This window comes from Streptomyces sp. Inha503 (genome assembly GCF_047215865.1).
GTDB classification, from domain to species: Bacteria; Actinomycetota; Actinomycetes; order Streptomycetales; family Streptomycetaceae; genus Streptomyces; species Streptomyces lycopersici.
Window position 1 is genome coordinate 11809980 of the sequence record NZ_CP178360.1, and the last position, 55625, is coordinate 11865604.

General features: G+C 70.0%; 52 protein-coding genes and 5 pseudogenes (2 of these 57 cut by a window edge). 25 read left to right on the forward strand and 32 right to left on the reverse strand.

The window, feature by feature from the left end:
* Positions 1-544: the 5' portion of an NAD(P)H-binding protein gene (locus tag ACJX2R_RS48720; RefSeq protein ID WP_413105407.1), read on the reverse strand. 323 nt of this gene lie to the left of the window's left edge; 544 of the gene's 867 nt are visible here — the first part of the coding sequence; its start codon is at positions 542-544; its stop codon lies beyond the left edge, outside the window.
* The gene (locus ACJX2R_RS48725) at positions 541-984 is read right to left on the reverse strand and encodes a nuclear transport factor 2 family protein (protein ID WP_413105408.1); all 444 of its coding nucleotides are present in this window, start codon (positions 982-984) and stop codon (positions 541-543) included. Before ACJX2R_RS48725 ends, ACJX2R_RS48720 begins: the two co-directional genes overlap by 4 nt.
* Before the next feature lie 165 nt (positions 985-1149).
* On the opposite strand from ACJX2R_RS48725, the gene ACJX2R_RS48730 reads away from it, so the two are divergent.
* Positions 1150-1986, forward strand: coding sequence for a helix-turn-helix transcriptional regulator (locus ACJX2R_RS48730; RefSeq protein ID WP_413105409.1), 837 nt, complete (start codon positions 1150-1152; stop codon positions 1984-1986).
* 252 nt (positions 1987-2238) lie between these two features.
* Here ACJX2R_RS48730 and ACJX2R_RS48735 read toward each other — a convergent pair whose 3' ends face one another.
* Complete coding sequence (locus ACJX2R_RS48735; protein ID WP_413105410.1) at positions 2239-3597, reverse strand: alpha/beta hydrolase; 1359 nt, start codon at positions 3595-3597, stop codon at positions 2239-2241.
* Between the two features lie 488 nt (positions 3598-4085).
* Positions 4086-4664 (reverse strand): TetR/AcrR family transcriptional regulator, encoded by a 579-nt coding sequence (locus ACJX2R_RS48740; RefSeq protein ID WP_413105411.1) that lies wholly within the window; start codon positions 4662-4664, stop codon positions 4086-4088.
* A gap of 83 nt (positions 4665-4747) precedes the next feature.
* On the opposite strand from ACJX2R_RS48740, the gene ACJX2R_RS48745 reads away from it, so the two are divergent.
* Positions 4748-5635 (forward strand): aldo/keto reductase, encoded by an 888-nt coding sequence (locus ACJX2R_RS48745; RefSeq protein WP_413105412.1) that lies wholly within the window; start codon positions 4748-4750, stop codon positions 5633-5635.
* 258 nt (positions 5636-5893) lie between these two features.
* On the opposite strand, the gene ACJX2R_RS48750 is transcribed toward ACJX2R_RS48745, so the two are convergent.
* Positions 5894-6826, reverse strand: a complete 933-nt coding sequence (locus ACJX2R_RS48750; protein WP_413105413.1) for a phosphotransferase family protein — start codon at positions 6824-6826, stop codon at positions 5894-5896.
* Positions 6823-7404, reverse strand: a complete 582-nt coding sequence (locus tag ACJX2R_RS48755; RefSeq protein WP_413105414.1) for a TetR/AcrR family transcriptional regulator — start codon at positions 7402-7404, stop codon at positions 6823-6825. Before ACJX2R_RS48755 ends, ACJX2R_RS48750 begins: the two co-directional genes overlap by 4 nt.
* Positions 7405-7536: 132 nt before the next feature.
* Here ACJX2R_RS48755 and ACJX2R_RS48760 point away from each other — a divergent pair, with 132 nt between their 5' ends.
* Both ACJX2R_RS48760 and ACJX2R_RS48765 read left to right on the forward strand, forming a co-directional pair.
* A complete protein-coding gene (locus tag ACJX2R_RS48760) occupies positions 7537-8733 on the forward strand; it encodes an aromatic ring-hydroxylating oxygenase subunit alpha (protein ID WP_413105415.1) in 1197 nt (398 codons plus the stop codon).
* A 209-nt stretch (positions 8734-8942) separates the two neighbouring features.
* Positions 8943-9995 (forward strand): fatty acid desaturase family protein, encoded by a 1053-nt coding sequence (locus tag ACJX2R_RS48765; protein WP_413105416.1) that lies wholly within the window; start codon positions 8943-8945, stop codon positions 9993-9995.
* A gap of 75 nt (positions 9996-10070) precedes the next feature.
* On the opposite strand, the gene ACJX2R_RS48770 is transcribed toward ACJX2R_RS48765, so the two are convergent.
* The 3 genes from ACJX2R_RS48770 to ACJX2R_RS48780 all read right to left on the reverse strand — a co-directional run bounded on the left by ACJX2R_RS48770 (position 10071) and on the right by ACJX2R_RS48780 (position 12038).
* Positions 10071-10928, reverse strand: coding sequence for an SDR family NAD(P)-dependent oxidoreductase (locus ACJX2R_RS48770; RefSeq protein WP_413105417.1), 858 nt, complete (start codon positions 10926-10928; stop codon positions 10071-10073).
* On the reverse strand, positions 10925-11554 hold the full coding sequence (locus ACJX2R_RS48775) for a TetR/AcrR family transcriptional regulator (RefSeq protein WP_413105418.1): 630 nt from the start codon (positions 11552-11554) through the stop codon (positions 10925-10927). Before ACJX2R_RS48775 ends, ACJX2R_RS48770 begins: the two co-directional genes overlap by 4 nt.
* A gap of 97 nt (positions 11555-11651) precedes the next feature.
* Entirely contained in the window at positions 11652-12038 is a 387-nt protein-coding gene (locus tag ACJX2R_RS48780; protein ID WP_413105419.1) for a VOC family protein, read from the reverse strand.
* A gap of 104 nt (positions 12039-12142) precedes the next feature.
* Here ACJX2R_RS48780 and ACJX2R_RS48785 point away from each other — a divergent pair, with 104 nt between their 5' ends.
* Positions 12143-12910: a TetR/AcrR family transcriptional regulator gene (locus ACJX2R_RS48785; protein WP_413105420.1), complete on the forward strand. Its 768-nt coding sequence runs from the start codon at positions 12143-12145 to the stop codon at positions 12908-12910.
* 54 nt (positions 12911-12964) lie between these two features.
* On the opposite strand, the gene ACJX2R_RS48790 is transcribed toward ACJX2R_RS48785, so the two are convergent.
* Positions 12965-14308 carry a carotenoid oxygenase family protein gene (locus tag ACJX2R_RS48790; RefSeq protein ID WP_413105421.1) on the reverse strand — a complete coding sequence of 448 codons (1344 nt, stop codon included), beginning with the start codon at positions 14306-14308 and terminating at the stop codon, positions 12965-12967.
* A complete protein-coding gene (locus tag ACJX2R_RS48795) occupies positions 14305-15594 on the reverse strand; it encodes an MFS transporter (protein WP_413105422.1) in 1290 nt (429 codons plus the stop codon). The genes ACJX2R_RS48790 and ACJX2R_RS48795 overlap by 4 nt, the downstream gene beginning before the upstream one ends.
* 133 nt (positions 15595-15727) lie before the next feature.
* On the opposite strand from ACJX2R_RS48795, the gene ACJX2R_RS48800 reads away from it, so the two are divergent.
* Complete coding sequence (locus ACJX2R_RS48800) at positions 15728-18442, forward strand: ATP-binding protein (protein WP_413105423.1); 2715 nt, start codon at positions 15728-15730, stop codon at positions 18440-18442.
* Here ACJX2R_RS48800 and ACJX2R_RS48805 read toward each other — a convergent pair.
* Together ACJX2R_RS48805 and ACJX2R_RS48810 are read right to left on the reverse strand one after the other, a co-directional pair.
* The gene (locus ACJX2R_RS48805) at positions 18421-18828 is read right to left on the reverse strand and encodes a DUF2178 domain-containing protein (protein ID WP_413105424.1); all 408 of its coding nucleotides are present in this window, start codon (positions 18826-18828) and stop codon (positions 18421-18423) included. The genes ACJX2R_RS48800 and ACJX2R_RS48805 overlap by 22 nt on opposite strands.
* Positions 18818-19009, reverse strand: a complete 192-nt coding sequence (locus ACJX2R_RS48810; protein ID WP_262698041.1) for a helix-turn-helix transcriptional regulator — start codon at positions 19007-19009, stop codon at positions 18818-18820. Before ACJX2R_RS48810 ends, ACJX2R_RS48805 begins: the two co-directional genes overlap by 11 nt.
* 350 nt (positions 19010-19359) lie before the next feature.
* Here ACJX2R_RS48810 and ACJX2R_RS48815 point away from each other — a divergent pair, with 350 nt between their 5' ends.
* The 6 genes from ACJX2R_RS48815 (at position 19360) to ACJX2R_RS48840 (ending at position 27020) form a co-directional block, all read left to right on the forward strand.
* A complete protein-coding gene (locus tag ACJX2R_RS48815) occupies positions 19360-20367 on the forward strand; it encodes an Lrp/AsnC family transcriptional regulator (protein ID WP_413105425.1) in 1008 nt (335 codons plus the stop codon).
* A 114-nt stretch (positions 20368-20481) separates the two neighbouring features.
* Positions 20482-21438, forward strand: a complete 957-nt coding sequence (locus ACJX2R_RS48820) for a polysaccharide deacetylase family protein (RefSeq protein WP_413105426.1) — start codon at positions 20482-20484, stop codon at positions 21436-21438.
* A complete protein-coding gene (locus ACJX2R_RS48825) occupies positions 21435-22763 on the forward strand; it encodes an MFS transporter (RefSeq protein ID WP_413105427.1) in 1329 nt (442 codons plus the stop codon). Before ACJX2R_RS48820 ends, ACJX2R_RS48825 begins: the two co-directional genes overlap by 4 nt.
* Complete coding sequence (locus tag ACJX2R_RS48830; protein WP_413105428.1) at positions 22763-23626, forward strand: SDR family NAD(P)-dependent oxidoreductase; 864 nt, start codon at positions 22763-22765, stop codon at positions 23624-23626. The genes ACJX2R_RS48825 and ACJX2R_RS48830 overlap by 1 nt, the downstream gene beginning before the upstream one ends.
* Positions 23627-23676: 50 nt before the next feature.
* Positions 23677-25935 carry a 2-dehydropantoate 2-reductase gene (locus ACJX2R_RS48835; protein ID WP_413106146.1) on the forward strand — a complete coding sequence of 753 codons (2259 nt, stop codon included), beginning with the start codon at positions 23677-23679 and terminating at the stop codon, positions 25933-25935.
* A gap of 338 nt (positions 25936-26273) precedes the next feature.
* A complete protein-coding gene (locus ACJX2R_RS48840; RefSeq protein ID WP_413105429.1) occupies positions 26274-27020 on the forward strand; it encodes a phosphotransferase family protein in 747 nt (248 codons plus the stop codon).
* Between the two features lie 87 nt (positions 27021-27107).
* Here ACJX2R_RS48840 and ACJX2R_RS48845 read toward each other — a convergent pair.
* The 6 genes and pseudogenes from ACJX2R_RS48845 to ACJX2R_RS48870 all read right to left on the reverse strand — a co-directional run.
* Positions 27108-27446 (reverse strand): annotated as a pseudogene (locus ACJX2R_RS48845) (transposase); the annotation flags it as partial.
* A gap of 224 nt (positions 27447-27670) precedes the next feature.
* The gene (locus ACJX2R_RS48850) at positions 27671-28393 is read right to left on the reverse strand and encodes an aminoglycoside 3'-phosphotransferase (protein WP_413105430.1); all 723 of its coding nucleotides are present in this window, start codon (positions 28391-28393) and stop codon (positions 27671-27673) included.
* Positions 28394-28668: 275 nt separating this feature from the next.
* Positions 28669-29595 (reverse strand): GNAT family N-acetyltransferase, encoded by a 927-nt coding sequence (locus ACJX2R_RS48855; protein WP_413106147.1) that lies wholly within the window; start codon positions 29593-29595, stop codon positions 28669-28671.
* Positions 29596-29888: 293 nt separating this feature from the next.
* Complete coding sequence (locus ACJX2R_RS48860; RefSeq protein WP_413106148.1) at positions 29889-30146, reverse strand: SDR family oxidoreductase; 258 nt, start codon at positions 30144-30146, stop codon at positions 29889-29891.
* An 89-nt stretch (positions 30147-30235) separates the two neighbouring features.
* Positions 30236-30346, reverse strand: a pseudogene (locus tag ACJX2R_RS48865) (short-chain dehydrogenase); the annotation flags it as partial.
* A gap of 59 nt (positions 30347-30405) precedes the next feature.
* Positions 30406-30969 (reverse strand): dihydrofolate reductase family protein, encoded by a 564-nt coding sequence (locus ACJX2R_RS48870; RefSeq protein WP_413105431.1) that lies wholly within the window; start codon positions 30967-30969, stop codon positions 30406-30408.
* Positions 30970-31623: 654 nt separating this feature from the next.
* Here ACJX2R_RS48870 and ACJX2R_RS48875 point away from each other — a divergent pair.
* Positions 31624-32562 carry a hypothetical protein gene (locus tag ACJX2R_RS48875; RefSeq protein WP_413105432.1) on the forward strand — a complete coding sequence of 313 codons (939 nt, stop codon included), beginning with the start codon at positions 31624-31626 and terminating at the stop codon, positions 32560-32562.
* Between the two features lie 56 nt (positions 32563-32618).
* Here the strand turns inward: ACJX2R_RS48875 and ACJX2R_RS48880 are convergent.
* The 3 genes and pseudogenes from ACJX2R_RS48880 to ACJX2R_RS48890 form a co-directional block, all read right to left on the reverse strand.
* Positions 32619-33058: pseudogene (locus ACJX2R_RS48880) on the reverse strand (transposase); the annotation flags it as partial.
* 80 nt (positions 33059-33138) lie between these two features.
* Entirely contained in the window at positions 33139-33492 is a 354-nt protein-coding gene (locus ACJX2R_RS48885) for a hypothetical protein (RefSeq protein ID WP_413105433.1), read from the reverse strand.
* A gap of 363 nt (positions 33493-33855) precedes the next feature.
* The gene (locus tag ACJX2R_RS48890) at positions 33856-34443 is read right to left on the reverse strand and encodes a TetR/AcrR family transcriptional regulator (RefSeq protein ID WP_413105434.1); all 588 of its coding nucleotides are present in this window, start codon (positions 34441-34443) and stop codon (positions 33856-33858) included.
* Positions 34444-34524: 81 nt separating this feature from the next.
* On the opposite strand from ACJX2R_RS48890, the gene ACJX2R_RS48895 reads away from it, so the two are divergent.
* The 3 genes and pseudogenes from ACJX2R_RS48895 to ACJX2R_RS48905 form a co-directional block, all read left to right on the forward strand.
* Positions 34525-35421 (forward strand): SDR family oxidoreductase, encoded by an 897-nt coding sequence (locus ACJX2R_RS48895; protein ID WP_413105435.1) that lies wholly within the window; start codon positions 34525-34527, stop codon positions 35419-35421.
* 37 nt (positions 35422-35458) lie between these two features.
* A complete protein-coding gene (locus tag ACJX2R_RS48900) occupies positions 35459-36916 on the forward strand; it encodes an aldehyde dehydrogenase family protein (protein WP_413105436.1) in 1458 nt (485 codons plus the stop codon).
* Between the two features lie 210 nt (positions 36917-37126).
* Positions 37127-37441, forward strand: a pseudogene (locus ACJX2R_RS48905) (hypothetical protein); the annotation flags it as partial.
* 81 nt (positions 37442-37522) lie between these two features.
* On the opposite strand, the pseudogene ACJX2R_RS48910 reads toward ACJX2R_RS48905, so the two are convergent.
* Positions 37523-38453, reverse strand: a pseudogene (locus ACJX2R_RS48910) (alpha/beta hydrolase family protein).
* Positions 38454-38503: 50 nt separating this feature from the next.
* Here ACJX2R_RS48910 and ACJX2R_RS48915 point away from each other — a divergent pair.
* Positions 38504-38902 (forward strand): winged helix-turn-helix transcriptional regulator, encoded by a 399-nt coding sequence (locus tag ACJX2R_RS48915; RefSeq protein ID WP_413105437.1) that lies wholly within the window; start codon positions 38504-38506, stop codon positions 38900-38902.
* A gap of 51 nt (positions 38903-38953) precedes the next feature.
* Here the strand turns inward: ACJX2R_RS48915 and ACJX2R_RS48920 are convergent, their stop codons facing one another.
* Complete coding sequence (locus tag ACJX2R_RS48920; protein ID WP_413105438.1) at positions 38954-39844, reverse strand: helix-turn-helix transcriptional regulator; 891 nt, start codon at positions 39842-39844, stop codon at positions 38954-38956.
* A 90-nt stretch (positions 39845-39934) separates the two neighbouring features.
* Between ACJX2R_RS48920 and ACJX2R_RS48925 the strand changes: the two genes are divergently transcribed.
* Both ACJX2R_RS48925 and ACJX2R_RS48930 read left to right on the forward strand, forming a co-directional pair.
* Positions 39935-41368, forward strand: coding sequence for an MFS transporter (locus ACJX2R_RS48925; RefSeq protein WP_413105439.1), 1434 nt, complete (start codon positions 39935-39937; stop codon positions 41366-41368).
* The gene (locus ACJX2R_RS48930) at positions 41365-41709 is read left to right on the forward strand and encodes an EthD domain-containing protein (RefSeq protein ID WP_413105440.1); all 345 of its coding nucleotides are present in this window, start codon (positions 41365-41367) and stop codon (positions 41707-41709) included. The genes ACJX2R_RS48925 and ACJX2R_RS48930 overlap by 4 nt, the downstream gene beginning before the upstream one ends.
* Positions 41710-41822: 113 nt before the next feature.
* Here the strand turns inward: ACJX2R_RS48930 and ACJX2R_RS48935 are convergent, their stop codons facing one another.
* Positions 41823-41969: a hypothetical protein gene (locus ACJX2R_RS48935; protein WP_413105441.1), complete on the reverse strand. Its 147-nt coding sequence runs from the start codon at positions 41967-41969 to the stop codon at positions 41823-41825.
* Positions 41970-42244: 275 nt separating this feature from the next.
* Between ACJX2R_RS48935 and ACJX2R_RS48940 the strand changes: the two genes are divergently transcribed.
* Positions 42245-43312, forward strand: a complete 1068-nt coding sequence (locus ACJX2R_RS48940) for an IS4 family transposase (protein ID WP_413105442.1) — start codon at positions 42245-42247, stop codon at positions 43310-43312.
* Here ACJX2R_RS48940 and ACJX2R_RS48945 read toward each other — a convergent pair.
* Entirely contained in the window at positions 43309-43899 is a 591-nt protein-coding gene (locus ACJX2R_RS48945) for a TetR/AcrR family transcriptional regulator (RefSeq protein ID WP_413105443.1), read from the reverse strand. The genes ACJX2R_RS48940 and ACJX2R_RS48945 overlap by 4 nt on opposite strands.
* 652 nt (positions 43900-44551) lie before the next feature.
* Here ACJX2R_RS48945 and ACJX2R_RS48950 point away from each other — a divergent pair.
* Positions 44552-45478, forward strand: coding sequence for an alpha/beta fold hydrolase (locus tag ACJX2R_RS48950; RefSeq protein WP_413105444.1), 927 nt, complete (start codon positions 44552-44554; stop codon positions 45476-45478).
* A 542-nt stretch (positions 45479-46020) separates the two neighbouring features.
* Here ACJX2R_RS48950 and ACJX2R_RS48955 read toward each other — a convergent pair.
* Positions 46021-47154 carry a hypothetical protein gene (locus ACJX2R_RS48955; RefSeq protein WP_413105445.1) on the reverse strand — a complete coding sequence of 378 codons (1134 nt, stop codon included), beginning with the start codon at positions 47152-47154 and terminating at the stop codon, positions 46021-46023.
* Positions 47155-47313: 159 nt separating this feature from the next.
* Between ACJX2R_RS48955 and ACJX2R_RS48960 the strand changes: the two genes are divergently transcribed.
* Entirely contained in the window at positions 47314-47844 is a 531-nt protein-coding gene (locus tag ACJX2R_RS48960) for a hypothetical protein (RefSeq protein ID WP_413105446.1), read from the forward strand.
* A 326-nt stretch (positions 47845-48170) separates the two neighbouring features.
* Here ACJX2R_RS48960 and ACJX2R_RS48965 read toward each other — a convergent pair whose 3' ends face one another.
* Together ACJX2R_RS48965 and ACJX2R_RS48970 are read right to left on the reverse strand one after the other, a co-directional pair.
* Positions 48171-49010 carry a calcium-binding protein gene (locus tag ACJX2R_RS48965; RefSeq protein ID WP_413105447.1) on the reverse strand — a complete coding sequence of 280 codons (840 nt, stop codon included), beginning with the start codon at positions 49008-49010 and terminating at the stop codon, positions 48171-48173.
* 376 nt (positions 49011-49386) lie between these two features.
* Complete coding sequence (locus ACJX2R_RS48970; RefSeq protein WP_413105448.1) at positions 49387-49596, reverse strand: hypothetical protein; 210 nt, start codon at positions 49594-49596, stop codon at positions 49387-49389.
* A gap of 208 nt (positions 49597-49804) precedes the next feature.
* On the opposite strand from ACJX2R_RS48970, the gene ACJX2R_RS48975 reads away from it, so the two are divergent.
* The gene (locus tag ACJX2R_RS48975) at positions 49805-50779 is read left to right on the forward strand and encodes an NADP-dependent oxidoreductase (RefSeq protein ID WP_413105449.1); all 975 of its coding nucleotides are present in this window, start codon (positions 49805-49807) and stop codon (positions 50777-50779) included.
* 508 nt (positions 50780-51287) lie between these two features.
* Here the strand turns inward: ACJX2R_RS48975 and ACJX2R_RS48980 are convergent.
* Complete coding sequence (locus tag ACJX2R_RS48980; RefSeq protein ID WP_413105450.1) at positions 51288-52205, reverse strand: hypothetical protein; 918 nt, start codon at positions 52203-52205, stop codon at positions 51288-51290.
* 103 nt (positions 52206-52308) lie between these two features.
* On the reverse strand, positions 52309-52671 hold the full coding sequence (locus ACJX2R_RS48985) for a hypothetical protein (RefSeq protein ID WP_413105451.1): 363 nt from the start codon (positions 52669-52671) through the stop codon (positions 52309-52311).
* Positions 52672-52944: 273 nt separating this feature from the next.
* Between ACJX2R_RS48985 and ACJX2R_RS48990 the strand changes: the two genes are divergently transcribed.
* On the forward strand, positions 52945-54141 hold the full coding sequence (locus tag ACJX2R_RS48990) for an MFS transporter (protein ID WP_413105452.1): 1197 nt from the start codon (positions 52945-52947) through the stop codon (positions 54139-54141).
* 186 nt (positions 54142-54327) lie between these two features.
* Here ACJX2R_RS48990 and ACJX2R_RS48995 read toward each other — a convergent pair whose 3' ends face one another.
* A complete protein-coding gene (locus ACJX2R_RS48995) occupies positions 54328-54711 on the reverse strand; it encodes a VOC family protein (protein WP_262698063.1) in 384 nt (127 codons plus the stop codon).
* A 281-nt stretch (positions 54712-54992) separates the two neighbouring features.
* On the opposite strand from ACJX2R_RS48995, the gene ACJX2R_RS49000 reads away from it, so the two are divergent.
* On the forward strand, positions 54993-55625 hold the 5' portion of the coding sequence (locus tag ACJX2R_RS49000) for a PIG-L family deacetylase (RefSeq protein ID WP_413105453.1). It continues 201 nt past the right edge of the window; the window shows 633 of its 834 coding nt (coding positions 1-633); the start codon lies at positions 54993-54995; its stop codon lies off the right edge, out of view.

Sequence of the window (55625 nt, forward strand, 5' to 3'; positions counted from 1 at the left end):
CCGGCTCGACGCCGGGGTCGGCCAGCAGGGCGGAGGCGGCCGCCGCGATGTCCCGCGCGTCGATCCAGCCCACTCGGCCGTCACCGGCCGCGGTGCGGATCTCGCCGTACCGCCGGATCCGCTCGCCCACCGGGTGCGGGCTCAGGAAGTTCTGCATGAACCCGGACGCGCGCAGCACCACCCACCCTGGCCGGGCCCGCACCCGCGCGGCCAGCTCCAGCGCGCTGGGAGCGTTCGGCAATACGACGGCGGAGCCGAGGAGCACTACCCGGCGCACGCCGAGGCGCTGCGCCTCGGCGAGGAACGGGCCGACCAGCGGCATCGGGTCCACCGTGTTCACCGGAGGCACCAGGAAGACCCGGTCCACCCCGCGCAACGCGGCCGGGTGGGTGGCCGGGTCCGCCCAGTCGAACCGGACCGCGTCAGGATCACCGGCAGACGGGTGGCGGCTGGCCACCCGGACCGGCACACCGTTGCCGCGCAGCAGTTCCACCAGTGCGCTCCCGGTCTTCCCGGTGCCGCCGGTCACCAGCACGCCGGTCATCGGACCGCCCCCGAGCGCAGCGAATTGAGCAGTTCGGGCAGTGCCCCGGCCGCTGTGGCATTGGCCAGCGGGTTCCAGTAGTCCCGGAAGCGGGTGATCAGACCGTCCTGGACGGTGATCACCACGATGTAGTCCATCCGATAGGGGTCTCCGGTACGCACCGAGCGCCCGGTCGCGTGGTACTCCACCACAACGGTGTCCGGCCGTTCCGTATGGTGCACGGTGATCGCGGAGACCTCTCGCACGTCATACACCTCGGGGAAGCCGGCCAGGTAGCCACGGACCGCTTCCCGCCCGACCAGCCGCCGCGGCGAGGCCCCGGCGGCGAACGGGAACTCGGCGGTGCCGTCTTCCGCCCACAAGTCGGCGACGGCGTCCATGTCCTTGGCCAGCATCAGATCCAGCAGTCGGCGCATCGTTTCCTCGGGAGCGCGCGGCATGGTGTCCTCCAATATCCAACGGGGTGTCAAGTCCGGACTCGGTATCAAGTCCGGACTGGGTGTGAAGCCCAGACTGGACGCGGACCTGCCGCCGGGGAACTGACAGCTGAGCCCGGGACCACCAGTCCGTGGCTATGCCGGGCACCTCCTGCCACCATGAATGGGGTGAGCAGAAGCGAACTGGCCGACTTCCTGCGCCGCCGGCGGGAGGCACTGCCCCCTGACCAGGTGCCGGCCACGGCCATCCACCCGCCGGGCCGCCGCGCCCGGCGCACTCCCGGATTGCGTCGCGAAGAGGTGGCCGCACTGGCCGGGGTGTCGGTCAACTACTACGAGCGGCTGGAGCAGGCCCGCGCGCCACGCCCGTCCCCGCAGGTGCTGGCCGCGCTGGGGACGGCACTGCGGCTCACCGGCGCCGAACGCGAACACCTGGCGCGGCTGGCCGGCCAGATCCCGCCCGGCACCAACGCCGATCGGAGGCCGGTGCCCGCCGACGCCCACCGGCTACTGCACCGGCTCGGCCCGATTCCCGCCTACCTCGTCGACGAGCGGCAGGACATCGTGGCCTGGAACAGAGCGGCAGCCGAGTTGATCACCGACTTCGGGATGCTGTCCGCCGAAGAGCGCAACACCGTGCGGCTGGCCCTCCGGCTGGGCGACTCCCTCTGTTCGGCACCGCCCGGCGCGGAGGGCGAGTTCACCCGGCAGTCCGCCGCCGAACTGCGCACGGCCAGTGCCCGCTATCCGGCCGACCGCGTCCTCGGCGAGCTGGTCAACGAGTTCGCCGCGCACAGCCCGGACTTCGCCGCCGGCTGGCGCGACCACGACGTACGCCCCGTACCGACGCTGCGCAAGTACCTGCACCACCCGGACCTGGGTGAACTGGAGGTGGAGCGCCACACCCTGGTGCTGCCCGGCAGCAACTTGCAGCTGGTGATGTACACGGCGGAACCCGGCAGCCCCACCGCCATCGCACTCGCCCGGACCGGGACCCCGCGATAGGACCCCGCGGTGAGCCCTTCACAGCGTCGCAGCGGGCGGCTGCCCTGGGCTGAGGCGAACCGTGGACGCTCCGGCACCCGGGCGCCCATGTGGGGACGGCTGGCCGGCACCGTCATACGGCGGCCCGCGCTCACCGCGCCGCCCGTACTCGCGGTCCCGCTGCTCGCGGCAAGCCCGCTCCGCTGTGCCGGAGCTCGTAACCGAGTCGCCGTACGGGAAGAACTCGACGCACGTCTGACCACGCGTCGCGGGTCACCTCTGCGTAGCGTCGGTGCAGTAGACATCCTTGCCCGGCAGGTGGCCGGTGGTCAGGAAGCCAACGGTGGCCTTGTCGGCGCAGGCGGAACCCGCGTCGTAGACGTAATGCCCGCCGTTGTCGACGCCGACGAAGGCGGAGCGGTCGCCCAGGGCACGGTGCAGCCCGACGCCGCCTTCCCATGCGGTGGCGTTGTCCCGGCGGTTCTGGAGGATCAGGGTGTTGCGCGGGCCCTCGTCGGTTACGGCGACCGGCTTTTCCGCCGGCTTCTTCCAGAAGGCGCACGTCCAGACGTTGGCCGGCATTCCCGCGGTGAGCGGGTATGCCTTCCGGTTGGCGGCGGTGCGGGTGGCGTAGCCGTCGAGGTCGTGGGGCCACTCCGCGTCGCCGCAGGTGAGAGCCAGGAACATGGTCGCCTGGTTGTCCGCGGGCACGCCCGGAGGCCCCGAGGTCTCGGTGAAGATCTGCTGGAGCACCGCCTTGTCGGCGTCCGTGGTGTGACCACCGGCCAGATCGGAGGCCGCCTTCCAGAACCGGGTCAGGGGCGCGAGGGTGTCGTCGTGCAGGAGCATGCTGTAGGTGATGTTCCGCAGCCGCGGCCCGTCCAGCGACAGCGAAGTGCCGGGAACCGGTACGGGCTTGCGGTCGAGCCGGTCGGCGAGGGCGAGGTAGGTCCCGGTCACCTCCTTGACGCCGTTGCCCAGCCCGAGGGTGCCGTCCTGGGCCGCGGCGACGGCGGCCGCGTCCGGAAACCGGTCGGCCATGCCCTTGCCCCACGTGTCCGCCACCTCATCGGCCCACGCCTTGGTGGCGTTGACGTTGCCCTCAAGGATCATCCGACCGGTCCGGTCCTGGAACAGGGACCGGTAGACGGCGCCGAGGTAGGTGCCGTAGGACTGGCCCCAATAGGAGATCTTCTTCTCGCCCAGCGCCTGGCGGATGCGGTCCATGTCGCGGGCGGTGTTGGCGGTGTTGAAGTACTTCAGGTTCTCGCCCACCGTGTCGGCGCACCTCTTGGCGTTGGTTTTGGCGAGAGCCACGTTCTTGGTGATCGAGCCGTCCGCGGCGGGATACGGGAAGAGTGCGAAGACGCCGGGGTCCTTCAGACCGCAGCTCTGCGGGGTGCTGTGCTCGACACCGCGAGGGTCGAAACCGATCAGATCGTAGCGGTCGGTTACGGACTTCGGCAGTGTGGGCGCCATGGTTCCGGGTGTGTCGAGACCGCCCAGGGCCGGTCCGCCGGGGTTGAGCAGCAGGACGCCATGCCGTTTGCCGGGCGTGGCGGTGGCCAGCCGGGAGACCGCCACGTCGATCTGCGTGCCGTCCGGGTCGCGGTAGTTCAGCGGGACCTTCAACGTTCCGCAGGTCAACTGGGCATTCCGGGGCGATCGTTTGGCCGGCCGAGGGCACTTGCCCCAGGCGATCCTGACGTGGTCCGCAGTCTGCGTGGCAGCCGTCCCGGTCTGCTTCCCCGCCCTCGTCTGTGCCGTGTCCCCGGCGTCCCGGTCACATGCCGCCAGCCCGGTGCCGGCCAGCGTGGAAACCAGCAGAGCCACGGCGAACCGGCGGCTCCCGGGGAACCCGGACCCTCCGGAATCGCGCATCGTTCTCATTGGTGTCGCCCTCCTGGTGTTCGACCTGGCCGGACCGCCGGTCCGACCGCTGCGCTGACAGTCAGGGAGTCAACAAGAGACCTCCGGTGCCGGGCTTCACCCCCGAGCGGACACATCAGTAGCTCGCTCGGGGGACCGGCGGGGTCGGAGGCGACCGCCGCGGCACGGAAGGGGCGGCCGTCGCATCGGCCGCACGATGACATGGCTTCGGGAGAAGCGCCCGTACCCCGTCAGCCGCGCTTCGCCGACGTCCCGGCGCGCAAGCCGTCGACGAGCAGGTCGAGCATCCGCCCGGCCTGCTCGCGGTCTTCGGTCGCGAGGAAGATCCCGACCAGGGTGCTGACGACGTCGTCGGGGCGCACGTCTGCCCGGAGCGTGCCCTTCCGCGCTCCGGCGGCGATCAGCGCGCCGACGGCGCCGTTGATGTTCGCCCGCGCGCGGGCGGAGGCGACCGTGCCCTCGGCGGTGATCGCCTTGAGTGTCTCGGCCATACCGCGCTTGGTGGCGATGAAGTCGGCGTAGTCGTCCATCCACGTGCGCAGCGCGGTGACGGGCTCGTGCTCGGCGAGCAGCGGCTCCACGCGGGAGCACAGTTGCGCGCGCTCGGCGCGGTAGACCGCCTCGATCAGCGCCTCGCGGGTCGGGAAGTGCCGGTAGAGCGTGCCGATCCCGACACCGGCCTCGCGGGCGACGGCCTCCAGGGTCGGCGTCTGTCCGGCGGTGAAGGCGGCGCGGGCCACCTCGAGGAGGCGGTCCCGGTTGCGCTGGGCGTCGGCCCGCAGGCGTGGTTCACGGTCGACAGCGGCCATGAAGCGGAGGCACCTCCGATTGTGGTACGTTGCGGAGGTCCCTCCGCTTAACCGTGAGCCTACCGTTCCACGGGAGTCCCACCATGACCACCACCCGCACCACTTCGGGCGCACGCCCACACCCCAGCGGGCGCACGTCTCTCGCCGGACGCCCCGTCGCCCGCATCGGCTACGGCGCGATGCAGCTCGAGCACGGCGACGACGAACGCGCGCACGCCGTGCTGCGCCGGGCCGTCGAGCTGGGCGTCGACCACATAGACACCGCCGAGTTCTACGGACCGGGCCGCGTCAACGCGCGCATCCGAGCCGCACTGCGTCCCTACCCCGAGCACCTGGTGCTGGCCGGCAAGGTCGGTGCCACCAGCGACCCGAACGGCCAGTACGGGCTGCGTCCGGCGCAAAAGCCCGCCGAACTCCGCTCCGAGCTGGAGGCGAACCTGCGCACGCTGGGCGCCGAGCGCCTCGACGTGGTCAACATCTACCCGATGTACCGGACGCAAGGAATCCCCGCCGACCAGCGGGTCGACTTCGACGACCAGCTCGCCGAGCTGATCGCCCTGCGCGACGCCGGGCTGCTCGGCGGAATCGGCCTCAGCCACGTCGACGCCGACCAGTTGCGGCACGCCCTGCCGGCCGGCGTCGTCTGCGTGCAGAACGCCTACAGCCTCGTCGACCGTTCGTCCGAGCCCCTGCTCGACCTCTGCCGCGAGCACGGCATCGCCTGGGTGCCGTACTTCCCGCTCGGGTCGGGGTTCCCGGAGCTGCCGAAGGTCGCCGACCGGCCCGCCGTACGCGAGGTGGCGACCCGACTGGGCGCGACCCCGTCCCAGGTCGGGCTGGCATGGCTGCTCGCCCGGGGGCCGCGGACGCTTCTCATCCCCGGCACCCGCAGCATCGACCACCTCGAGGAGAACCTCGCTGCCGGCGACGTCATCCTCGACGAGGAGGCGCTGGCCGCGCTGGAGGGATAGCCCGTGCTTCCGGCGCTCCTCGACGGCATCGGCCGCTTGGCACCGATGTTCCCGGGTCTCGGGTCCTGCCACGGACCACGGGGGCGTGGTCACGGCCAACGATGCCGCTGTCCGAATCGAGGTGGGGGACGGGCAACGGCGATTCACCGCCCTGCCCGCGCCCCGGACCGCCTCGGCTGAGAGCCTGTGTCATATCCCCGGTCGGATCAGCGTGCGTGCCAGGCGTCGCACGCCCGGCCGGGGATATGACACAGGCTCTCAGCCCAGCTCGCCCATCAGGGCGGTGACGTAGGCATCCAGCCGCTCCTCCACGGCTCGCGTTGTCAGCTCCGTCCTCCCCGCCTCCCGCCATGGCTGTCCCACCTGCCGCACTTCTTCCGAGCACGCCAGCCCGTCCCGCACCCGCCAGTACAGCCGCTCGCTCGCGTCCGCGGCCAGCACCCCGCCGGCCTCCTCATACGCCTCAGCGAACCGCAGACCCCACGCCGGGCCGTGCAGCAGCGCGAGATTGGTGGAGCAATGCGCCACATCGAGATCCGCCGGGCCCCACGAGGCCGCTGCCCAGTCGACGACGCCGGTGATCCGAGGACCTGCCGAGCTCGGGGGCTCCACGTCGAACAGCACATTGCCGGGTTGGAAGTCCCGGTGCAGGAACCGCTCTTCATAGGGCGGCGCGGGCTTGCGGATCACCTCGATCGCCGCGGCCCATACCGCCGCGTCGGCGCCCTTCGGAACGACGACGGTGTCGGCGGTCGTCCACGCCACGTACTCCCGGGGCCGCACGGCGGGCCGCACCGCGTGGATCGCCACGAGTTGACGGGCCAGCAGAGGAACGCGCGTCTCCCATCCCTCATCGTCGAGGACCACCCGGCCCGCCAGATGTGTCATGAGGAGCGATGGATACTCGCAATGCGCGGCGGTCGGATCAACCGCGACCAGTCCAGGAGCCGGTACGCCGGTCCCCGCGAGCAGGGTCAGGGCGTCGGCCTCCCTGTTCAGCCAGTCCTCGGCGTGTTCCACGTTGACGAAGGACCGCAGCACCAGGTCGCGGGTGCCTCCCCGCGTGCCGATGGTCAGCAGCCGCATGTCGGCGGTGATGCCGCCGTGCAGGGCCTCGGTCCTGACGATCCGTTCGCCGACCTCAAGGTGCCGACTCACCCAAGCCAGGGTCAACGGGCCCATTCGAGTCATCGGAAGGCGATCTCTTCGCAGCGGGCGACGCTTCGGCGGATCGAAGCGCGGTCGAGGCCGAGCAGCGCCGTGAGCCACATGCCGTTTTGAACGATGTCGATGTCCGCGGCCCGCTTGTTCGCCTCGGTCCTCGACAGCTCCGGCCGGGCGGTACGGATCAGCGTCGCCAGGGCCTTTCGGTAGCGCTTCTGCGCGGCTGTGTTGATCTCACCGAAGACCGGGTGAACCTGGGCGAGCGACCACAGTTGCAGGCGCAGGGAGAGGTATTCCGTCGTCAGGAATTCGGACCTGGCAACACGGCGGAGCACCGCCCGGAGGTTGTCCTCCGGGCTTTTGGCCGGGTCCGGGGCGACCATGGCCATGTCCTCTCTCTCGATGCGGCGCAGGGCCGCGCAGATGAGAGTGTCCTTGTCGCCGTAGTAGTAGTTGACCAGTCCCAGTGAGACACCGGCTTGCCGCGACACCGCGCGCATGCTGACACCCGAGATTCCCTGCCGCGACAGGAGGGTGAGAACGGCGTCGAGGATCTGCTCCTCCCGGTCGAGCTTCTTCGCATGCTCCGCAGTCGTGTCACCCACCCGCACGAGACTAGCCGCTACTGGACCACACCACGCGTGGGCCACCCCACGTCGACCTCGTGTCCACGCACCGGCGGGGCCGATCGTCGCGAGGCATTGAACGATCGTCCAATCCGGCCTATCTTCCGGGACATGGCTACTCTCACCGCGGAAGAGGCCGAGACGATCGCCTTCGGCTATGACCAGGACCCCGCGAAGTCCATGTCCCTCCGGTCTGAGGCCTACACCGACCCGAAGTGGCACGCCGTGGACCTCGAGGCCATTCTCGGCCGCACGTGGCAGTGGGTCTGTCATGTGGAGAAGCTGACGCGGCCGGGCAGCTACGTGACCACGACCGTCGCCGGGATGCCGGTGGTCGTGATCCGCGACCGGTCGAAGCGGCTGCGCGCCTTCTACAACGTCTGCAAGCACCGGGCGCATGAACTCCTGTCGGGCGAGGGGACGACGCGCACCATCGTGTGCCCGTACCACGCGTGGACGTACGACCTGGGCGGCGCCTTGGTGGGGGCACGGCAGACGGCCAGGATGGACACCTTCGACAGGTCCGGGATCTACCTCGACCGGATCCAGGCCGAGGAGTTCTGCGGTTTCGTCTACGTCAACCTCGACCCGGCCGCCCGGCCCCTGGCGGAGCAGGCTCCCGACCTCGCCGCCGAGATCACCCAGCGGGCACCGGACATCGCCGGGCTCACCCACGCGAGGCGTCTGAACTACGACGTCAAGACCAACTGGAAGAACGTCATCGACAACTTCCTGGAGTGCTACCACTGCCACATCGCGCACAAGGAGTTCGTGTCGCTGGTGGACATGGACACCTACGACGTGAAGACCCACGGCATCTGGTCGAGCCACTTCGCGGACGCGGGCACGTCCGAGAACATCGCGTACGACGTGTCCGGCGCGACCGTCAAGGAGCATGCGGTGTGGTGGCTGTGGCCCAACACATGCCTGCTGCGCTACCCCGGGCGGGGCAACTTCATGATCTTCCAGGTGCTGCCGGCCGGGCCCGACCGAACCGTGGAGACCTGGGACTTCTTCCTGGAGGGCCCGGAGCTCAACAAGGCGGAGGAGCAGTCGGTGCGGTACATCGACGAGGTGCTGCAAGTGCAGGACATCGACCTGGTCGAGAGCGTACAACGCGGCATGGGCACGCCCGCCTTCGGCCAGGGCCGGATCGTCTACGACCCCGAGCGGGCACCGGGGCTCTCCGAGCACGGTGTCCACCACTTCCACGGACTCGTCCTCGAGGCCTACCGCTCGCTGGCGAACGGCACGAGCGCGTCCTCGACGCCCTGTCCCGCCGACGCGGCGCTCTGCTCACCGAGCTGATCACCGTTGCCCGAGGGCACGCTTCGCCGGGTGCGCGATAGCCCCTGCCGAGGAGGAAGGCCGGGTTGGGGGTGTCGCTAGCCCCCTCCGGGGTCCTGGGGCTGGCCCCCGTGTGGCCGGGGTGTTGACGCCATGGCGTCGCACCGTCCCCGGTCCGTACGTTTAGGCAGGTCAGAACCTTGCTGACCGATTCAGGACCGGAGCCCTCCATGTCTCAGACCACCGCGCCGTCCGCATGCACCGCACCCGTCGGCGCCCCCGCGCAGCAGGGGAGTGAGTTCACCCCCCTGCTGCGGAAGGTCAGGGGGCGGGGGCTGCTGGAGCGTCGCAAGGGCTGGTACGCGCGGATGATCACCGTGAACCTCCTCGCCCTGGCCGCCGTGGTGGCGGGTTTGGTCCTCGCCGGGGACACCTGGTGGACGCTGCTGCTCGCCGTGCCGCTCGCCGTCCTGTCCGCCCGCACCGCCTACGTCGGCCACGACGCCGGACACGCCCAGATCGCCGTCGGCCGCCGGGCGAACCGCGCCATCGGGCTACTCCACGGCAATCTGCTCCTGGGCATGAGCTACGCCTGGTGGAACGACAAGCACAACCGGCACCACGCCAACCCCAACCACATCGAGAAGGACCCGGACGTCGGCGCCGGCGCACTCGTGTGGACCGCGGAGCAGGCCGCCGTGCGCCGCGGATTCGCCCGGTGGGTCACCCGCCACCAGGCCTGGCTGTTCTTCCCGATGCTGCTGCTCGAAGGAATCGCCCTGAAGGTGAGCAGCGTCCAGGACCTGCGGCGGCAGCCGGTGCGCGAGCGGGCCGTCGAGGGCGCGCTGCTGGCACTGCACACGGTCGGTTACGGCGCCCTGCTGCTCACCTGTCTGCCGGTGGGCAAGGCCATCGCGTTCGCGCTGCTCCACCAGGCGCTCTTCGGGCTCCACTTGGGCATGGCCTTCGCGCCCAATCACAAGGGCATGGACATGCCCGACCCGGCGGGCGAGCGCTGGGGCCATCTGCGCCGCCAGGTCCTGACCTCGCGGAACGTCCGGGGCGGGCCGGTCACGGACTGGCTCCTCGGCGGGCTGAACTACCAGATAGAACACCACCTCTTCCCGAACATGCCCAGGCCCCACCTCAGGCTCGTACAGCCTCTGGTCCGGGAACACTGCCGCGACCTCGGGCTCTTGTACGCCGAGACCGGGCTGCTCGACTCGTACCGGCAAGGGCTCCGGCACATGCACACGGTCGGCGGTGCGGTCCGGCCCGACTGAGCGCCGTCGGCTGCCGGGCCGAGGGGCGGTCGGGTCCCGGTGTCCCTGCCGTGGGTCCGCTGAGCGGATTCGGGGTCAGTGCGCCGTCGTGAGGTGGCCGTTCACGAGCGCGAGGCTGCGGGCACGCAGGGCCGCTCTGGCTTGTTCGTCGTAAGCCTGGTCGGTGGCGCGGGCGGGCCGGAGGCGGTCGAAGAATTGGCCGGTGGTGCCTTCCAGAGCAGGGTCGACGGCGAGTCGGCGGGTGGCCTCGACCCCGGACTCCAGGGTGTCGGCGGTGACACCGATCTCGGACAGGACGATCTTGGTCGGCATATAGGTGCCGGGGTGCAGACAGGTGGCGGTCAGTTCGGTGGGCGCGAACCGTTCGGCGAGGTCGAAGCAGTGCATGATCTGCGCGAGTTTGCTCTGGCCGTAGGCGCGTGTGCCCGAGTATCCGTGTTCGAGCATGAGGTCGTCGAAGTCGAGTGGATGCTGGCCCAGGGACGAGACGTGGACGACGCGGGCGGCGTGCTCCGTGGTCGCGGAGGCACGCAGGAGCGGGAGCAGGTTCTCGGTGAGGACGAACGCCGCGAGGTAGTTCACCGCGAAGCGCAGCTCATGGCCGTCGCGGCTGGTGCGGCGGTGGCGTCCGTCGGGTTCGCCGGAGCCGATGCCCGCGTTGTTCACGAGTACGTCGAGATTGTCGACGCTGTCCGCGATCGTGTCGGCCAGCCGGGCCACTTGGGCGAGGTCGGACAGGTCGGCGGTCGCGGTGACGGGTGCGGCGGCGCCGGCGCCTTCGATCTCGGCGACGACCCGCTCGAGTTTGGCGGGGTCGCGGCCGTGCAGGACGAGCCGGACGTCGCGGTCGGCCGCGAGGCGCACGGCGAGGGCGCGGCCGAGGCCGTCGGTGGCCCCGGTGATCGCGATGGTCGTGGTGGCCGTGGTGGTCATGCCAGTTCCTCCGGAGCGAGACTGCGGGTGAGGAGGCCGAGGAGGGCGTCGACGAGGGCATGGGGGGCCGCGTCGGCGGAGCCGGAATCGAACGGTGGAGGTGCGGCGAGCACCTCGTACCAGAGCAGGCCGAAGACGATCCGCGCGTCGAGCGCCGGTGAACGGCCCGCCGGGAAATCCCCCCGCTCGACGGCGCGGCCCGCCAGGACCTCGAAGGCGACGCGGCGACGGGCGAGGAACTGTTCACGAAAGCAGGCGCCGAACTCCGGGTCGATCTGGGCCTGGGCCATCAGCGTGCGCATCACGCGCATCACCGAGGGGTCCAGGCCCAGCGCGAACGACCGATCGAGGAACTGGCGCAGGTCTGCCGCGTAGCTGCCGTGGTCGTCGAGCCCGATCTGGACGTCGGCCTTGAGCACCAGCGCGTCGAGCAGCACATCGGCCTTGGACGGCCACCAGCGATAGACGGTCTGCTTGCCGGTGCCCGCCCGCGCGGCGATTCCCTCCACCGTCAGGCCCGGATAGCCGAGTTCGACGGTGAGCTCCCAGGCGGCGGTGAGGATCGCGCTGCGACTGCTCTCACTGCGCTTGCGGCCGGGTCGGATCGGCTCGGGTGCGGACGGCATGGTTCCGAGGCTACATGAATCGAACCGAGACGTACCGGTTCGCAATCGACTACGAGATGTTCACCGAGGGCCGACGCCGCGGCCGGCCCCGCAGCCGTCAATCGTGCGCGGGGACGGCCCAGGCGACGAGCTGGAGGATGACGCCGTTGGGGTCGGTGACCTGGAAGAGGCGCTCGCCCCAGGGCTCTTCGCGCAGCGGCATGGTGATGGGGGCTCCCTCGCTCCGCAGCCGCTCGTACTCGGCGTCCAGATCGTTCACGGTGAACGCGATGATCACGCCTGCGGCGTGCCGGTCCCGGAAGCCTTCGGGCAGGACCTCGATACCGCGCCGCAAGAAGATCACGTTGGCGGCGTCCTCGCGGACCAGCGAGGCGAAGCCGTCGGCGGCCACGGCTTCCTGAAAGCCGAAGTGCTCGACCAGGAACGCGGTGGACGCGGGGACGTCGTCAACGGTCAAGGAGATGGCGGTGGAGGTGATGTTCATGATCCGTCCTGGGGTGAGAGGATATCTCTATACACAGTACACTGTACTGCGTATAGAGAAAGGAGGGGAAGGGACCGAGGACCAGAGCGGGAACAATGGAGCCCATGGCCAAGGAACACGGGGGCACGAGCGACCCGGCCCGCATTCTGGAACTGCTGTGGCGAGAGCCCGGACACGGAGATGCCCGCCGCGGCCCCAAGCAGGGGCTGACGGTCGACGCCGTCGTCCGGGTCGCCGTCGAGCTCGCAGACTCCGACGGCCTGGAGGCCCTGACCATGCGCGGCATCGCCCGGCAGTTGGGGGTGACGCCGATGACGCTCTACACCTACGTCCCCGGCAAGGCGGAACTGCTCGACCTCATGATGGACCGCGTGTACCTGGAGATGCCGCGCGGCGACCTGTCGACGGCCCCGTGGCGCACAAGGGTGGAGGCCGTCGCGCACGAGAACCGTGATCTGTACGACCGCCACCCCTGGGTGGCGACGATGTCCACAGCACGCCCGCCGCTGGGCCCCGGCCTCATGACCAAGTACGAACACGAACTGGCCGCGTTCGACGGCCTGGGCCTCGACGACGTGGAGATGGATGCGGCCCGCACCCTCCTTCTGGACTTCGTCCACTCCGTCGCCCGCGCGACCCTTGACAGCCAGGCCGCCGCCCGCGACAGCGTGATGTCCGACCAGCAGTGGTGGGCCGCCAACGAACCGCTCCTGACCAAGGTCTTCGACCCCGCCCGATTCCCCCTCGCGGCGCGCGTCGGAAGCGCCGCGGGAGCGGCACACCAGGGCATGTACAACCCCGAACACGCCTTCGCCTTCGGACTGCAACGGATCCTGGACGGCCTCGCCCACCTCATGAGCCGTCGCCGTTGACAGGCCCGGGCCGCCGCGGGGGAGTTCAGCGGCGGACCGGGCGGCGGGGGCGGGTCAGGCGGGTATCCCGGAGTCGGGGATCCAGTGGCCGTGGATACCGGCGGGCACCCTGCGGGGGAGTTCGACGGCGGCCACGGTGCTCAGATCGCTCGCGTCCAGGACGAGGAGCTCCGAGGCGTCGGCCGTGAGGTCGCTGACGATGGTGAGCAGGTAGCCGTCGTCCTCGGCGGTCCCGTCCTCGGCGGGCGCGAAGACGGCCTCGCCGGGCATCCGGCCCGCGCCGTGCGCGAGGAGCTTCTCCCGGCCGGTCCGGGTGTCGAACTTGACGGTGTGGTAGCCCGACAGGCCCGCGCCGGGGAAGGCGATGGCGTAGCTGTAGCGGTAGGCCGAACCGGTGTGGGCGTCGTTGATCGACGGGAACTCGGTGGCCAGGTCGTTGAGGGACTCCGTGGTGACCTTGCCCGTGGCCGGGTCGATGATCCACCGGTGGAAGGTCGAGCCGGCGTCGGGGCTGGTGCCGTAGCCGGGAGCGCCGACCCACCACTTCCACGAGTTCTCCCAGGCGGAACGGTCGAAGCGCGGTGCTTCGAGGACGATCCGGCCCTGCGCGTCGGTGTAGGCGCCCGCGACGTGCAACAGCGCCGCCTGGTCGGCCACCTCGAACCAGCTGGTCCTGCCCCCGGCGCGCGGCATCACACCGATGCGCAGCGGGACGTCGTCGTGCCAGCGGTAGGGGATGCCGGAGTGCTCGGCGTGGTCGAAGACCACCGGCGAGTCGATGAAGACGACGTGCTCGCGGGTGATGGCGAAGTCGTGCATGAGCGACGGGCCGGAGCCGTCGATGACCTCCGACGTGACGATGTCGCCGGAGGCGTCGGCCACGTAGTAGGTCAGATACGGAGGGAAGGGGCCGTAGCTGAAGAAGTGCAGCTCGCCGGTCGCCGGGTCCTCTTTGGGGTGGGCGGTCATCGCGCTGGTGAGCTTGCCACCGAAGTCGTGGACGCCGATCGTGTCGAGTTCGGCGCTGACCTCCCAGGGCAGGTTGGCCTCCTGAAGGGCCAGGTAGCGGCCCCCGTGGAAGATGATGTTGGTAGCGGCGGCGCTGACTTCGAGCTCGGTTCCGGTGAACGGCACGCCGGCCAGGAAGGGGGTGCGCACCCAGCGGTTGCGGTACCACTCGGCCCGGCCGCCCGTGAGGCGGACGCCGTGGATCATGCCCTCGCCGCGGAACCAGTGGGTGGGGGTGATGCCCGGCTTGGGGTTGTGACCGTTGCGGAAGTAGCGGCCGTTCAACTCGGGTGGGAGGGTGCCGCGCACCTTCAGTTCGCGGCCGGTGATCTCATCGGTGACGGGGGTGAAGTGGCCGCTGATGTACGGCTTGTCCAGGGGCACGGTCATGCCTTTCGCGTCGAGAGAGCCGAGAGAGTCGAGATGAGCAGGGTCAGGGCGGCGCAGGCCAGGAAGGCCACGCCAAAGGAGGGGAGCAGGGTCAGGAAGGACAGGCCGATGGCTCCGCCGATCTGCCGGGTTGCGTTGACCAGCCCGCCGGCCAGACCGTTGTCGGCGGCCGGGACGCCCGTGGAGGACATCGCGGTGAGCCGGACGAAGGCCACCCCCAGCCCGATGCCGATGAGGAGCGTCGGGCCGAGCAGGTCCACGGGGAAGGTGCCGTCGGCCGGGGTTCGGGACAGCCAGGCCAGTCCGGCCGCGAGGACCAGCAGGCCCACGGGGAGCACATGGCGGCCAAAGACCTTGCCGGTGGCCCACGACGAGAGGGTGATCATGAGGGCGAGGGGAAGCTGGGCCAGCCCGGCTTCCAAGGGCGAGTAGCCGAGGGTGCGCTGCTGGTAGAGCGGCAGGAAGTAGAAGAGGCCGAGCCAGACCGCGCCCAGCAGGGCCATCAGCACATTGGGCGCCGCCACCACGCTCATGCGCCCCGGCAGCAGCGGGTCGGTGGCGCGGCGCTGGAGCACCACGAACAGGCCGAGCAGCGCCAGACCCAGCACGGCGAGCGGCCAACGGCCTGACAGGCCGTAGGTGAGCGCGGCCAGCCCAGCCGTCACCGTCACCGCGCCCGGCGCGTCCAGGCTTCCGCCGCGTGGCCGGTCCGCCCCGACCAGCAGCCGGGTGGCCACCAGGACGGCCAGGGCGAGGGGCACCATCACGACGAACACCGCACGCCAGCCGTACAGGCTGGTGAGCAGCCCGCTCAGCAGCACGCCCGCCGCGCCGCCGGCACCGGAGACCGCGCCCCACACTCCGAGCGCGGTGCCACGCCGCTCCTTGTCGGGATAGAGCGTCAGCACGAGGGCCAGCGCCGTGGGCGCCAGCAGCGCGGCGCCGGTTCCCTGCACCGCCCTGCATACGATCAGCACGATCGCGGTGGGCGCCAGAGCCGCGCCCACGGAGGCGAGGGCGAACAGGCCGATGCCGAGCAGAAACACGCGGCGAAGGCCGTATACGTCGCCCGCGCGCCCGCCCGGCAGCAGCAGCGCGCCGAAGACCAGTACGTAGGCGTTGACCGTCCACGCCTGGCCCGTATCCGACAGATCGAGCCCGGCCCGGATCTGGGGCAGTGCGACGTTCACGATCGATGTGCTCAGCACGACCAGGAACTGGGCCGTGGCCAAAACCGCCAGCGGTATCCAGCCGGTGGTGGTCCGTTGCGTTGCGGTGCGGGTCATGGGCTCGACACTCGCAGTGGGCGTCCGCCGCTCGCGTCGGTAGTCATCGCCTATCCGACTCCCCACGGGAGACCTCGGGTGACTGGGGTCTTCCCTGATTCCCCCGCGGCGCACGACCGCATAGGTTTCGGACGTGCCCGAGACATATACGGATGTCCTGATCGGCCGTCAGGACGAGATACGCCGGCTCGACGCCCTGCTCCGAGCGGCGGGGGAGGGCCGGGGCGGCGTCCTGGTCCTGCGCGGTGAGCCGGGCATCGGCAAGAGCGCGCTGCTGCGGCATCTGGACGAGGCCGCGACCGGATTCCGCGTCATGCGGGCGTCGGGCGCGGAGTTCGAGATGGAGCTGCCGTTCGCCGCGCTGCACCAGTTGCTCTCGCCCGTCACCGGCCGGCTGACGGCGTTGCCCGCGCCGCACCGCAAGGCGCTGGAGATCGCTTTCGGCCTCGACACCGGCACACCCGATCCGTTCCTGGTCGGCGTCGCGTCGCTGGGCCTCCTGGTGGAGACCGTGCGCGAACGCCCGCTCCTGTGCGTCGTCGACGACGCACAGTGGCTGGACCAGGCGTCGGCCAAGGCGCTGGCCTTCGTGGCCCGCCGGGTCTCGGCCGAGTCGATCGCCCTGGTGTTCGCGGCGCGCGAGCCGAGCCACCGGCACGAGCTGGACGGGCTGCCCGGCCATGCGCTTCGGGGCCTTGGCGAATCGGATGCCCGCGCGCTGCTGGCCGCGGCGATCCGCGCCCCGTTGGACGAGCGGGTGTGTGACCGCATCCTGGCCGAGGCGCGCGGCAACCCCCTCGCGCTGGTGGAGCTTCCCAGGACCGCCGGACTCGCGGGGATGGCGGGCGGATTCGCCCAGCCCGACTCGGTACCCGGTGTGATCGAGCGGAGCTTCCGGTCCCGGCTGGAACTCCTGCCGCCCGCGGCCCGGCTGCTGGTGACCGTCGCCGCCGCCGACCCGATCGGCGACCCCGGCCTGCTGTGGCGTGCGGCCGAGCTCCTGGGCATCGACGCGGCCGCCGCCGCGGAGTCCATCCCGCTGGTCGAGTTCGGCACCCGGATCCGGTTCGGCCACCCCCTCGCCCGTTCGGCCGCCTACCGCGCCGCAGGGCCGGAGGAGCGGCGCAGGGCGCACGAGGCGCTGGCCGCCGTGACCGACCCGGTCGCCGACCCCGACCGGCGGGCCTGGCACCGTGCCCAGGCCGGCGCCGGTCCGGACGAGCAGGTCGCCGCCGAGCTCGAAGCCTCAGCCACTCGCGCCCAGGAGCGTGGCGGTGTCGCGGCGGCCGCGGCCTTCCTCGAACGCTCGGCCGCGCTCACGATCAGTCCGGTCCAACGCGCCGAGCGTGCCCTCGCCGCGGTCCAGGCCAAGCTCTCGGTGGGCGACTTCGAAGCGGCGGCCGATCTGCTCACCACCGTGGCGACCGACGATCCGAGCCAGGCAGCCAGGGCCGACCTGCTCCGCGGCAGGCTGTCGTTCGTCCGCCGCCGGGGGGACGAAGGCCCCACGGCGCACCTCCTGCGCGCCGCCGCCCGGCTGGCGGCCACCGACCCCGCCTGGTCACGGGAGTGCTACCTGGACGCCTTCGAGATGGCCCTTCTGCTCGGCGGGCTCGACCACGTGGTGGAGGCAGTCGGGAAGTCCCCGCCGTCGGGCGGGCCGGCAGCCGGCGCGGCGGCGGTCCTGACCGGCCTGATCAACCTGGTGAGCGACGGGCACCAGGCGGCGGGGGAGATCCTCGGGCCTGTCGTCGGCGACGTCGGCGACGAGGTGTGGGCCAGGCGGCCATCACTGGGCTTCATGCTGGCCACCGAGCTGTGGAACTTCGACGCCATGCACTCCATCGCCACCCGTGCCGTCACGGCCGGCCGAGAGTCGGGCTCCTTCCACGCGCTGCCCATCGGACTGGCCATGCGGGCCACCGCGACCGTGCACACCGGCGACTTCGGTGCCGCGATGGAGCTGATCTCCGAGCAGGAGGCGATCGCCGACGCCACCGGCGCGGCACCGCTGGTCTATCCGCGTCTCCACCTGGCCGCGATGCGCGGGCGGCGCGACGAAGCCCTCGAACTGTTCTCGTCGGTGGATCACGGGATGAGCCTCAGCATGCAGTGGGCGATGGCCGTGCTCGGCAACGGCCTGGCCGACTACCCGGCCGCGCTGAAGGCGGCGAAGCAGGCGGTCCAGTACGGCGCCGTCGGCACGGCGGGCCTTGCCCTGCCCGAGCTGGTCGAGGCGGCCGTGCGGTGCGGCGAGACCGAGGTCGCCGCCGCGGCCCTCGCGTCCCTCCGGGAGCGCACGCGGGCGGGTCGGCAGGCATGGGGTCTTGGCGTCGAGGCCTATGCGCGGGCCCTGGTGACCGCGGACGAGTCCGCCTACCAGGAGGCGATCGGACTGCTCGACGACAGCGCACTGGTCGTCTACCGAGCCCGGGCATATCTGCTGTACGGGGAGTGGCTGCGCCGCCAGGGCCGACGGCGTGACGCCCGGTCCGCCCTGCGGTCGGCCCACGAGTCGCTGTCCGACCTCGGTGTGGAGGCGTTCGCCGAGCGCGCCGCCGGTGAGTTGCGTGCCACGGGCGCGAAGGCCCGCAGCCGCACGTCGAAGGCATCGGACCAGCTGACGATGCAGGAGGTGCACATCGCACGCCTGGTCGCCGACGGTGCCACCTCCAAGGAGGTGGCGGCGAAGCTGTTCCTCAGCCCGCGGACGGTCGACGCGCATCTGCGCAACATCTTCCGCAAGCTCGGGCTCACCTCACGCAGGCAACTGCGAGAGCTGCCCGACATTCGTCAGCCGCGTGGTGGTGGCCGTCCGCAGGCCGGTCAGCCGCGACGCGAGAAGTAGATGGTGGCGAGGATGTAGGTCACGCCGCCTGCCCCGCACAGCACATCCCAGGGGTGGCCGCTGTGCCCGCGGACCAATTCGGTCACGAAGCCGGCCAGGAGCACCAGTACGAGAACGTGCAGCGTAAACGCGGACGCGCGCTGGTTGATGGCTCGACGGCGCTCGTCCGTGGTCTGGCCGCGCAGCAGCGCGGCGGACTCCGACCGGCGCGATGCCATGACGAGGACCAGCACATAGGCGGCCATGGTGACGAAGCCGCCGGCGGCCATTCCGGGGTCGTTCCGGGCCAGGAAGACCGCGATGAAGACCGCGCCCATGGCCAGCCCCACGGCTGGGACGGCCCAGCGCTGGCCGCGGGTGGTCTCTGGTTCGTGGTCAGTCGACATGAAAGATCTCCTCCACCGTCTTACCGAAGTACCGGGCCATACGGATTGCCAGAGGCAGCGATGGGTCATAGCGAGACTGTTCGATGGCATTGATCGTCTGCCGGGAAACACCCAGCGCCCGCCCCAACTCCTGCTGGGAGAGCCCCATGACGATACGCAGCTGACGTACCTCGTTCCGCATATATGGAAAGTAGGCTTTACATCGGCCAGTGTCAAGTGTCCTTTACATCGCGCCTTTGCATCGCCGGAGACCTGGCGAAGGAACTCCGCGAGGTCGCGCACCTGGGCGCGGGCGCCGATCACCACACCGTCGGAGCACCCCAACGCGTTGGCCGGAACCGCGCGGGTGAACTTTTTCGGATGCTCGGGTGACGTAATCCGTCACGCTCGACGCCATCCGTGCATGCGTACCGGAACTGCGGCCGTTACTCCTTCGTGACCCCGGACGGTGCTGGATCACCCGGCTGTGACCTGGGGTGATGCAGGATTCCATCATTGACGAGCGGAAAAGCGCTGATTAGCGTCCGCCCCATGACCCACCGAGCTCCCGTGGACACCATCGACGACCTGGACCGCCGCGTCATCGCGGCGCTCCAGCTCAACGGTCGCGCCCCGTGGAGCGCGGTGGCTCGTTGGGTGGGTACGAGCGAGACGACCGCCCAGCGGCGCTACAAGGCCCTGCGCGAGCGGGGAGTGCTGCGGGTCGTCGGCACGCTGGAGCTGGACCGCACCCGGGAGGGCTCTTCCATGCTGGTCCGGGTGCAGGCCAGGCCCGGCCGCGGGCTGGACCTCGCGGATCAGCTGGCGGTGAGCCCGGACGTGCGCTTCCTGGCCGTCGTCACCGGTGCCGCAGATCTCATCGTCGACTTCGTTGCCCGCGACAACGAGGAGATGATGCGGATGCTCTTCACCGACCTGCCCGGGGCCGACCTGATCACCAGCACCGAGGCTGTCGCCGTCATCCGTGCGTTCACCTCCGCGTCGATGTGGGACACCGGGCTGCTGTCCGTTGAGGCGGCCGCGGACCTGCGGCCCGCCTCCCTCGCGTCGTCGTGCGACCGCGCCGACTGGGACGAGGCGCCAAAAGCGCTGACCGGTCTGGAGCAGGAGGTCGCCGCGGCCCTCAAGGAGGACGGCCGCGCCCAGGTCAGCACCCTGGCCCGGAGTCTGGGCCACACCGAGTCCGGTGTCGCACGGGCCATGGACCGGCTCATCTCCCGCGGCATCCTCCAGTTCCGGACTCTCGTCGAACCGACCCTGCTCGGGTACGACGCGGAGTTCATGGTGTGGCTGTCGATCGAGCCCGACCGGCTCGACGCCGCGGGGCGGCAGCTCGCGCGGCATCCGGGAACCAAGTTCCTGGGCGCGGCGACCGGGCGCTTCAACCTCGTCGGACACATGGTGCTGCCCCGCCGCACCGATCTGTTGCGCTACACCAGCGACATCATCGGGGCACTGCCCGGGCTGATCGCCTCCGACGTCACGCTGCACCTGGCCACCCTGAAGTACTCCTGGCACCGGATGGTCCGCGCCGTCTGAGCCCCGGCCGGCCGTCGGGCACACCAGCCGGTTATCGCGCACACCGCCCGGTTGGCGGCCCCGCCGTACCGTCAACCGCCCTCTTCCCGTCCCCCGATCCTTGTGGAGACCACCATGCCCACAGACGACCTCGGCCTGCCCTCGGAGAGCTGGCGCTGGCCCGAGCACACCTGGCGCGGCCATATCGACGCGGTGCGCGCCGGACGGCGGCTGGTCCCCGACCGCTGGCCCGGCGGTGCCCGGGTCGCGGTCGCCCTCTCCTTCGACTCCGACCACGAGACGATCCCGCTGCGCGACGGCGAGACCAGCCCCGGTCGGCTCGCCCAGGGCGAGTACGGCGCCCGCGCCGGCGCTCCACGGATCCTGGACCTCCTGGCCCGCTACGGCGTCCCGGCGACCTTCTTCATGCCGGCCGTCTCCGCCCTCGTCCACCCCGAGGAGGCCCGCGCCTACACCCGAGACGGGCACGAACTGGCCGTCCACGGATGGATCCACGAGCGCAACACGCTGCTGGGCCGCGAGGACGAGAAGGAACTCACGGCGCGCGCCATCGACACCCTCACCGCGCTGACCGGCCGGCGCCCCGTCGGCATCCGCACCCCGTCCTGGGACTTCTCGGACTCGACCCTCGACATCATGCTCGAGCTGGGCTTCGCCTACGACTCCTCGCTCATGGGCGACGACGAGCCCTACGAGATCGTCGCCGAGGGCCGGCCCACCGGGCTGGTGGAGATCCCCGTCGACTGGATCCGGGACGACGCCCCGTACTTCACGATGGACCGCTACGGGTCCGTCCGCCCGCACAGCCGCCCGCGCGACGTACGGGAGATCTGGACCGACGAGTTCGACGCCGCGTACCGGGACGGCGGCGTCTTCCAGCTCACCCTGCACCCGCACGTCATCGGTCACCGCTCGCGCCTGGTGGCACTGCGGGAACTCCTCGACCACATCGCCGCTCACCCCGGCGTCTGGTACGCGACGCACGCCCAGCTCGCCGACCTGGCCCGCGGCGTGCCGCACGGCCGGACCGCGGCAGGTTCCGCCGCCGACACCCCGGAGCACACACCATGAACACCGGATCCGCCACGCCCACCGGCCCCCTGCGCGAGGACGGCGCCGCCCCCGCCACGCTCCGGCTGAGCCGCGCCCAGCGCAAGGCCATCGTCGCCGGCACCATAGGCAACACCGTCGAATGGGTCGACTGGGCGCTGTACTCCATCTTCGCCAAGATCATCGCAGATGAGTTCTTCTCCAAGAGCGACGGCGCGGTGGCCCTGCTGTCCACGCTCGCCGTCTTCGCCGTCGGGTTCGTGATGCGTCCGGTCGGCGCCGCCGTGCTCGGCGCCTACGCCGACCGCCACGGCCGCAAGAAGGGCATGACCCTCACGGTCGGCCTGATGGCGGGCGCCGGCTTCGTCATAGCGGTCACCCCGTCCTACGAGAGCATCGGCATCGTCTCGCCGCTGATCCTGCTGGTCTCCCGGCTCGTGCAGGGTTTCTCCGCCGGCGGCGAGTTCGGCTCCTCCTCGGCGTTCCTCGTGGAGTCGGCGGCTCGCGGCAGGCGCGCGTTCGCCGGGTCCTGGCAGCAGGTGTCGGTCGCCGGTGGCGTGCTCGTCGCCTCCCTGCTGGGTACGCTCGCCACCTCCGCACTGAGCGACGACGCCCTGCACTCCTGGGGCTGGCGCGTCGCGTTCATCCTCGGCGGCCTGCTCGGACTGGTCGGCCTGTGGCTGCGGATCTCCGTGGCGGACACCGACTCCTTCGCCCAGCTCCAGGGCGCCGGCCGCACCCGCACCAATCCCGTCAAGGCCATGTTCGCGGAGCATCCCGCGGCCGCCCTGCGTGTCGCCGGGATCACCGTGGCGGGCACCCTCACCTACTACATCTGGGTCAACTACCTTCCCACGTACGCGAATCTGACCACCGGCATCCCGCTGAAGACCGCACTGCTGTCACAGACCCTCTGCCTGGTCGTCTTCGTCATCGCGTTGCCCCTCATAGGCGTGGTCTCGGACCGCGTGGGACGCAAGCCGACCATGGCGGCGTTCGCCGGCGGCTTCACCGTCCTGGCCTGGCCCCTGCTGCACCTGCTCGGCAACAGCTTCTTCAGCCTCTTCCTGGTCCAGCTCATCGGCATGCTGCTGATCCTCGGCTACTCCGCCAACTGCGCCGTCATCATGGCCGAGCAGTTCCCGCCGGAGGTACGCGCCACCGGCATCGCCCTGCCGTACGCCCTGGCAGTCGCGATCTTCGGCGGCACGGCGCCCTACCTGACGACCTGGCTGCACGAGAGCGGCCATGGCGACCTGCTGTGGGTCTACGTATCGGCGGCCTCACTGATCTCCCTCGTGGTCTACCTCACGATGCCGGAGACCAAGGACAAGGAGTTCAGCTGATGACCCACGTCCTCATCACCGGCGCCGCGGGCGGCATCGGCGGGGCGATCGCCGAGGAGTTCGCTGAAGAGTTCGCCGAGGGGTTCGCCGGGGAGTCGGATGCCCAGGGCGTGTTCCTCACGCTCGTCGACCGCGACCCCGCCGCGCTCCAGCGGACCGGGGCACGTCTGGGAACCCGTACGGCGACACGGACCGCGGACCTGACCGACCCCGACGCGCCCACCGCCGTCGTCGAGGCGGCCTGGGCGGAGCACGGCCCGGTGGACATCCTCGTCAACGCGGCGGGCGTGTACCCCTCCCTCGACATGACCGATGTGGACGCCCCGGCCTGGGACCGGCTGTTCGCCGTCAACCTGCGCGCCCCCGTCCTGGCGACCGCCGCCTTCGCCCGGCTCGCCGGCGGGCATGGACGGCCCGGTTCGGTCATCAACATCTCCTCGGGTGCCGCGCAGCGCGCCCGCCCCGGCGGAGGCCCTTACGCCAGCTCGAAAGCCGCCCTGGAGATGGCCACCCGCGCCGCCGCCCTGGAACTCGGCGCGCACGGCATCCGCGTCAACGCGGTCAGCCCCGGATTCGTCCCGGTGGCCAGCGACTGCAACCCCGTCTCCGCCCAGTACGCCGCGGCCATCGGCACCAACCCACTGGGCCGCCCGGGAACGCCGCAGGACATCGCGCGGGCGGTGCGCTGGCTCGCCGGCCCCGACGCCTCCTGGATCACCGGCGAGGTCCTGAGGGTGGACGGCGGATCCAGCACGGGCGCCCTTCACCTGCCCCGGATCTGGCAGCCCGACGACACCCGCGCCACCTTGTCCGGCCCCGTACCGGCGTCTGCGGCCGCGACCGCGGAAGGACGCACCCGATGAACGACACCCACCCAATGAACGACATCCACCCGATAGACGGCACCCACCCGATGAACGACCTCCGCCCGAAAAGCGAAACCCGTCCGAAAAGCGAAACCCACCCGAAGAAGCCTGGATACACCGTCGTCGGCGCGGGAGCGATCGGCGGCACCCTCGCCCTCGCCCTCGCCCGCGCCGGCCACCCGGTCACCGTCGTCGACACCGACCCCACCCACGTGGACGCCATCCGCACCCACGGACTCGTCGTCGCCCGCGGCGGCACCCGCGAGAGCGTGCCGGTCACCGCCACCACCCCGGACGAGTTCGCCGGCCCCCTCGGACGCGTACTGCTGGCCGTGAAGGCACAGGCCACCGGTGCCGCGCTCGACTGGATCGCGCCCCGCCTGGCTCCGGACGGCTATGTCGTCTCTCTCCAGAACGGCTTCAACGAGTCTTTGATCGCCCAGCGTGTGGGCGCCTCCCGCACCGTCGCGGCCTTCGTGAACATCTTCGCCGACGTCATCGAACCGGGTGTCATCCAGGACGGCGGCGCCGGAGCCCTCGTCATCGGCGAGCCGGACGGCGCACCGGTCAGCCCGAGGGTCCGGGACCTGGTGGCCGACCTGCGGAGCTGGGGCCCGGCCGTGGCCAGTGACAACGTAGAGGGATACCTATGGGCCAAGGCCGGGTTCGGCGCCATGCTCGCCGCCACCGCCCTCGCGGACGCTCCGATGGCCGACCTCATCGACCGGCACCGCCCCGCCATGGCCGCCCTGACGGCTGAGGTCTTCGCCGTATCCGACCGCCTCGGCGTCACCCTGGAGGCGTTCGACGCCTTCGAGCCGCACGCCTTCCGACCGGGAGCGGACCCCGCTGCCCGGAACGCCGCCTTCGACCGCCTCACCGCATGGCTGCGCACCCAGACGAAGGACCGCAGCGGTATCTGGCGCGACCTCGCCGTACGCCACCGGCCCGTCGAAGCCCCCACCCACTACACCGACGTCTTCCACCACGCGGCGCGCGAAGGCCTGCCCACGACCCTGTTGCGCACGGTCGTGAACGGCCTCCGTCAACTGGAGGGCGCCGCGCACGACATGTCGGAGTCACGGCTGGACGAACTGGACCGCCTGGCCAAGGCCCCCGCCTCCGCGCTTCCCCTCGACTCCGCACAGGCCGAAGCGGTACGGCGATGGCTCGACGCCCACCGCGAGGACATGGTCGCCGACCTCGCCGCCTACACCTCCCAGGGCAGCGCCAGCGACGACCTCGACGCCCTGGGCACCTGCCTCGGCTGGCTGCGCGGCTGGCTCGACCGACGCCTCGGCGAACCGGACGCCGAGGAGACCCTCGCACGCGAGGAGGCCGGGGACATCCTCGTCCGCCGCTACTCCGCCCGGGACACCACCACCCAGGACAACCGCCCGGTGCTCCTCCTCGGGCACTACGACACCGTATGGCCGACCGGCACCCTCGACACCTGGCCCTTCCAGCGGGACGGCGACCGCATCAGCGGACCCGGCGTCTTCGACATGAAGGCCGGCCTCGTCCAGGCGGTCTGGGCACTCCGCGCCCTCGACGCCCTCGACCTGCCCCGCCCGGCCTGCACCGTGATGCTGAACGGCGACGAGGAGACCGGCAGCCTCGCCTCCCGCGACGCCATCGTGGAGGAGGCCCGCGACAGCAGGCTCGCCATGGTCTTCGAGGCCGCCGCCGACGGCGCGATCAAGACCGCCCGCAAGGGCGTCGGACTCTTCACCGTCACGGTCACCGGCAGCGAGGCCCACGCCGGACTCGACCCGACCGCCGGAGCCAGCGCCGTGGACGAACTCGCCCACCAGATCCTGCGCCTGGCGGACCTGCGCTCCCCGGACGCGGGCACCTCGCTGAACGTGGGCGTGGTGGCGGGAGGCACCCGCAGCAACGTCACGGCGGGACACGCCGTCGGCCGCATCGACGTCCGCGTAGCCACCGCCGCCGAACAACAACGCATCCGAGCGGCCCTCGCCGCTCTGCGCCCCGTCGACCCGCGGACCCGCGTGGAGGTCACCGGGGGCTGGAACCGCCCTGTGTTCGAACGGACGGAAAGCGTTGCCGCACTCGCCGACCTGGCACGCCGATGCGCCGCGCTGCTCGGACACGACCTGCCCGAGGCGTCGGTCGGCGGAGCCAGCGACGGCAACTTCGTCGTGGCCCAGGGCACGCCGGTCCTGGACGGTATCGGCGCGGTGGGCTCGGGCGCACACGCCCGCTCGGAGAACACCTCGGTGTCGGGCATGGTCACACGCGCGGCGCTGGCCGCCACGGTGCTGGCGGCGCTGGCACTGGAATGAAACGGTTGCGCCAGCCCGGGAGCCGCCCTCGGCAACAAGGACGGGCAGATCACCGAGGTCCGTCCGTTCTACTGGGATACTCAGGCCATCGTCGCCGACGCCTGCGAACGGGTCCGCGCCAACGAGCTGAGGCAGACCGCGAACCCACTCACAAACTTCGGTGGCCGGACCGCCCCGGGAGCCGAGCTCGTGGCGATTGCGGGCACGGTCCGAGGGCACTGGAATCGTCGCCTTGATTCCGTGTCTGCGAAGGTGGGCCGGCGGCACGCGGTCGGCCGCGTAATCGCACGCGATAAACCTGGCGATGTCGGCGGTCATCCCCGGGATACTGGTCGCCCATGGATGAGGTCAAAGTCGTCGTCGCCCATTCCGAGCGCGCGACTCTGCGCGTCGGTGACGTGTTCTTGAAGGTGGACGCCGATCAGGCGCGCATCGACGTCGAGGTCGAGGCGATGGCCCTGGCGCCAGTCCCGACTCCGGAGGTCCTGTGGCGCAAGCCTTCCGTGCTAGCGATCGCCGCCGTCCCGGGGACGGCGCTAGGCCATCTCGGTGAGCCGTCGACCGCGTCGCCGGCGGCGTGGGCCGCGGCGGGTGCCGCCATCCGGCAGTTGCACGAGGCGCCGTTGCCGCCCTGGGTCGGCCGGCGCCGCCGGGGTCCCGACGAGTTGGTGACGGAACTCGACGGCGAGTGCGAGTTGCTCGTGACGAACGGCATCCTCCCCGCCGACCTGGTCACCCGCAACCGCCAGGTCGCCGAGGCCGCGCTGCGGCCGTGGACTCCGGCGTTCGCGCACGGCGACCTCCAGATCGATCACGTCTTCGTCGACGGCGACGAGGTCACCGGCATCATCGACTGGTCCGAGGCGGGCCAGGGCGATGCCCTGTACGACCTCGCCACCTTCACGCTCGGACACCAGGAGCACCTTGACGACGTCATCGCCGGTTACGGCACCGTCGTCGACCTCGACGTGATCCGCGCATGGTGGTCGTTGCGAAGCCTGCTGGGGGTTCGCTGGCTGGTCGAGCACGGCTTCGACCCCTTCGCGCCGGGCTGTGAGGTCGACGTGCTGAGAGCCCGGATGTGAGGCTGCGCGGGCCCGACTGCCACGTATGCGTTCCGACGCATCGAGCAGGCCGTCCCCTGGGGCGATCGCCCGCCCTTACTCTCAACAACGGATCTCCCAGCGAATGCGCAAGCGGCGGAACCAGTGCGGCAGCGCGATCGTTCCTTCCACGACCCAGCGGTACACGCCCGGGCCGGAGCCGTGCCCGGTGCCGCGCCGGGCGAGGTGCGGGGTGATCTGGAACCGGCGGACCTTGTCCCGGTAGACCTCGTGGTCATAGCCGCGGTCGGCATACAGGTGCTCGGGGCGGCGCAGCGGCTGGCCGCGCTTGCCACGGATCGGCGGAATGGCCTGGATCAGAGGGATCAGCTGGGTGACGTCGTTGCGGTTGCCGCCGGTGGTGATTGCCGCGAGCGGGATGCCGTGCGCCTCGACGATCAGGTGATTCCAGCAGGTCTGCGGCCGCAACTCGGAGAGCAGCAGCTCGCACAGCACCCTGCGGCTATCCAGACGCATACGGCCTGGACGCCGTGGATTACGCGGGACGACCGGCAACCACGGCTCGATGCGCGCCCACAGTCCGTCGTCGATCTCCCACGGTCTGGCAGCGGTCTTCCTCGTCTCGACCGGCTCGCGCCCGTCCCAGGCCCGACCGGGGTACCCGGATCGCTTCAGTCCGACAGCTCCCACAGCAGCCGGTAATACATGATCCGCTCCGGGTCCGGTGCCACCCCGTAGGCTTCGAGTAGCGACTCCTCCCAACCGGGACCGTAGTTCCACTGCGTACTCCATGTGGCGATGGCGAGGTCGGCCCAGCGGTCGGCGACACCGAGCGCACCGAGGTCGACATGGCCGCTGCACGTGCCGTCGTCGCCGATGAGGGTGTTCGGAGCGCAGGCATCGCCATGGCAGACAACGATCTCATCGACCGGCGGGATGTCGGCGAGCAGGTCGAGCGCACGCTCAACGGTCCCGATGTGCTGGAGGTCTTGATGCCAGTCCGCCGGATTGATCCGGCCCGCCGCCGCTCGCGACCGAACCGTCTCCAGCCGCAGTTCGGCCGACCAGTCGAACGGGCAGTCCGCGACGGGCAGTTCCTCATGCAGGGCGCGCAGACCAGTGCCGATAGCGCGTACTGCGGTCCGAGGGTCGCGCTTCCAGTGGTCGTCCACCGCCATGCGTCCGGGCAGACCGGCTGTGACGATCCAGGACCCTATTTCGTCCGCGCCCTCGTCGAGTACGGGCGGCACAACAGTGAACGCCGCTGCCCAGCGCAAGCGCACCACCTCGGCCGAAAGGTCGATACCACTGCCTGGTGGCGTCCACTTCACAAACTGTTGCGCGTCTCCCAGACCGATCCGAAACGTCAGGCCGCCGAGCTCGTTCTTCCACACGGCCCGCACCGGTCGCCCCGCCGCGAACTCGGTGACGATCCGTGGAAGCTGGACCGGTCCTTGTGGCGATGCGGCTATCACCAGGCCATTCTCACCGGACCCGCCAGCAGTCGGTCAACCGATTTTCCCGGACACCGCCGTCGGCGACTCCGGGGACTCCGGCGACTCCGGGGACTCGGCACTGCGGGGGAGACCCCACAGCGCGACGCGGAATCCCCGCCGCGCTCGCAGGGTCACCCGTGGCGCATGGACCCGCGCTTGCTCCGCGCCCTCGGTCAGCTCCAGACCATGCAGATCCGGCGTGCGAAGTTGACGTATCCGATGCGCTGGAAAGCGTCCGCCATGGGGGTGTTGCCGAGATCCGTGGCTGCCCGGATGCGGGGGACATCCTGCGCGCTGAGGATCCGGGTGCCTTCGGCAAGGATCTCGTCGATGTAGCCGTTGCCCCGATGCTGGGGGAGTACGGCGAGGTAGCCGATGACGGCGTTGTAGTCGTTGTGGGCCGGGGTGACGAACCCCACCGGCTCGCCGTCCGGCAGTGTCGCGATCCGCCACCAGTCCTGCGGGCTCCGGTAGTGCGCGAGCTCCTCCTCATAGTGTCTGGCCGCCGCTTCGCGTGGGGACATCAGGGTCAGGTCGTCCCGGCTGTGCGCGTCCAGCGTTCCGTCCAGGACCCGAGTCATCAGGGCGAGGATCTCCTCGGTGTCGCGGACCGGCCGGAACGCCAGGCGTCCCCTCGGCTCGGGGAGTGGCGTCCCGGGACGCCACTCCAGAAGCAGCCGTTCGACGAACTGGCGGGCACCGGTCCGTTCCAGGGCGAGTACGCGGTCCTCGACGATGCGCCCGGTCGTCGCTCCGCCCTCGCGCCAATCGGGTGGGACGGCTCGGTTGTACTCGGGTGGACGGGCGTCGACTGGGACCACCGCGGCCGTGGCGGCCCGCAGCAGCCGCACGCCGATGTCCACGCGATCGCGATCCGTGCTGCTGTCGTCGATATCGAAAATATCCAAAAGGAATGGTGTGTCGTCTCCGGCCCGCCCCCACCATGCGACCCTGGCCAGCAGGCGCTCACCGCGAAGGGCGACCCACATCCATTCCGGACGCCGGCGGCCGGCGGCAAGGTCGTCCGCCAGTTCCTCGTTGAGGGTGTAGGGCAGTTGGGAGAAGAGGACGAGTTCTTCGCGTCCGGTGATCGGACGCATGGTCAGGTCGTTCTGTTTCACGGTCAAGGCACGCTCCGGTGAAGGCGCCCATCATCCGCTCCGGGGTCAGATGTGGTCCGCGCCCCGGGAGGAGACAAGCGCGGTGATCATGGGAATCATGGGCTTACCCCTCCTCTCGCTGTCGTGGCCCCTCACTCTCGTGGTGGGGGTTCCGCCGTAACGTCTAGCCGAGCGCCGCCCCCGCCCGCAAGCCCTTTTCGATCGCCCTGCGTCCGACAGTTGATCGCGATGACGCCGTATCTTCTGACCGAGCAGGATGTCCATGTGTGTGCTCAGAAGGCGGAGCGGATGAGTCCGCCGTCGACGCGGATGGTGGCTCCGCTGACGTACTGGGCGTAGTCGCTACAGAGGTAGGCGACGGCTGCGGCGATCTCATCGGGTTCGCCGAAGCGTTCCTGGTCGTTGGGGATGAGGGCCTGGACGGCGTTGGGCTGGATCTCGTCCCAGCTCCGGCCCCAGCCTCGGGCGGGCCCGATGCTGATGACGAGGTCCTTGGTGGCTTCGACGAGGATCGCTCCGGGGGAGACGATGTTGGATGTGACACCGGTGCCTTTGAGGTCGCGGCGAGGGAGACGGCGAGGTTGTGCCGGGCGGCCAGGGTGGCGTTGTACTGGGGGTGGGTGTGCATCGGCTGGGAGGCGAGTCCGCCGCCGATGGTGACGACACGGCCCCAGCCGCGTTCGCGCATCGCGGGAACCAGGCGCTGGATCATGCGGACGCCTGAGACCACGTTGACGTTGTAGGTGTCGGGCCACTCCTCGGGGGCGGCTTCGGCCCAGGACGAGCCGACTAGCGCGCCACGCGGTAGCGGAGGTAGACGACTTTCGACCTGAAGGTGCGGGTCTCGACGAGTTCGAGATCCACCCGGCGCTCGTGCTGGGGGAAGAACGGAATACCACCGCCGACCAGCACCGGGTAGACCCTGGCCCGGTACTCGTCGATCAGATCCAACGCGGCCGCCTCGGCGGCGAGAGCCGCGCCGCCGATCGCGATGTCGCCTTCCGCCTGCTCGGCCCGCAACCGCTCGATCTCCTCCGCCAGGCCGCCGGAGGCCAGGCGGGCATGACCCTGCACCGCCGACAGCGTGGTGGAGAACACCACCTTTGGGAGCGGCTTCCAGATCGCGGCCCACTCGAGCCTTGAGTCGTCGAGCGACGGATCCTGGTCGGCGGTCTCCCAGTACAGCATCGTCTCGTACAACCGTCGTCCCAACAGATGGACGCCGACCTCTCGAATCTCGTCGATCCAGGAGCGAAAGACCTCCTCGTCGGGCGCCGTCCAGTCGAAGCCGCCGTCCGGCCCGACGATGTAGCCGTCGAGTGAGATGTTCATCGAGTACGTCACGCTGCGCATCAGAAGTCCTCCTCGGCAAGGGGTTCGACAGTACGACCGCCGGAGGCCGCAGGACTCATCGCGACTCGCGGGATCCCTTGGGCCGAGTCACCTCAGGAGATCATTCACCCGTGCGTGCCACGTTGTTTCGGGACGGACGAGGGTCGGGCATACAGCGTTGCCACACTTCCGGCCTTCGACGAGGTGACCGCGCTCGGCTATCGGGTGTGTATTCGACGTTCACGCGGGCGCTTCGCCGTTATCAGGTCCGGCCTCACTGCGAGCCCTGCCACGCTTCCACCGGCCGCAACATCGCGGTGATCGCGCACCCGCCGGGCGAGGAGATCCAGTTCGAATGGCTGGAGCTGCCGGATGCCCCGGAGGGGTGGGGAGTGGGCGAGCATGCCCATCTTCTGGTCGGGGAGCTCGCGCACTCGGGCCGGTGGCGGGCGGTGCCATCGGAGTCCGAGGACTGCCCGCACCTGGTCCAGTCCCTGGACGAGGTGATGCGCAAGCTCGGCGGGCCAGCGCCTTTTCTTCCGGGCTGTTCTCGCCCCAACCGGCCAACTGGAGGGCCGGCCTTGGGGGTCTCGCGGGTGCGAAGTCTGAGGCATGGCAGTGAGCGATGGCAGTATGTTTCCGCCGGACTGCGTTGCGTAGCTGATATTTGGTCGGGTGAGCACTGCACAGAGCGCTTCCCGCGCCGCGGCGATCGGGGCTGCGGCGGAGATCGGCTCCACCACCGAGCTGGGCACGGTGATCTCGCGGTGGATCGGGCGTGTGATACCGCACCAGGGATACATGCTCGCCGCGGTGGACCCGGTCACCGGCGCTGGCTGCTTCCTGGCAAGACAGCACGGCTACAGCCCAGCGGCCGCCCGCCGACTGACCCTGGGCGACCACCTGGACGGCGATCACCCCTTTGCCTTCGAGCGGTTGGTCGAGGGTCCGTGCCGGGTGGGTGTCCTCAACACCGGCGCTCCCGGCCCACGCCGCAACGCCGCGATGCGCACGGTGATGGCCGACCAAGGTGTCGGTAGCGAGCTGCGTATCGCGCTGGTCGAGGCGGGAAGAGCGTGGGGCGGTCTGGCCCTGCTTCGCTCCCAGGGAGCCCGGCCGTTCTCAGCGGCCGAGGCGGCCGGCGCCCAGCGGCTCGGTCGGGACGCCATCGCCGCGATGAGACGCTACGCGACGGGCGCACCGCCGGAGCCCAGCAGGCTCGACCAGCCGCCGGGCGTGCTCATCGTCGGAGCCGATGAGACGGTCGTGGCGGCCACACCATCGGCGCGCGAGTGGATCGGCGAGCTGGAGACCTTGCCCGCCCACGCACTCGCTGCGCCGCGTATGCCGATGGAGAGCACCACCTGGAACCTCACCCAGGCCGCGCGCCGCCCGGATACGCCAGCGCTCACCCGCGTTCCCACCCGGCGCGGCTGGATCCTCTTGTGCGCCCAGCCCATGACCGGCGAGGAAAACGGCGCCGTGGCCGTGACGATCCAACCAGCCGCCGGCACCGAACTACTGCCGGCGATGGCGCTCTGGCACGGCCTGACCCCCAAGGAACGCACGCGAGGAACTCATCGCCAGACTCCTCGACTGACTCACGACCAATAGCTCACGACCAAGGGCCAACCAGGTGAGGTGAGAAGCGACCCCGGCCGTTGTCGGGAATCGCCATCAGGCGGGATGGTGCAGCGGATTTTGCGGCGGCGGAGCCAGACGCGGTTGGCCCGGGAGCCGTAGCCTTTGTCGGCCAGGACCCTGTCCGGCCTGGTCCTGGGCCTGCCGCCGCCCGGCCGGGCGACCCGGATCGCGTCCAGGACGACGGTGAGCTGCGGGCTGTCTCACCGCGCTGGCCCGCAGTGACGGTGATCGCCAGCGGCTTCTGGCCCTGCTCGTACGCCAGGTGGAACTTGCAGGTCAGGCCGCCTCTGGACCGGCCCAGGGCGTGATCGGCGGGCTGGGGAGCCGGGGGGGCGCCGTCCCCGCCGGGCGGCTCCTTCTGTGCCGCGCCGTCCTTCCGGGCACCAGCGGCGTGCTGGTGCGCCCGCACGGTGCCCGAGCCGACCGAGACGTCCCAGGTCACATGTCCGGCAGCGTCCACCAGGGCGTGGAACGACGGCCGGCAGGCGCCTCCCACAGGCCCCGCAGGCACCCCTTTAAAAGCGGCCTAGTTGCAAGGCCGTGAAGTTAAGGATCGAGCGTGGCCGTCAAGGTGTTTGATGGAGTCAGGATGTCGATACCGACGGTGGCTTTGTAGCTGGTGCGGTCGATGTTCGGGCCTCGGGCTTGGTGTTTGGAGATCGCGCGTTTGACGATGCGGGGACAGAGCCGCAGTCGTCGAGCGGGTAACAGCGCGGTCAGGACATGGCGGCCAATCGTGCCGACCAGGTCGATGACCGTCTCGGCGATGACGCCTGCGGCCTGGATGATCTGGTCGCGGGCGCTGTGCCAGGCGATGGAGAAGCTGGCCCGGTCCGGATCGAGATCGGGTCGGGTGATCATCGCGTCGGCCATCGCGTTGCGCAGCAGCTGGTAGGTCACCAGCAGGGCATATACCTCCTGCTCGATGCCGGCCGATCGAACTCGCGCGAGAGGTGGCGATGAAGGATCATCCAGCCGCGCCAGGCGTCGATCCTCGCATCCTCTTTTGTAGCCGATGAGCGTGCACTGGACGGCGGCGATCTCGGTCGCGATATCCGGGAAGATCTGCTCCTGCCAGGTGGTCGAGATTTCCTGTAGCTCGGCCCGGAGGGGCCGTGGGGTGTGGATGCCGCTGCTTGGTCAGGGCGTGCCGTGCAGCAGGTCGTTGGTCGTCGGAGGATGAACTGGGCGATGGCAAGCCGATGATGTCCGGGCTGATCTCGCGCTTTTCTGGCCGTAGCCGCCGAGTCCACTGGTCGCAGGTCATGCGTGCCGGCTCTTGCCGGTGATCATGTCAACGAGGGTGTCGGTGAGGTCTTCGGCGGAGACGCCGCCCCACTTGGGGTCGGCAAGCTGGCCGCTGGCCTCCAAGCCGGCGATCCCGCTCGCGCTGCTGATGAGCAGGGCCGCGTATCGGCGGGCGTGCTGCTCGCCGACCAGGTCGGCGACGACGGCCAGGAACTCGGTCTGGCTGCGCTGGGCGGCACGGGCGAGTGCCGTGGGGTCGCCGGGTGGGTTGCTGAACATGAGCTTGTAGAGGTGTGGCTGAAAGCGGCCAACGTCTATGAGTGTGATGAGGCCATTGCGCATTTTCTCGGCGGGCGACAGGCCCGGATCCGCGCGAAGGGCGTGCATGCGGTCTCCCAGTGTGTCCCAGGCCTGGATCCCGACGGCGATCAGCAGGCTCTCCTTGTCGGGGAAGTGCCGGTAGGGCGCCCCGCGAGTCACTCCGGCGCGTGCTCCCACCGCGCGCAACGTCACGGCGTCGAGGCCACCGGAATCGAGCAGGTCAGCGGCCGCGTCGAGCAGGGCGCGGCGCGTGGCGGCGGCTGATTCGGCGCGGCTGGTCATGCGGACGATCCTAGCGTCCTTGTGATGACTAAGTCACTTGAGCCAGTTGACAGTGTCATCTGAAAGCTCCACATTTGAAAGATGACAACGTCATCTGAAATTCAAGGGCTCGTGGTCGTGACCGGAGCGTCAACTGGCATGGGCGCGGCCACCGCGCGGGAACTGGCCCGCCGCGGCTTCCACGTCCTCGCCGGCGTGCGGCGCGACAGCGACAGCGAGACCCTGCGCGCCGCGGGCGTCGAGCCGGTGATCGTCGACATCACCAACCCCGACCACGTCGCCGCGCTCGCCGCACGCGTCGAGCAGGACGAGCGGCCGCTGCGGGCGGTGGTCAACAACGCCGGCATCCCCGGCGCCGGCCCGGTCGAAGTGACGCCGCTCAACGAATGGCGGCGCATCTTCGAGGTGAATGTCTTCGGCCACGTCGCCGTCACCCAGGCCCTGCTTCCCGCACTGGTACGCGGCAAGGGCCGCGTCGTCAACATCACCTCGATGCTCGGCAGGCTCTCCATGGCCGGCTACGGACCGTACGCCAGCAGCAAGTTCGCGATAGAAGCAATGAGTGACGCGCTGCGCAACGAGCTGGCCCCGCACGGCGTGCGGGTGGTGGTGGTCGAGCCGGGCGGCGTCAAGACCGAGATGGCCGGCCACGGAACCGCCGGCTTGAGGGAGCTCGGTTCCCGGATGACGCCGGAGCAGAACGGGCGCTACGGCGACCTGATGGAGGCGCTGCCCTCCCACATCGCCGCGTTCACCAAGGCCGGTGTGACCGCGGACGTCGCGGCGAAGACGATCGCCAAGGCGGTGACCGACCGCAGGCCCCGCCCCCGGTACACCATCGGCGCCACGGCCACCTTCCTCATCGGTGTCTCCCGCTTCGTGTCCAACCGGATGCTCGACCGGATGACGACCTCCGACCTGCGCAAGCACTACCCGGCCAAGACCCGTGGCCGCACGACCGCGGCACGTACCGACTGACCGACACCCCCGTCTGAGCAGAATCGAGAGGACAACAATGTCGACCACCAGCACCGCCCGCAATCTCATCAACGGCGAGTGGAGCGACACCGGCTCGATCCACGAGTCGATTGACCCTTCCACCGGTGAGGTCGTCGGAACCTACGTTTCCGCGGGCCGCGCCGAGGCGCAGGCCGCGATCGCCGCCGCTCGCTCCACCTTCGACACCACCGGCTGGTCGCGCGATCCGTCCCTGCGATCGCGGGCACTGCACGAACTGGCCGACCGGCTTGCCGAACGGGTGCCCGCCATCGCCCGGATGCTGGCTCGGGAGAACGGCAAGCTTCTCGCCCAGACGACCTGGGAGCTGATGACCTCGGTCGAATGGCTGCGCTACAGCGCCGCCTCCGCGCTCGTCCACATCGCCGGGCGCGCCGCCGAACCCACTCCGGGGGCCTACTACCACTCGGTCCCCGAGGCGGCAGGCGTCGCGGGCATCATCGCCCCGTGGAACTCCCCGGTGATCCTGCTGGTCCGCGCTCTGGGCCCGGCCATCGGAGCCGGCTGCACCACCGTGGCCAAGATGCCCGGCCAGACCGCGCTGACCAACGCGTTGTTCGCCGAAACCGTCGCCGCCACGACGTCGCTTCCCGCCGGTGTCGTCAGCATCCTCACCGAGACCGGTAACGAGGTGTCGCCAATGCTGGTCGCCTCACCCGACATCGACGTGATCAGCTACACCGGCAGCACGCACGTCGGGCGCGCCATCGCGGCCGCGGCCGCCCCCACGCTCAAGCGGCTCGGACTCGAACTGGGCGGCAAGACCCCGCTGATCGTCTTCGACGACGCCGAACTGGACACCGTGGTCCCCACGCTCGTGATGAGCAGCATCCTGATGAACGGCGAGTTCTGCTGCACCGGCTCCCGGGTCCTCGCCCAGCGCGGCATCGCCGACGAACTACGCACCCGGCTCGCGGCAGCCTTGGAAGGGGTCAAGGTCGGTCCCGCACTCGACCCCACCAGTCAGATGGGCCCGCTGATCGACAAGGCCAGCGTGGCCAGGGTCGACCGCATCGTCGAGGATGCCGCCGACTACGCCAAGATCATCGTCCGGGGCGGCCCGGTCACCGACCCCGACCTGGCCGGTGGCGCGTTCTTCCGGCCCGCCCTGATCGAAGTCGACCAGGTCGACGTCCCCCTCGTCCAGCAGGAAGTGTTCGGCCCGGTCCAGACCTTCGAGGTCTTCGACGACGAGACCGACGCGATCCAGCGCGCGAACGCCACCGAGTTCGGCTTGGCCGCCTCCGTATTCACCCGCAATGACTTGCGGGCCCGCCGCGTCGGACGCGACCTGCGCTTCGGTGGCATCTGGTTCAACACCTGGGGCACGATGTCCGAACACTTCGAGCAGGGCGGCATGAAGCAGAGCGGCTACGGCACGCTGTGCGGGCCGACCGCCATGAGCGAGTTCCAGCACCTCAAGACCTACGGCGGCATGGCCCCACAGCCGGCCTAGGAGCGCGGCCCAGCGCCGACCCCGGGGCTGGCGCTGGGCCCGCCACCGCCGAACACGGCACGCCGATCCCACCGCGCTCACTCGTTCGCGGCGAGCGGAAGACCACCGCAGGGATTTGCTTCGGTGAGCACATCTGCCGCGAATAAAGGCGCGCTACCGCCCTTCCGTGCGCCCCTTCGCCCAAGCTCTCGTGCCGACACGCCCGGGCGTGTGCACGGCGGCGGCGCGGTCCCCTACCCCGGGCACCGGATGGCCGCGGCGCCCCGGGTCGTGGCCGCGTACCGGAAGCTGGTGCGGCGTCCGATTTCGGAGTACCTGCGCGCGGTGCATTACGACGTGGCGGTAGCCGACTCCCCGGTCCAGATCAACACGATGGTCTACGCGGTCGGCACGGACAGGATGCTCTTCGGGACCGATTGGATCTACGCCGACGGGTTGTTCGACCCCGTGGAGCCCGGCGAGCACGACTTGACGCGCCTGCTCGGCGTCGACCTCGGTGCTCGCGTCGCCGGCACCAACGCACTTCGCATCCTCCCAAGCGTCGCCAAACGCCTGGAGGTCGACAGCCCTCAGGACTGCTCCGTGACGAAGTCCGCCGCGCGGCTCCTACTTGCTCTCGGTGCTGACGGCGCCGGCACTGCGGCCGATCCGATCCCGCAGGTTCTGCCAGCTGCTCGCGTCGGTGCCGAGGGCGTCGTGCAGGTAGGCGGAGACGGCGTCGGCGACGAGGACGACGCGGGCGGGATCCTCGTCGGTGGTGTCCGCGACGGCCTCACCGGAGATCCCGCCGAAGAGGTGCTCGGCCTCGGCGATGGTGAGCAGCCCGCTTCGGGGCCGGACTGAGGTGGTAGACATCGGTGAACCAGTCCGGCCCGTGGGTGGACATGGCCGACTGGTCCTTTCCGCCGGCGACGACCAGGGCGGGGGTCGTCATGGTGGAGAAGTCCGGCCGGGCGAACGGCAGGTACTCGAGCGCGAAGGGCGTCAGCGTGTCGCCGGTACCGGTCGCCGCGATGAGCGCGCCGGCCTTGACGGCGGGATGGGAGAAGTCTTCGCCGGGATTGCCTTCGCTGTCGAGGACGCGGGCACCCGGGAGGGCTCCGGCCGTCTGTGCGCCCCAGGAATGCCCGGCGACGGCGACGCGATCGCGGTCGACGCGGGTGATCGGGCCGCCCAGCGCGCCGAGTACGTCGTCGAGGCCCAGGACGGCGTGGAGATCGGCGATGCGCACGCGCCAGATGGTGGCGAACCGGGGATCGTCGAAGCCGATGCGATGGCGGCGGGAATCCAGGTGGGTGGGCTGGACCACGACGAACCCGGCAGCCGCCCAGCGGTCGGCGAGAGGCTCGTAGCCGTCCATCGACCAGGCGTTGCCGTGGGAGAAGACGATGACGGGCAGGTTCCGCCCGTCGGCGGGTGCGGTGACCTTGACCTACAGGTCGATGCCACGGCCGGTGGTGGGAACGGTGATGGGCTTGACGGCGATGAGCCGGCGGCCGAGCGTGGCCGCGGGACCCGTGCCGGAGTGCGGTTCCATGACGCCGACGTTAGGGGCCCGATGGGTACCGAATGGTAACCTTCGGATTCGTGAGCACGACCGCGGACGGCACGGCAGGGGGCCTGAAAGCGGGCACGGCGTTCCTCGCTGACTGCCCTACCCGGCTCACGATCGAGATCATCGCCAGCAAGTGGTCCGTCCTCGTCTTGTACGCCCTCGTCGGAGGACCCAAGCGGCCTGTCGAACTCGTCGCGCTGTCCGGTGGAATTTCGCGCAAGGTGCTGACCCAGACGCTTCGCCGCTTGCAGGGCAACGGTCTGGTCGACCGGCGCGTGTACGCCGAAGCGCCGCCGCGGGTCGAGTACGGCCTGACCGCGCTCGGTCAGACGCTCCGAGAGCCGATCGTGATGCTGACCGAGTGGGCACGGGCGAACAGCGGAGCCGTCGTCGACTTTCGCGAGTCGGCAGCCGGCGGATCGGCCGGCTGAGGACAGCCGGGTTGCCGGCCAGGGCGGCGATGACGCCGGACCTCGGCCCCCTCAGGTCGCCGGGCGCAGGCGCCGCACCTTCGCCGGGCCGTCGATCGCGCCGCGGGCGATGCGATTGGCCAGCTCCTGGAGCCGTTCCTCGGTGGTGCGGTCCGCCGGTTGATACACCACGACCCGTGCGCGGAGGTTTTCCTCGAGCAGCATCGTCGTGTTGCGCACGGACAGGTTGCCGACGTGCAGCGACCGGATGCGCTTCAGCCGTCCGGGGTCGGTGGACACGTCCGCCTGGTCCCACAACCGCACGAACAGCGGAGACTCCGCGCGAAGCCGGCCGAGCAACGGCTCCCACGCCGGGTCGGTGACGGACTCGCCGTAGTACGCGCGGAGTTTGGCCACGACGGCCGCGCACTCCTGCTCGTGATCCGAGTGCCCGGCGATCCAGTCGGGATGGGTGAAATGCAGGTAGGCACAGTTGCGGTCGGCCGCCGGAAGGGCCTCCAGGTCGTCGATCATGAACCGGAAGGACGCGTTGTAGGCCAGGGGCTCGAACCAGGGATTCATCACCACCGCCGGGTGCGGGGAAAGGTTGTCCAGCAGCCCTTGCAGGCGGGCACCGGCCCGTTCCCAGCTCGAGGGGGCGCCCGCGTCGGGGTGTCCGCCGAGGAGAAACAGGTACCGGCGCTCGTCGCTCGAGAGCCGCAACGCGTCGGCGATCGCCGCCAGCACTTCGACGCTCGGCTGCACGTCGCGTCCCTGCTCAAGCCACGTGTACCAGGTCGACCCGACGTTCGCCAGGACCGCGACTTCCTCCCGGCGCAGGCCCCTGACCCGGCGCCGGCCGCCGCCGGGCAGGCCGACCTCGGCCGGGGACAGCCGGTCCCGCCGCGCACGCAGGTAGGCACCGAGCTCACGAGAACGCACGTCCGCCATGACCTTGATCATCGCATGACCAGGCCGGCCGAAGGTGGTGGTCCGAGCACCACCGTCACGACGCTCTGGGTAGGGCGTCGCGGATCGCGCAGAGTGGGTGCCATGAACAAGACCTGGCCGGTTTTCGTCGCGGCGTTCGGGGCGACGTACACGTTCAGCATCGGCAACGTGACCGCCCCGCGCCTCGGGCCGGACCTGGGCGCCAGTCCAGGCGAGGTAGCACTCGTCCTGGCCGCGTTCGCCGTGTCGTTCGCCGCGGGGTTGATCCTCGCGGGCCGGCTCGGCGACCGGTACGGCCGCCGGCGGCTGCTGATCATCGGGCTCATCGCGCTCGTCACGACGTCGGCGCTGGCCGCGGCGGCTCCCGGGCTCTGGTGGCTGGTCGCCGCCCGGGTCGCGCAGGGTGCGGCCTCGGCGATCGTGATGCCCCAGACGCTGGCGATCATCCAGACTTCGGGCGGCGAGCCCGTCCAGGCGCGCGGGATCGCCGCGTTCACCGCGAGTTCCGGCGTCGGCACCGTGGCGGGCCAGATCGCCGGCGGCCTCGTGATGGGGCTGAGCCTGCCCTTCGACGGTTGGCGCGGCGCGGTGCTGACCTCCGCGATCCCCAGCGTGGTGGCACTGCTGGGCGCGTACCGGCTCCAGGCACACCCACCGGCCGGCACCGAACGGCCCGACCTCGGCGGCGCGTTCCGCGTGGGGATCCCGCTCCTGGCCCTGATCGCCGGTCTCTCACTCGGCCCGACCGCGGGCTGGACCTGGTGGACGTGGGGCCTGGCGGTGCTGGGGGTGCTGGGCCTGTCCGGTTTCCTGGTCAATCAGGCACGGCGTGAGCGGGCCGGACGTCCGGTCCTCGTCGCGCCCTCCATCCTGCGCCAACCCGCACTGCGGCTCGGCCTGCTGATGGCGCTCCTGCTCTTCGCCGGCTACGGCGCGTTCAGCTACGAGTACTCGATGCTCACCCAGACCGGCCTTGGGTTGACGCCGGTCCAGTCGGGGCTCGCGCTGGCGGCGTTCGCGGGCACTTTCGTCGTCGCGGGACTGCGCATGCCGCACATCACCGCGCGGTTCGGTGATCGCACGATGGAACTGGCCGCGGGCCTGCTGGCCGCCAGTCTCGTCCTGCTCGGCCTGGTTTCGTGGGTCACCCAGGGGACGGGCACGGCGGTCTGGATCGGCTGCTTCGAAGTGCTCGGCGTGCTCCTCGGCGCGGCGCAGGCGAGTCAGTACGGCCCCCTGGTCGGGACGGTGCTGGCCGCGGTGCCCGCGCGCGTCGCGGGCCTGGCCGGCGGCTTGTTCACGACCGCGCAACAGGCCGCGCTGGCACTGGGCATCGCCACCCTCGGCGGGCTCTTCGGCACCCTCGCCCCCTCGCTCGGCTGGCAGCGCGCCTTCGCGGTCGCGCTCGGTCTACAGGTGCTCACCACCGCCCTGTTCTGGATGCTCGCACGTCGGCTTCGCACCAGGCCGAGCCGATCCGGCGTCCCCTTTGCCCCGGTACCGAATCAACAACGGAAGAAAGAAACCCATTCATGATCAAGATGGTCATCACCCTGAAGCGCCGCAACGGCATGACCCACGAGGAGTTCACCCATTACCAGCAGAAGATCCACCGGCCGCTGCTGATGTCGATCCCGGAATCGGAGCGCTACATCCGCCGGTTCGTCGTGTCCTACCCGGTGACGGCACCCCGGTACCCCGAACCGGAATACGACTCGGTGGTCGAGGCCTGGTTCGACAGCATGGCCGATCTCGAAGGCCTGTTCTTCAGCGACAACTTCCTGAAGATCGTCGACCCGGACCACGAAAACTTCATCGACTTGTCGACTTTCGGCCGGATCATCTGCGAAGAGGACGTAGTCGTCGACCGCAGCTAGCAGCTGCCCGGTAAGTCATCCAGCCGGTCACGTGGGCTGAAGGGCACCTTCCTCTCATCTGCCCTTCAGCCCACCTCGCGAGCGGGCCACCGTGGTCGGCCTGGCGGTGACCGTCAGGGGGTTGTCCTGGTGATCGCCGCGAAACGGGCCTGACCTTCTTGGCCGATGTCGGGCACCCGGGCCACGCACAGCGCGCCGGCCGCGCTGAACGCGGCGAGGCAGGCGAACATGCCGAAGAACCCGCCCGCGGCTAGATGCAAGGCCGTGAAGCTTGGCATTGGGCGCGGTTGTCAAGCCTGCTGAAACAGGCAACGGAGTTCCTGCTGGAACGGTGTCGACCAAGATCACCAGCTAGCAAAAACTCCGTCGGATACGCAGTCTTCCATCACCCGCACCAGCATCGTGGCCGGGGGCCGGTACGCCCCCCGCCACCTCGGCGAACTCACCCAGCACATCCCGTTCGAGATGGTCGATGAAGCCCTGAGGGGCGACCCGCACCACCCAGACCCGTCTACGGGACCTGCCCTCCCGCGTCGTGGTCTACCTCCTGCTGGCCGCGTGCCTGTTCCCCGAAACCGGATACTCGGGCGTATGGCGCAAGCTCATCGCCGCCCTGGACGGTCTGCCCACCCCGACACCGACCGCCAGCGCACTGGCACAAGCACGCCGCCGCATCGGCACCGCCCCACTACGCTGGCTGTTCGACCTGCTCCGCAGCCCCGCAGCCACTGTCGGACAACACGGAACCCGGTGGCGAGGACTGCTGGTCTGCGCCATCGACGGCACCACTCTGACCGTGCCCGACAACCCCAGGATTCTGGCCCGGTTCACCAAACAGCGCGGCAACCACGGCGGCACCGGCTATCCCCAGATCCGGCTGCTTGTCCTGCTGGCCTGCGGCACCCGCACCGTGCTCGACGCGGTGTTCGGCCCCACCACCACCGGCGAAACCACCTACACCCCCTGCCTGCTACGCAGCCTGCACGCCGGAATGATCCTGCTGGCTGACCGCAACTTCGGCGCCGCCAGGCTGCTGGCCCAGATCGCCGCGACTGGAGCGGATCTGCTGGTGCGCCTGAAAAACGGCCGCACGATGCCGGTCCTGGCCCGCTACCCCGACGGCTCCTACCTCTCGATGCTGGGCGGCCTGCGGGTGCGCGTGATCGAGTGCGAGATCACCATCGCCACCAGCGCCGGGCGCCGCACCGGCGTCTACCGACTGGCCACCACCCTGCTCGACCCGCGCGACTATCCAGCTGGCGAACTCCGACCCGACCCGACCCGATCTCGATCCGGACCGGGCCAGCTTCTCCATCGCCTGGCACAGCGCCCGCGACCAGATCATCCAGGCCGCAGGCGTCATCGCCGAGACGGTCATCGACCTGGTCGGCACGATTGGCCGCCATGTCCTGACCGCGCTGTTACCCGCTCGACGACTGCGGCTCTGTCCCCGCATCGTCAAACGCGCGATCTCCAAACACCAAGCCCGAGGCCCGAACATCGACCGCACCAGCTACAAAGCCACCGTCGGTATCGACACCCTGACTCCATCAAACACCTTGACGGCCACGCTCGATCCTTAACTTCACGGCCTTGGGCCTAGTTGTGCGCGCGCAACGCCTGCGAGAGCGCGTCAACGGTCACGTCCACTACGGCCAGGAGCTGTGCCGGGCTCGCCCCGGCTCTGCTCATGACAGCGAGAGACTGGTTCACGGCCGCCGCGTGCACAGCGAAGGCCTCGGCGTCCTGGTCGGTCATTCGGCCGGCCTTCAGCGCGGCGCGCAGACGCAGGCGCTGGATGCCGAGCGCCTGCCTGGCGTGCGCCGCGACGGCCGGGCTCAGCACTGGAATCGCCATGGCCGACTGGGCAATCAGGCATCCATCGGGCAGTTCGGGATCGGCGATGCGCTCGAGGGTGACGTCGAAGAACGCGCGGACAGCCGCAAGGGGCTCGGAGGCCGCACACGATAGGGCGGCGTCGTACTTGTCGCCGTAGCGCGCGGCGTAGCGATCCAGGCAGCGCAGGAACAGCGTGTCCTTGTCGCCGAGCGAGGAGTAGATCGAGCTGCGGTTCAGGCCGGTTGCCCGGGACAAGTCGTCGACTGAGGTGTCGGCGTAGCCGGCGCGCCAGAACTGGATCATCGCGGCGTCGAGCGCCGTGTCCATGTCGAACTGCTTCTTGCCTGCCACGTGGCACTTCCTTGCCGGTGTGTCGGTGTTCCGGATGCTCAGTCTATCTTGAACTGATCGGTTCAAGATGTGTTAGCTTTTGGGCATGATCGGGCTGGAGACGAGAAGAAGCCGTTCACGCCGGAGGCAGCGGCGACGAGCACGCCGCTGGCGAGAAACGAGCGGGCCCGGCCCGCGCCGGGAGGAAGTGCCGAGGGGCGAATCCGGGGCTGCCAGCGGGCCCTCCGGCCTGAAGTCTCGGGACTTTCAGCCAGGCAATGCCGGCTGCGGCACATACGGCCAGGTAGCACCAGAACACGGTGCGGGTCGGTGCCGGGACGAACTCGAAGCTCAGGCCGCCGACGTTGGCGGCGGTGGCCGGCACGGATGCGGTCTTGCGGCCCCTCGGTGTCATCGCCGCGGGCCTGCTCAGCCCCCGCTTTCCTACGCGACGAGCTGGGCATATCGAACCTGGACCTGGCCGTCATCGGCGCAGGCGTCGGAACCCTGTTCATCTATTCCGGGCACGCCGTCCCCGTCCTGCTGCTGGGCCTTATCGATCAGGCCCCCGGGACCCGGATTTCGAGCACCACGCCGACCGCCCTCGTCATCTGCATCGCCCTCGCGGGCCTGGCCCTCGGGCGAACCGCCGGACCAGCACACCCCAACACCGATGGAGGATCCCATGACCGTCTCCGAAAGTAACCCCGTCCGCGACCTGCCCCTGCACGACCTGGCCGGATTCACCCACCGCTGGGTCGACGCAGACGGCATCCGCCTTCATGCCGTCGAAGGCGGCCGGCCGACCGGCCCGGCTGTCGTCCTGCTCGCGGGGTTCCCGCAAACCTGGCGGGCATGGCGAAAGGTCATGCCCGGCCTCGCCGACCGGTTCCGCGTCATCGCGATAGACCTGCCGGGCCAGGGCCACTCCGAGCGCCCGGAGCGCAGCTACGACACCCACACGGTCGCCGCCCACGTCCACGCCACCGTAAAGGCACTCGGAGTGCCGGCCTACTGGCTGGCCGCCCACGACATCGGCGCCTGGGTGGCCTTCTCCCTCGCCCTCAACTACGAGAGCCAACTGCGCGGGGTCGCCCTGCTCGACGCCGGAATCCCCGGCATCACCCTCCCGGAAACGATTCCCACCGACCCGGCCCGGGCGTGGAAGACCTGGCATTTCGCCTTCCACCTCGTGCCCGACCTGCCCGAGACCCTGCTCGCCGGCCGCGAACGGGAGTACGTCGACTGGTTCCTGAAGGTGAAGGCCCTCGATCCCGGCACATTCGACGACGCCGACCTCGACCACTACGCAGCGGCCCTCGCCGCCGACGGCGGCCTCCGCGCCTCCCTCGCCTACTACCGGGACGCCGCCGAGTCGGCGCGCAAGAACCACCAGGCGCTCAACCGGCGGCACCTGACCGTGCCCATCCTCGGAATATCCAGCAGCCACGGCTCCATCCCGGACATGGCGGCCTCCATCAGCCCATGGGCCGACAACACCACCGGAGTCATCGTGCCCGGCGCCGGGCACTTCATCCCCGATGAGCAGCCCGAAGCCGTCGCTGCCGCGATAGCCGACTTCATCGCCGACGGCGACTGACGCCGCTCAGGCCTGCCCGGCCGCGCACCCGCCCAGGCACCACACCGCCGCCAGGGACACCCTTGCCCTGGCCGTCCTCAGGGCAGAAACGGCTGACCTCGCGCAGACGGGCCGCCGGTCTCCTCGTCCTGGGCTGCCCGGGGCCATGGCAGCGCCTGTCCCGGACGCGCCTGCCGCTGCGGCAGGTCCATAACCGCTCGGCGCCTCCGACGACATCGACGAGCTCAAGCAGGCAGAACACCGCCCTCGACCAGGGCATCACCGACCTGCGGCTCCAGGGGCCGTCAGCATCATCGGCGTGGTGAGGGTGCTGACGATAGCCACGCAGTACGACTCGGATGTGCGCTCATCGAACAGCGTGCGACGGACCGCCCGCGCGTGTGCCGGGCGGGCGGTGGCAAGCGCCCGGTCGAAGCGCCGCTTCTCTCAGAACCCACCCATGAACTGACCCTGCCTCAATGCACGATCCACTGCCGGAGTAACGCGTCTGTGGAGGCTGAGCGAGGGGCGGCCTGCCGGTGGCAGGCCGCCCTGGGCCGCTGCTACGACGGTTCGGGAGCTTTCCAGCGGGTGACCGAGAAGGTCACCGAGGCGGGGGCCTTGGCGGTCACGGCGGTCACCTTCAGCAGAGCGACGTCCTTGTCGAGAGTGTCGAACCGGCAGAACCGGTCCCCGGTCCGAAGTTCGGAGACCTGCACCTCGAGTTCGTTGCTCTCGCCGCGCGCCGCGGCGTCCTGGCAAGCGGTGAGGTCCGGGTCGGCGCTGCCCTCCACCCGGGCCACGTATCCGCGGAACCACATCTTCGGGCTTCCGGAAAGACAGCTCGCCCGGTACTCGATGTCTCCTCCGCCGCCGTTCAGGCTGTTCCTGTACGTAACGACCGGCATGTCCGAACCGAGCCCAAGGCTGCCGAGGACGCAGCCGCGCGCCTTGGCCACCTCGTCGGACACCGTGGCGGGCTGGTTCTCGTAGACCTTGTCACCGGGCTTCGGCAGCGCGCCCTCGGTCTTCGCCGGACCGGCCCACACGGTCGCCGACAATGTCAGCTCTCCGACGGGGGATCCGCTCACCTTGACCACGCGCAGGAGGACCACACGGCCGCCCGCGGCGAAGTCCTCGCAGAACCGGTCCCCAGCCGCCAGGGCCTGGGTCTTGTAGCGGTCGACCTGCGTGCCGTTGCCGACCGCTGCCCGTGCGGCACCCTGGCAGTCCGCCTGGTCGAGGTCCCCGGCGTCCGCGGCAACCTTGGCGACGGGCACGTCGTCGAAGTCCAACACCTCGTTGTCCCAGGAGCAGGGAGGTTCCCAGGACAGGACAGGCGGCCTGCCCTCGTCCGTCTGGTCCCCGTCGTCGTTCAGGCGCGGGTTCGACGCATTGGGTCCGAGGACGCGCGGCCCGCTGTCAGCGAACTCCACGTAGAAGGAGAAGTCGGACGGGCAACCGTTCTTGATCGCCTGGACATTACTCAGCGAGACTTCCTTGTCCCGGTAGAGCAGCCCGGTCCTGGAGTCCGCCGACGAGCCGGACGCCGACCCTTTCGGCGCGCCCGACGCTGATCCGGCCAGACCCTCGGACTGCCCATCGCCGCCCCCACAACCTGTGAGAACGGCTGCCAGAAGCAGTACGAGACCACCGCCCCGCAGGGCCTTCCCCCGACGACCATTGATTCCCCACACGTCAACTCCCCCATCTGGATTGAAGCCACCCACCGTACCGACTACCGGGATGGTGTCGACAAGGGCCTGCGCAGACGCAAGGTCCGGGCCCGCGGTAAGAGTGCATCACTCGGCGGCGGGGGCATAGTTTGAGATGTCCACGACCTGGGAGGGGGCCCGATGAGGCGTACGGAAGCGGCCAAGCAGTTGGGTAGGTTTGTACGGGAGCACCGTACCGACGGCGCGCGACGCCTGCGGCAGGCTGGTATCTGGCTGCTGGTCGGGGCCGTGGGCACGGCCTTCGGGGTGCCGGTGGCGATCGCGTCGGTGGGCACCACCGAGGGGGCCCCGGGGCTGGCGGGGCTACTGCTCGGGGTCGGGCTGGTGGGGTGGGGTCTGGGCATCTGGCGTCTGGTGCAGGCGTTCCGTACCCGCGAGCAGTGCTTCGACATTCATGAGCGGGGGTTCACCCACCGGGTGGCGGGTGCCGCGACCGTGATCCCTTGGGAGGACGTCGCGCAGGTGAGCACCGCCGGCGGTGACGGCCGGCCGCTCGCCGACGCCCGGGGCATGGGCTCCACGTGCGAGATCCGGCTGCACAGCGGACGCCGGATCCGCGTCGATGCCTTCACCGAGGACATCCGGGGACTGGCGGTGGTCGTCCATCGTGCGGTTCACCTCGGGCAGTTCCCTCAGGGCCGGGGACGCTGACCAGGCCCCGACGGTGGGGCATTTTCGACCAGCACGTGAGGCAGTCGTAGCCGGACGGTCTCGCCGCGTCACAGGTGAACATGGTGACGAGATGGGCTCGCCCGGATCGCGCTGCCGGCGAAGGTACATGGCCCGGTCGCGACATCGGCAGATCGGCCCGGCGCCCGACCCGCACCGATCGCCAAGGGAGCGTCTACTCTTCCGAGCGGGCTGGCTGCTGTTGGCTGGACATGGTCAGGACCCTAGGCGCAACGGCCCGGGGCGACGACCCGGGCCGTCTTGTTGTTCAGGTTCCTGAGGTCACCCGCGGTCCCTTGAGGTTTCCCTCAGAACCCCTCGGGGGCGGATCCGTCCTGGTCGATGACGTTGTCGCCGGGGCCGCCGTCGATGTCGTCCTGGCCGGGGCCGCCGAAGAGGTAGTCGTTGCCCGGTCCGCCCTTGATGGTGTCGTTGCCTTCTTCGCCGTCGATCGAGTCATCGTTGCCGGCGCCGTCGAGGTAGTCGTCGCCGGGGCCGCCGTAGATCTCGTTGGCCACGTCATCGCCGATGACGATGTCGTCGCCGTCCCCGGCCCACGCTGCGAACGAGTCGGTGATGGTGTCGTTGCCGGCGTTGCCGTTCGCGTTCGTGGCGTGGCTGATGGTGTCGTCGCCGTCGCCGCCCACCACGATGGATGCGCCGGTGATGGTGTCGTCGCCGTCCCCGCCGTAGACGTTCACATCGCCGCCGGAGATCTTGGCGCCGTCATTGCCGTCGCCGAGTTCGACGTTGCCCTGGTCGCCGCCGTGGTCCGGATCGGGAACGGGCACGGTGCAGGTCACATACGTCAGCTCGGTGGCGGTGGGGTGCGTGCAGTCGGTGCCGGCGGTGATCTCGACAACGTCGTCGACACCGAAGGTCAGCGTGGTGTCGGTCGCGCCGACCCGTTTGATGGTGAGCTTGTTGGTCTGGCCGTCGGCCGCCATGTAGGACATCACCCCGTCGGTGACGGTCACGGTGGCCGGCGAGACGGCCGACGACATCGGCGACGGTGTCGGCGACGACGACGCGGGCGAGGTGGCGGCCTGGGCGTTCCAGGCGAAGAGTCCGGTGCTGGCCGCGACGGCCAGTAAGGCGGCGACGCCGACCGGGCGGACGCGGCGGGAGCGCGGGCCAAGGGTGGACACGAAATACCTCCGTGGGGAGTGGATCTGATTTCCGATCACCCGTTTCGACGTGGAAGATCCGCGCGGGGTTGTGCCACTCCCATGCCCTGTTCACCGATCTTTCGAATTCCCATTTCGCGTTCAGGTCTACGACACCGGGAATTTCCTCCGCGTTGTCGGAATGTGCGTTCTGCGAGCGGCGGGAACTTGGATGAGTCCCGCCCGCCGGTGCATCGCTAAGGGCACCCGCTACCGACTCGGTTGACCCTGTTGAGCTGTCCGGCGACGCAGCTCAACGAGCTTGCCCACCACCGTGGTTCGACCCTCTTCACCTTGAGGTACTGAGTACAAGTCCATGCACTGGCCCGGGCCGGAGTCGCCATCACCACGGCGTCGATCAGATCGCCGAGATGCGCACGGGAGACGCCGCGGAAGGCAGGGTGAGATAAGGCCGCACGGGCCCCGTAACGTAGCGCCCAAGGCGTTCCAAGTCCGTACGCATGACCGTGGCCCGCAACTCCGCGATCACCTCGATGTCCGCTGCCACCGCGGAACGCAGCACCCAGCCCGTGGCGCGCGCCGACGTGGTCGGTGCAGGCACTGTCATGTCTGATCGCGTACCGCTCCCCATCCCCAGCATCCATGGCTGGCGACCTCAATCGCGACCCGGTCGTAAGCGCTGTCCCGTAACCGATGGGCGATGCCGACTCGGGCGTTTGGGGGAGACGCTTCACCGCTGGCGCGCGTGGCGACCGACGCCGCGTCAGCACGGCTGCGCATACTCGGGTGGAGTGTTCCTTCTCCCGGGAGGCGTCATGCCGCGGTCGGAGTCAGTTGATGCGCGGATGCGAGCCTGCGGGGTCGCCGATAAGTCCGGTCAGGTCCAGTCGCTACGGCTGCCCAGGCCCCCGTCACCCGGGCCGGGCGAGATCCTGCTCGACGTCCTGGCCGCCGGGGTCGGCGCCTGGGACCAGCTGCTCGCCTCCGGCGAATGGGACGTGGGCCTGCGCCTTCCGGCGGCCCTCGGGGTGGAGGGCGCGGGTCGTGTCGTCGCCGTGGGGCCGGATGTCACGGCCCCTGCCGTGGGTGACCTGGTGCTGGTCCACAGCGCTCCGCTGCCCGGTCACAGCGGCTTGTGGGCCGAGCAGGCTCTGCTGCGAGCCGAGGACGCGGCACCTCTGCCCGAAGGTCTGGACCCGGCTCGGGCGGCGGCCCTCCCCGTCAACGGCCTGACCGCCTGTCAGGCTTTGGACTGGTTGGAGCTGTCCAGCGGCATGCATCTGCTGGTGACGAACGGAGCGGGAGTGACCGGAGCCCTCGTCCTGCAACTCGCGGTCGCGGCCGGAGTCCATGTGACGGCGACGGCGTCCCCCCGCTCCTTTGACCGGCTGCGCCGCCTGGGTGCGACGGACGTCATCGACTACCGCCGCCCCGCTTGGCCACGCGAGGTCGGCCGCGTCTTCGACGCGGCGCTCGCCGCAGCCCCCGGAACGGCCGCCACCGCCGGGGAACTCGTCCGCCCGGGCGGTCGGCTGTGCTCCATCACCTCGGACGCCCCGGCCACGAGCGCTGAACTCACTTCGACCGATCTCTACGTCCGTCCGGACGCGGAGGCGCTCACTGCCCTCGCCGGCCGGCTCCGCGACGGCGTACTCGACCTGCCCACGGAGGTGCTTCCCCTCGATGAGGGCCCCGGCGCCTTCGACCGGTCCTCAAGGGGCCTCACCGGCGGAACCAAGCTCGTGCTCCGCGTCACTGGCCCGGCTTCCCCGGACACCATGCCGGCGTAGAAGCGCAGCGACTCAGTTACTGGGACTTCGAACCGCGCTATTGACGCCGCCAACGGCTCGATGGACAACGTGACTGTCGGCCCAGGCCAATCCGCACTGCCGCGAGCGGGGCCAGACCGAGCGTCCCGCTCGGAAGGAAGAACACAACCGCTCGCACAAAGCAGGTCCGGGTCCGGGATTCAGGGTCGCTCAGATTCATTCTCGCTGTCCTCCAGCAAGAGCTGCGGAAGGCGTTCGAGTTGTGGGAATGTCTGTGCCCTTGACGAATCGAGGGGAGGGGCTGCCGTTGCTGTTGCGATCCGGCGGTGTCACGCGCTGCTTTGCCCCCGACCCGTACAAGGTGGTGACCGAGCAGCGCGGGAGCACCGCGAGCCGGGGCCCGTCGTTGGGCGAGGCACCGGCTGGCTCGTGAGGTGCGGTGACGATGTGGGCCAGGACGAGGAGGCATGGCTGGCTTTATCGAGCAAGAGTGACGTCATTTGTCGATGGGTTGGGGAATGAGTGCTGATCATTCCGCGGATGTCGAATGGTGGCCTTGTCCGAGTACGGAGTTCTGCCTCAGGATCGACACGCCGGACACGGTCCGGTACCCGCGCCATTCAAGGGCGGCGGCCGGCGAGTAGCTCGTGAAATCGACCAGCCAGCCGCCGTCGTCCTGCTGCCCGGCAGCCAATCGGTTCAACTCGGTATCGACGACGCCCCGGTCGTACAGCGTGCGTGCGGGACGGCCGGGAACGGGTGCGACGTCGAGTGGGCGGATCATCTCGTCCGCGGCGCCACCTTCGACGGGTAGCAGGCCATCGTCAGGGATGAACCGCCGGAGGTGGCCGAGCAGGGCGTCCGCTTCGGGGCGGGTCTCGGACGCGGCGTCGAGGAACCGGATCGCGAAGGACAGCGCGATCGCGTGGGGCCTGTCGCCGATCGCTTCGATGGCGGTCAGGCAGTATCGCGTCGCCCGGTCGAGCCAGGGATGCGCGGCGACGGCGGGGTCGTATGCGGCCACGCGCAGGGCGCCGCAGACTGCGAACGCGGTGCTGTGCAGGGTGGAGACCGTTGGGTCGGCCTGTGCCCAGAACGGTGCGCAGCCACTGGTGTCCGTGACGGGCAGTGCAAAGGGCAGGCCTCCGTCGGGCAGGGAGACCGAGGCCAACCAGTCGCACAGGCGCGCGGCGTGGGGTGTGGTGGCGGGGGCGATGTCTTCGAATACCTCGAAGGCATGCAGTGCACCCGCGGGCTGGCTTTCGGGAGCACGCAGGTCCGGCTCAAGTCCCCAGCCGTATCCGCCGTCCGGATTGCGGTAGCCGTCGAGCGCGGCGAGGACGGAGCCGGCGTCGGTTTCGCCGAAGAGCAGCTCGAACCGTCGACGATCGAGCACTCGGGCATGCGTGGCCATGAACGAGGCGGCCGCGGAGAGATCTACATTCATGCCCTCACCCTGGCACCGTCGCAGGTGTTCGGCTTGAACGTTTCGGACGTGTCCGCAGACGGCCGCCGGCTGAGGGGCCGATTCCGGCAGCGCCCGGGTGCGTCTAGCGTTTGGTGTGTTCGGCGAGGCCACGCGGTGGATACTGACGGCGGAGGGGGTTCTTCTTCTTGCGCTCGGCCTGTGGCGAGCGCAAGTCCGAGCGCGGGATCGACCTTGGTGGACGCCGGGCCACCGGCAGAGCGCCAAGGACTGCGGTGCCGTCGACTTCCTCGTCACCGGGACGCGCGGTGCCCGGACGCCAGCCGCGAAGTAGCGGGGTGATCATGTGCTCGCCGCCATGACGGCATGCTCGTCGTAGGGCCATGGACAGCATGGACTCGTCGTTGCCGTCGGTGCCGCCCGCGCCGCCGATGGTCTTGCCGCGCTTGCGGGCCGACTCGTGGCCTCCGAAGGTCCTGAGCGTCACTCAGTGCTACACGTCCGGACGCGAGCAGGGGGCCGAGCCGGAAGGTCCAGAGCTCCAGCGCGATGGACATCGCGGGCCCGATGGCTGAGAATTTACGCGATTCACAGTCATCAGCAACACATCGAGAATTCTGCCCGGTGATGGAGTCGGTGCGGGGCGCGTGCCCTTCTCCGCGCCAACACTGGACGGTTCCAGGCGGCAACAACAGGTCGGTACATTCGGGCACCGACGATCTGGGCGTGCCGTCCCGCCGGGCAGCGAAATGGACTCGCCGTGCCATCGGCGAACTATCGTTCCCTGCTGCGCACACCGGGCGCCGCGGCCTTCTTCTTGCCGGCGTCGCTCGGACGGGTCGGTCTTGCGATGACCGGCCTCAGCATCGTCTGGCTCGTGCACGACCAGACTGGCTCCTTCACCGCAGCCGGCCTGGTCAGCGGAGGGTTCGCGGTGACCGACGCGCTCGTGGCGCCACAACTGGCCCGGCTCGTGGACCGGTTCGGGCAGACCCGCGTCCTGCCGCCCTCACTGCTCGCCCACGCCGTTGCGGTGGCCGTCCTCATGTCTCTGGTTGCCGCACACGCCCCCGCCCCCCTCCTGGTTCTGGGCGGCGCGCTGGCGGGAGCCAGCCTTCCCCAGCTCAGCGCGATGTCCGCGGCGCGCTGGGCGACGCTACTGCGCCCTGGCCGAGCAGCGGAACTACCGACCGCTTTCGCGCTGGAGTCGATCAGCAACGCGGTGGCCTTCCTCGTGGGCCCGGCGTTGGTCAGCGCGCTCGCCGCGGCCGGACATCCCGTGGCCGGGACGGTGCTGGCCGCCTCCTTGTCAGTGGTCGGCGGTCTGGTCTTGGCGGCACAGCGCGGCAGCGCGCCCCCACCGGCGATCGACAGCGCCGCGCACGCCCGCAAGGACCGGTCTTTGCTGTGCAGCGCGGTCTTCGTGCTGATAAGCCTCAACCTCGCTCTCGGAGTCTTCTTCGGCGCCATGCAGGTGTCGGTCACCGCCTTCGTGGTCGAGCACGGTGCACCGGGTGCGGCGGTCCCGATCTTCGCCGTCTCCAGTTGCAGTGGACTGCTGGCCGGATGGTTGTACGGGCTGCGCCGGTGGCGTGCCGCACCCCCGGTGCAACTGCTGACGGCGACCAGTGCGCTGATGCTCGCCACGTCGCTGTTGCTCACCGTCGGCTCACCGTTCGGGCTCGGGCTGGCAGTGGTCGTGACCGGTGCCACGATCCAGCCCCTTCTGGTGCTCTTCTCAGTGCTCACCGAGTCGACCGTCCACCACGCCGTCCTGACCCAGGCGTTCTCCTGGCTCGGCTCCGCCAATGCGGCGGGCTCGGCCGCCGCGGCGGCAGTCGCTGGCTGGGCCATCGACTCATTCGGGGCACGTGGTGGCTTCGCGGCCGCCGCCACGGCCGCCGCCGCGATGGCGTTCCAAAGCCTCCTCGGCCTGCGCCTGCTACGCACGCCGTGAGGGCAGTTGACACGTGTCGGCCAGTTCCACAACAGGTGACACATCCGAATCGCCACCGCCTCTGTATTCGGTCCGCTTCCCTTCACCTCGGTGAGCACGAGGCGACAGCGGCTTGGCCGCCGGCCACAGGGACGGGGCGGTCCCTGCCTTGCTCATCCGAAACCGGCCAGGCTGGCCGCAGGAGCGTCAGGAAGTCATGGCGGCTCGGTCGGACTCGCTGCGCAGAACGCAGAACTCGTTGCCTTCAGGATCGGCCAGGACCGCCCAGCCAGAGCCATCGGGATTGCGGTGATCGGTGACAAAGGTGGCGCCGAGGCCCAGCAGCCGTTCCACCTCCTGTTCACGCGAGGTCTCCGGGCGCAAACACAGATGGATCCGGTTCTTGATCGTCTTGGCCTCGGGCACCTGGTTGAAGTGCAGCACTGGGCCCTCCGCCAGCAGCACCTGAGCCTCCGGATCGCCCGGCTTGTCCTCCGGATGCAACGGGCGGCCGGTCACCCTGCTCCAGAACTGGGCCAGCTCGTAGGCATCCGCACAGTCAATCGCCACGTTCTGCAATACCGAGACCATGCGCTTGAGCCTCCCTGATTTCCACTCCAGGCGCCACCGAGTTGCGCTCGTTCTTCGCGCATACAGGTCGGGGCCGAGCTCCTTGCCCGCGACGCCTTGGGAAGGGCCAAGCGGCCACGCCGGGAACAGCCGGTCCGGTCGGCAGCGTTGCATCGACCGGGGGACCGGCGTCGGACGGGTGGGAACCAAGGCCATCCGCCTCGACAGAACCGGGCCCCAGGACCGCGGAACGCTCGCCGCGCACTTGGATCAAGACGTTTTTCTTGCAGGAGGACTGTTTCATGACTGACCGGCCCTTGACGCTCATGGCTGTGCACGCCCATCCCGATGACGAGGCCACCGGGACCGGAGGGATCCTCGCGCGGTACGCGGCGGAGGGCATCCGCACGGTTCTCGTGACGTGTACCGACGGCGGTTGCGGTGATGGCCCGGGGGGTGTCAAGCCTGGCGATCCCGGGCACGATCCGGCGGCCGTCGCCTTGATGCGCCGTCGAGAACTCGAGGCGAGTTGTGGCGTCCTGAAGATCAGCGATCTGGAGATGCTGGACTATGCCGACTCCGGGATGACGGGCTGGCCGAGCAACGACGCCCCCGGATCCTTCTGGCGGACCCCCGTGGAGGAGGGCGCCGCCCGACTCGCGGAACTCATGCGGCACTACCAACCCGATGTGGTCGTCACCTATGACGAGAACGGCTTCTACGGCCACCCCGACCACATCCAGGCCCATCGCATCACGATGGCGGCGCTGGAGATGACCGCGCTGACCCCGAAGGTGTACTGGACGACGATGCCCCGCTCGGGGATGCAGCGGTTCGGCGAGATCATGCGCGAGTTCCATGAGGACATGCCGGAGCCGGATCCCGCCGAGGCCGCCGCGATGGCCGAGATCGGCCTCCCCGACGATGAGATCACC

Excerpts from the sequence above, each read along its gene's own strand:
- ACJX2R_RS48725 (WP_413105408.1), bottom strand. The coding sequence starts at position 984 with ATGCCGCGCGCTCCCGAGGAAACGATGCGCCGACTGCTGGATCTGATG.
- ACJX2R_RS48740 (WP_413105411.1), bottom strand. The coding sequence starts at position 4,664 with ATGGCCGCTGTCGACCGTGAACCACGCCTGCGGGCCGACGCCCAGCGC.
- ACJX2R_RS48745 (WP_413105412.1), top strand. The coding sequence starts at position 4,748 with ATGACCACCACCCGCACCACTTCGGGCGCACGCCCACACCCCAGCGGG.
- ACJX2R_RS48750 (WP_413105413.1), bottom strand. The coding sequence starts at position 6,826 with ATGACTCGAATGGGCCCGTTGACCCTGGCTTGGGTGAGTCGGCACCTT.
- ACJX2R_RS48760 (WP_413105415.1), top strand. The coding sequence starts at position 7,537 with ATGGCTACTCTCACCGCGGAAGAGGCCGAGACGATCGCCTTCGGCTAT.
- ACJX2R_RS48765 (WP_413105416.1), top strand. The coding sequence starts at position 8,943 with ATGTCTCAGACCACCGCGCCGTCCGCATGCACCGCACCCGTCGGCGCC.
- ACJX2R_RS48770 (WP_413105417.1), bottom strand. The coding sequence starts at position 10,928 with ATGACCACCACGGCCACCACGACCATCGCGATCACCGGGGCCACCGAC.
- ACJX2R_RS48775 (WP_413105418.1), bottom strand. The coding sequence starts at position 11,554 with ATGCCGTCCGCACCCGAGCCGATCCGACCCGGCCGCAAGCGCAGTGAG.
- ACJX2R_RS48780 (WP_413105419.1), bottom strand. The coding sequence starts at position 12,038 with ATGAACATCACCTCCACCGCCATCTCCTTGACCGTTGACGACGTCCCC.
- ACJX2R_RS48785 (WP_413105420.1), top strand. The coding sequence starts at position 12,143 with ATGGCCAAGGAACACGGGGGCACGAGCGACCCGGCCCGCATTCTGGAA.
- ACJX2R_RS48790 (WP_413105421.1), bottom strand. The coding sequence starts at position 14,308 with ATGACCGTGCCCCTGGACAAGCCGTACATCAGCGGCCACTTCACCCCC.
- ACJX2R_RS48795 (WP_413105422.1), bottom strand. The coding sequence starts at position 15,594 with ATGACCCGCACCGCAACGCAACGGACCACCACCGGCTGGATACCGCTG.
- ACJX2R_RS48805 (WP_413105424.1), bottom strand. The coding sequence starts at position 18,828 with ATGTCGACTGACCACGAACCAGAGACCACCCGCGGCCAGCGCTGGGCC.
- ACJX2R_RS48810 (WP_262698041.1), bottom strand. The coding sequence starts at position 19,009 with ATGCGGAACGAGGTACGTCAGCTGCGTATCGTCATGGGGCTCTCCCAG.
- ACJX2R_RS48815 (WP_413105425.1), top strand. The coding sequence starts at position 19,360 with ATGACCCACCGAGCTCCCGTGGACACCATCGACGACCTGGACCGCCGC.
- ACJX2R_RS48820 (WP_413105426.1), top strand. The coding sequence starts at position 20,482 with ATGCCCACAGACGACCTCGGCCTGCCCTCGGAGAGCTGGCGCTGGCCC.
- ACJX2R_RS48825 (WP_413105427.1), top strand. The coding sequence starts at position 21,435 with ATGAACACCGGATCCGCCACGCCCACCGGCCCCCTGCGCGAGGACGGC.
- ACJX2R_RS48830 (WP_413105428.1), top strand. The coding sequence starts at position 22,763 with ATGACCCACGTCCTCATCACCGGCGCCGCGGGCGGCATCGGCGGGGCG.
- ACJX2R_RS48835 (WP_413106146.1), top strand. The coding sequence starts at position 23,677 with ATGAACGACCTCCGCCCGAAAAGCGAAACCCGTCCGAAAAGCGAAACC.
- ACJX2R_RS48840 (WP_413105429.1), top strand. The coding sequence starts at position 26,274 with ATGGATGAGGTCAAAGTCGTCGTCGCCCATTCCGAGCGCGCGACTCTG.
- ACJX2R_RS48855 (WP_413106147.1), bottom strand. The coding sequence starts at position 29,595 with ATGCGTCCGATCACCGGACGCGAAGAACTCGTCCTCTTCTCCCAACTG.
- ACJX2R_RS48870 (WP_413105431.1), bottom strand. The coding sequence starts at position 30,969 with ATGCGCAGCGTGACGTACTCGATGAACATCTCACTCGACGGCTACATC.
- ACJX2R_RS48890 (WP_413105434.1), bottom strand. The coding sequence starts at position 34,443 with ATGACCAGCCGCGCCGAATCAGCCGCCGCCACGCGCCGCGCCCTGCTC.
- ACJX2R_RS48895 (WP_413105435.1), top strand. The coding sequence starts at position 34,525 with ATGACAACGTCATCTGAAATTCAAGGGCTCGTGGTCGTGACCGGAGCG.
- ACJX2R_RS48900 (WP_413105436.1), top strand. The coding sequence starts at position 35,459 with ATGTCGACCACCAGCACCGCCCGCAATCTCATCAACGGCGAGTGGAGC.
- ACJX2R_RS48920 (WP_413105438.1), bottom strand. The coding sequence starts at position 39,844 with ATGATCAAGGTCATGGCGGACGTGCGTTCTCGTGAGCTCGGTGCCTAC.
- ACJX2R_RS48925 (WP_413105439.1), top strand. The coding sequence starts at position 39,935 with ATGAACAAGACCTGGCCGGTTTTCGTCGCGGCGTTCGGGGCGACGTAC.
- ACJX2R_RS48930 (WP_413105440.1), top strand. The coding sequence starts at position 41,365 with ATGATCAAGATGGTCATCACCCTGAAGCGCCGCAACGGCATGACCCAC.
- ACJX2R_RS48950 (WP_413105444.1), top strand. The coding sequence starts at position 44,552 with ATGGAGGATCCCATGACCGTCTCCGAAAGTAACCCCGTCCGCGACCTG.
- ACJX2R_RS48960 (WP_413105446.1), top strand. The coding sequence starts at position 47,314 with ATGAGGCGTACGGAAGCGGCCAAGCAGTTGGGTAGGTTTGTACGGGAG.
- ACJX2R_RS48970 (WP_413105448.1), bottom strand. The coding sequence starts at position 49,596 with ATGACAGTGCCTGCACCGACCACGTCGGCGCGCGCCACGGGCTGGGTG.
- ACJX2R_RS48975 (WP_413105449.1), top strand. The coding sequence starts at position 49,805 with ATGCCGCGGTCGGAGTCAGTTGATGCGCGGATGCGAGCCTGCGGGGTC.
- ACJX2R_RS48980 (WP_413105450.1), bottom strand. The coding sequence starts at position 52,205 with ATGAATGTAGATCTCTCCGCGGCCGCCTCGTTCATGGCCACGCATGCC.
- ACJX2R_RS48995 (WP_262698063.1), bottom strand. The coding sequence starts at position 54,711 with ATGGTCTCGGTATTGCAGAACGTGGCGATTGACTGTGCGGATGCCTAC.